Raw genomic sequence first — 45064 nt, 5'->3', positions numbered from 1 at the left:
CGGCCCGCGCGGGGGCGGCCCCCCGCCCCCCCCCCGGGGGGGGGCGGCCTGGCGGGGCCCCCCCCCCCCCGGGGGGGGGCCCCCCCCGCGCCGGGTCGGGGGCCGCCGCGCGGGCGGCGCCCCGACAGCAACGGTAACGGTTGGCGGTCGAACCGGTGTCCGAGCCGACCGCCGCCGGACCGGGCGGTGCCGGTTCGCGCCGGGCGGTGCCGGTCGGTGCCGGGCGGTGCCGGTCGGTGCCGGGACTAGACGGTGACCGACTCGCGGACCGGGGCCGCCGCCTCGGGGGCGGCGGCGTGCAGCTTGCTGCCCTCGACGTCGACGTCCGGTATCAGCCGGTCGAGCCAGCGCGGCAGCCACCAGGCGCGGCGGCCGAGCAGGGCGAGGACGGCGGGGACGACGGTCATCCGGACCACGAAGGCATCGAAGGCGACGGCCGCGGCGAGGCCCAGGCCCATCATCTTGATCATCGGCTCGCTCATCCCGATGAAGCCCGCGAAGACGGCGATCATGATGAAGGCGGCGGCGGTGACCACCCGGGCGTTGTGCCGGAAGCCGGTGACGATGGCCTCACCGGGCTGCTCGCCGTGCACGTAGCCCTCGCGGATCCGGGTGACCAGGAACACCTCGTAGTCCATGGCGAGGCCGAAGACCACGCCGATCATGAAGATCGGCATCATGCTCATCACCGGGCCGGTCTGCTCCACGCCGATCAGGTCGGCCAGCCAGCCCCACTGGAAGACCGCGACCACGGCGCCGAGCGCGGCGGCCACCGAGAGCAGGAAGCCGAGCGCGGCCTTGAGCGGGACGAGGACGGAGCGGAAGACCACCAGCAGCAGCAGGACGGCGAGGCCGACGACCACGGCGAGGTAGGGCAGCAGCGCGTCGGTGAGCTTCTGCGAGACGTCGATGTTCATCGCCGTCGTACCGCTGACCAGGACCGTCGCCCCGGTGGAGGCCTTCAGGCCGGCCGCGTGGCCACGGATGGTGTGGACCAGGTCCTTGGTCGCGGCCTCGGCCGGGCCGGTGGCCGGGATGGCGTTCAGCAGGGCTGTGTCGCCCGCCTTGTTGAACATCGGCGGCGTCACCGTGACCACGCCGGGCAGGCCGGAGACGGTCTTGGCGACCTCGCCCGCGGCGGCCTTCGGGTCCGCGGTGCCCTTGACGTCCACCAGGACGGTCAGCGGGCCGTTGAAGCCGGGACCGAAGCCCTCGGACAGCAGGTCGTAGGCGCGGCGCTGGGTGGTGGAGGTGGGCTTGGCCTCGTCGCCGGGCAGGCCGAGCCGCAGGTCGAGCGCGGGGGCCGCGAGCGCGCCGAGGCCGATCACGCCGAGCAGCAGCACCGCGAGCGGGCGGCGCAGCACGAAGCGGGCCCAGCGGGCGCCGCCGTTCTCCTTGGCCCCGGCCGGCTGGGCGGGGCCCTCGGCCTTGCGGACCTTGCGGGGCAGCACCTTGCGGCCGATGAAACCGAGCAGCGCGGGCACCAGGGTGAGCGCGATCAGCACGGCGATGACGACGGTACCGGCCGCGGCCATGCCCATCTTGGCGAGGAGCGGGATGCCGACCACGGAGAGCCCGGCGAGGGCGATCACCACGGTGAGACCGGCGAAGACCACCGCGGAGCCGGCGGTGCCGACGGCCCGGCCGGCCGCCTCTTGCGGGGTACGGCCCTCGGACAGCTCGGCCCGGTAGCGGGAGACGATGAACACGGCGTAGTCGATGCCGACGGCGAGGCCGAGCATCATCGCCAGCGTGCCGGTGGTCGAGGAGAGGCCGAGCGTGCTGCCGAGCGCGGCGATCAGGGACATCCCCAGGCCGACGCCGATCACGGCGGTGAGCAGCGGCAGGCCGGCGGCGACCAGCGAGCCGAAGGTGATCACCAGGACGACGGCGGACAGCGCCATGCCGATCGCCTCGCTGCTGCCGCCCGTCTCGGGCTTGGCCATCAGCGCGTTGCCGCCGATCTCGACCTTGAGCCCGGCGTCCCGGCCGTGCTGGGCGGCCTGCTGGAGGGCGTCGGTGGCGCCCTTGGACAGTTCGCCGGCCTTGACGGAGTAGTTGACCGTCGCGTACGCCGTGGTGCCGTCCTTGGAGACGGCGCCCTGCATCTTGAACGGGTCCACCGCGCCGGTGACCTGCTCGGCGTGGGCGAGCTCGGCGACCGTCTTCTCCACGGCCTTCTGGTTGGACTGCGCGGTGATCTTCTGGCCGGAGGGCGCGACGAACACCAGGCGGGCCGAGGCTCCGTCGGCGTGCCCGCCGGGGAAGCGCTCGTTCATCAGGTCGAAGGCCTTCTGCGCTTCCGTGCCGGGCATCGAGAAGCCGTCGTCAGGGGCGGCGGGCGCCTTGGCCGCCAGGACTCCGCAGACCGCCAGCACGGCGACCCAGAGCAGGGTCACCAGCCGGCGCCGGACGAAGGCCCATCGGCCCAGGCGGTAGAGGAACGTGGCCACGGGAGAGCGGACTCCTTCGGATTCGGGTTCGGGTTCGGGTTCGGGGACGGGTGAACGAGGGCGGACCTGGTCCGCCCGCAGCATGACCAATCCTTGATCGCGGCCCCCTGCTCCGTCGTCGTCCCTGCGCAGGCCGTTTGCGTACTGCGGACGCAGTACGCCCCTCCCCCGTACGGAGGAGCGCACGCCCCGCGGCGGAAGCAACCGCAGGCCCGCCCGGAAGCGGCCGGGAGCAGGGTGGTGGCCTGCGGCGGGAGCAGTCCCGGTTCACCTGGGCGGGCGGCGACGACGGGCCGGGGCCGCCCGGGCGAAGTAGCGTGATGTGCCTGGCCCGACCGTTTCCGTACGGTTCGGGTTGATCCGACCCGATCGGTGCTGACCCCAGCCCGCCGCCGGAGGTGCCCCATGGGCGTTCCAGCCGCCCGCATCGTGTTCGACGAGAACGACCGCGCGGCCGTCGCCGACGCCGTGACCGAGATGCTCACCACCGGCGCGCTCACCCTCGGTCCGTGGACCGAGCGCTTCGAGCAGGCCTTCACCGCCGAGCACGGCGCCTCGCACGCCGTCGCGGTGAGCAGCGGCACGGCGGCGCTGGAGGTGATCCTGCGCACGGTCGACGTCCGGGGCCGCGACGTGGTCGTCCCCGCCGTCACCTTCTACGCCACGGCCGGCGCGGTGGTCCACGCGGGCGGCCGCCCGGTGTTCGCCGACGTCGACCCGGCCACCCTCGCGCTCTCCCCCGAGACCCTGGCCGCGGCCCTCACCCCGGATGCCGCGGCCGTCGTACTCGTCCACATCGGCGGGCTGGTCACCCCGCGGGTGAACGCCCTGCGCGCCCTCTGCGACCAGCGCGGCATCCCCCTGATCGAGGACGCCGCGCACGCCCACGGCAGCAGCTACGACGGCCGTGCCGCCGGGACCTTCGGCCTGGCCGGGGCCTTCTCCTTCTACCCGACCAAGGTCACCACCAGCGGCGAGGGCGGCATGATCCTCACCGAGTCGCCGGAGCTGCGCGACGAGGCCCGGATCTACCGCGACCAGGGCAAGGGCTCCTTCGGCACCAACCACCACCTCCGGCTCGGCTACTCCTGGCGGATGAGCGAGCTGCACGCCGCCGTCGGAACGGTGCACCTGCGCCGTCTCAAGGAGTTCATCGAGACCCGCCGCGCCGTCGCCCGCCGCTACGACACGGCACTGGCCGGCCTGGACGGGCTGGAGCCGGTGCTCGAACCGGCCGGCTGCCGCGGCAACTACTACAAGTACGTGGCGCTGCTGCCGACCGGCGTCGACCGCGCCGCGTTCAAGCGGGCGGTGGCCGAGGAGTACGGCGTACGGCTGTCCGGCGAGGTGTACGACCTGCCGCTGCACCTGCAGCCGGTGCTCGAACCGTACCGGGGCGGGCCGCTGCCGGCGGCCGAGGACGTCTGCGCCCGGCAGGTCTGCCTGCCAGTGCACTCCGACATGACCGAGGACGAGGCGGAGCTGGTGATCGAGGCCGTCTCGGCGGTGCACCGGCGGATGGCCGGGTAGCCGGAGCGAAGGGAGCAAGACCGTGCGGATAGCCGTCACCGGTGGCTGCGGGTTCATCGGCTCACACGTCGTGGACCATCTGATCGCGGCCGGCCACGAGGTCCTCGCCGTGGACCCGAACGACAAGTACCTCCACCCCGACGCCGAGCACGCCCGGATCGACGTCCTCGACCTGCCGGCCCTGACCTCGGCGCTGGCCGGCAGCGAGGTCGTCTACCACCTCGCCGCGATGGCCGACGTCGAGCAGGTCTTCGCCGACCCGGTCCGGGCCGTGCGCACCAACATCGACGGCACCGAGGCCGTCCTTGAGGCCGCCCGGCGCAGCGGCCTGAGCCGTACCGTCCTGGCGAGCACCGTGTGGGTCTACGGCGCCGCCCTCACCGACGGGCAACTCGACGGCGAGGAACAGGAGTTGGACGAACACGTGCCGATCGAGCTGGAACACAGCGGGCACCTGTACGTAGCCACCAAGCTCGCCGCCGAGATGCTGGTGCACAGCTACCGCGAGCTGTACGGGCAGCACTTCACCATCCTGCGCTACGGCATCCCGTACGGCCCGAGGATGCGCGACGAGCTGGTCGTCGCCCGGTTCGTCCAGGCGGCGCTGACCGGGCGGCCGATCACCATCGCCGGGGACGGCCGGCAGAGCCGCAACTTCGTCTACGTCGAGGACCTCGCCGACGCCCACGTCCGGGCCCTCTCCCCCGACGCCGAGGACCAGACCTTCGCCCTTGAGGGCTCGACGGCCGTCTCGGTGCGCGACATCGCCGACACCGTCGACCGACTGCTGGGACCGGTCACCATCGAGCACATCGGCGGCCGCAAGGCCGACTACACCGGGCGGCGGATCTCCTCCGCCCAGGCCAAGCGGCTGCTCGGCTGGTCGCCGCGCACCAACTTCGCCGACGGCGTGCGCCGGTACGCCGACTGGTACCGAACCTCCGCCGCCGCGTCCGCCGCCGGCTGACCGGGGCCGCCCGATGCCGCACGCCCTGCTGGTCTCCGGCTCGCTCGGCCAGGGCCACGACGTGATGGCACAGGCCTGCGCGGACACCCTGCGGGAACGCGGCTGGACCACCAGCACCGTGGACGCGATGGCCCTGCTCGGGCAGCGCTCGGGCGCCGCAGGGGAGGCCGTCTTCCGGCGGCTGCTCGACCTGCCCGGGGCCTACGACGCCTTCCACTTCTCGGCGCTTCGCCCGGGCGCGCGGCTCGCCCTGCTCATCGACGCGGCCGCCCGCACCCGGCTGGTCCCCGCGCTGCGGGAGCTGGTCGGGGCTCAGCGGCCGCAGCTGGTGGTCTCGGTGTTCGCCACTGCCACCTCGGCCGTGAACAAGCTGCCGGACCGGGACTTCCCGCACTTCGTGTTCTGCACGGACGTCACGCCGCACCGGATCTGGGTGCAGGACGGCACCGACGTGTTCCTGGTCACCTCCGAGGTCGCCGCCTGCGCGGTGCGCCGCTACCGGCCGGACGCCGACATCGCCGTGGTACCCGCCCCGCTGCGGCAGCCGTTCTACCGGGCGCCGGGCCGGGCCGAGGCGCGCGCCGAGCTGGGCGTCCCACCGGAGGCCGAGTGCGTACTGCTGATGTCCGGCTCCTGGGGGCTCGGGCCGATCGCCCGCACCGCCGCTTCGCTCGCCGCCGCCGGGCCGCACGTGCTGGCCGTGGCGGGGCGCAACCAGGAGCTGGAGCGGCGGCTGCGGGCGGCCGCGCGCGGCCGGCCCCGGCTGCACCCCTTCGGCTACACCGACCGGATCCCGGCACTGATGGCAGCCGCGGACCTGGTGGTCACCAGTTCCGGCGACACCTGCAGCGAGGCCCGGGCGCTCGGGCGGCGGCTGCTGCTGCTCGACGTGGTGCAGGGCCACGGGCGGGACAACCTCCAGCACGAACTGGAGCTCGGCCACGCCGATGTCGCCACCGCCCGTCCGGCCGAGGTGGTCCGCAACGCGCTCGCGGCACTGGGCCGGCCGGAGCCGCGGCCGTCGGTCGGGGCCTCGCCGGACGGGTGGCGCAAGGGCTTCGGGGCGGCGATGGACCGGGTGGGGTTGGGGTAACCCGGAAGCCCGGCGCGGGCCCTTGCCGGGTGCGGGCAGTGCACTGTCGCCCTGACGACACGTCCGCCGCGCGGCCCGGTTCCACCTGACCCTGGTCCGGCGGCGCGCCGACCGGCCCTAGCCCTGGCGGTGGGCAAGAGGCGGGACGGCGTGGTCACGCAGCGGGCCGAGGGTGAGGGCGCGGTCCCGACAGTGGGCGGCGATCAACGGGAGGGCGGCGAGGGTGGCGCGCCAGGAGTCGGGGGCGGAGGTGCAGTCGGAGTCGTGCAGCAGGAGGGTCGCTCGGCCGGTGAGACCGGGGCGGGCGGTGGCATAGACGGAGGCGCCGGTGGCCTCGGCCGTCCAGTCGCGGCCCCAGGCCGTCCACAGCACGCTGCGCAGGCCGAGGCGGCGGGCGGCCAGGGCCGGGCCGGCGGTCAGCACGCCGTACGGCGGGCGGTACCAGAGCGGGCGGGCGCCGCACAGCTCGGTCACGGCCTCGGTGGCGCGGCGCAGTTCGCGCAGGTCGCGGGCCGGGGCCGGGTACCACTGCTGCCGGTGGTGCCAGCCGTGCACGGCGACCTCGTGGCCGCGCAGCACCAGTTCGCGGCCGAGAACGGGAGCGCGCTCCAGCATCGCGCCGAGTAGGAAGAAGGTGGCGCGGGCGCCGAGTTCGTCCAGGGCGTCGAGGACGTACGGGGTGCTGCGCGGGTCGGGGCCGTCGTCGAAGGTCAGGGCGAGGTGGCGCGGGTCGGAGCCGTACCCGGCGGTGCGGCGGGCCAGGGTGCGGCGCACCGGCGGGAGGCGGACCGCCGCCGGGGCGAGGTGCAGGAACTCCAGGCCCGCCGCGGTGGCGAGGGCCGTGGTCACCCGAAGGCTCATCCGAAGCGGGAGGCCATCCGCCGGAACACGCTGGGCGCGACACCGTGGATCCGGGCCGGGAAACCGAGCCAGTGCGGCACGTAGAGGCGGTCACGCTCGGTGGTGATGGTGGCGACGACCGTGTCCGCGACCCGCTCGGCCGAGACGGGGCGCGGCCGCTCGCGGTGGTACGGCGTCCCTCGCCGGTCGAAGAACGGGGTGTCGACCGCTCCCGGCAGGACCAGGCGCACCCCGACGCCGGTGCCGCGCAGCTCGTACCAGAGGCTCTCGGCGAACATCGCCAGGCCGCCCTTGGTGGCCGCGTAGCCGGATTCGTCGCGCACGCCGACCTGCCCGGCCATGGAGCCGAGCAGCACGATCCGGCCGTGGCGGCGCTCCAGCATGCCGGGCAGCAGGAGGCGGACCAGGCGCAGCGGGGCCGCGAGGTTGACCTCGATCATCCGGTCCAGGGTGTCGGAGGGAGTCTCGGCGAACGGCCCGCGCCAGCCGAGGCCCGCGCTGGCGATCAGCGCGTCCACCCGGCCGCTCTCGGCGATCGCGGCCTCGGCGAGGCGGGCGGGACCGTCGGGTTTGCCGAGGTCCTCGGGCAGGGCGCGTCCTCCGGTGCGTTCGGCGAGCGCGTCCAGGCGGGCGCGGTCGGTGCCGGAGAGCAGGGTCCGCCAGCCGGCGTCGGCCAGACGGGTGGCGGTGGCGAGTCCGATGCCGGAGGAGGCGCCGGTGATCAGCACGACGGGCCGGTCGGTCGGTTCCGACCGCCGGGATCGGGGCTGGACTTCCTCCGCCATCGTGCACCTTCCGCTCCGTGGGCGTTCCACCGTCCGATTTGTCCGGCAAGTCACCTTCGCACGGCAGAGCCGTCCGGGCTACCGGGGCGGGACGGCGGGCTGCGCCTCGGCGTCCGCCTGCGGGGCGGACAGCTCGGCCGACTCGCCCTCCAGCTCGCCGAACCGGGACAGCAGGAACGTTCCGCCGACCGCCACGGCGAAGCCCGTCAGGGCGCACCAGGCGAAGCCCGGGCGTGCGGCGTCCCCCAGCGACAACACCCCGACCAGGGCCGGGCCGAAGGTCTCGGCCACCGTCCCGGCGGCGGTCGCGGCCGTCACGGTGCCGCGCTGCAGGGCCAGGGCGTACGCGAGGTAGCCGCCGAGCCCGCCGACGGCCAGGGCGTAGGCGGCGGGATCGGTCAGGACGCCGACCAGGCCGGAGGTGTGCATGACGCGCACCGCCAAGCTGGTGATCCCGAAGCCCACCCCCGCCAGCAGCCCGAGCCCGGCCGCCGCCGCGGTGCCGTCCCGGCGGACCAGGACCAGGACGGCCAGGAGCATGGCGGCCGTGGTGGCCAGCAGCGCCCAGTGGAAGGCGGCCGGGGCGTACTCGCGGCCCTCCTTGCCGGAGCCGAGCGCGAGCAGGGTGAGGCCGATGGCGACCGCGAGGACGCCCGCGACGTCGCTGCGGCGCAGTCGGGCACCCAGGAGCCGGACGGCGGCCAGGGCGGTGACGGCGAGGCTGGCGTTGGTGACGGCCTGCACCAGGAAGAGCGGGAGGCTGCGCAGGGCGACGATGCTCAGCATGAAGCCCAGGATGTCCAGGAGGGTGCCGACGATGAACTGCCAGGACCGCAGCAGCGCGGCCAGCAAGCCCGCCCGCACCCGGTCCGCCCGCGGCGCCGAGCGCGCCCCGCGCGCCTGGAACACCGCCCCGAAGCCGAAGCAGACGGTGGCGACCAGCGCGGTGGTGAGTCCCAGCAGCATGCCTCTCCAGCCTCGCGGGGCGGCATCGGTCTCACCATCAGTCTGTGCCCGGGGTGGCGGGGGCGCACGGGTGAGCCGGGTGGGCGTGACGGTCGTTCCGGGCTCGGCGGGCCGAGCGGGTCCGGCGGGTCGGACGACGGATGCCCGCGGTCCGAGCCGCCGGCCCGAGTCGGACAGGCGAGGGCGCGATAGGCCGGGATCAGCCGAGCGCGGTGGCCAGCAGTGCGGCTGCCTTCGCGACCAGCGGTTCGTCCATTCGGGCGGCCGGGTCGGTCGGCTTGGTGGTCAGCACGGCGAGGACCACCGGGTGGCCGGCCGGCGTCCAGGCGATGCCGACGTCGTTGGTGGTGCCGTAGCTGCCGGTGCCGGTCTTGTCGGCGAGTGTCCAGTCCTGCGGCAGGCCCTCGCGGAAGCGGTGGGTGCTCGTGGTGTTGCCGCGCAGCCAGGTGAGCAGGCGCTCGCGCTGCCGGGGCGGGAGGACGTGGCCGAGGGCCAGGTGGCGGTAGGTGCGCGCGATCGCGTGCGGGCTGGTGGTGTCGGTGGTCCGGTCCGGTTCGGCGGAGTTGAGTTCGGGCTCCCAGCGGTCCAGGCGGGTGGTCCGGTCGCCGATCGAGCGGCAGAAGCGGGTGACGGCGGTCGGCCCGCCGAGCTCGCGGAGCAGCAGGTTGGCGGCGGTGTTGTCGCTGTGGTCGATGGCGGCCGCGCAGAGCCCGCCGACGGTCATGCCGTCGGCCAGGTTGGCGGGCAGGCCGGTGACGGGTGCCCCGCTGGCACGGTCGATGTCGGCCTGGGTGTAGTGGATGCGCTTGGCGAGGAACTCGCCGTCGCGGTCGAGGTCGCGCAGGACGGCGCCGACGGCGACGGTCTTGAACACCGAGCAGATCGGGAACCGCTCGTCCGCCCGGTAGCGGACGGTCCGGCCGGTGGCGAGGTTGCGTCCGTAGACGCCGAGCCGGGCGGAGTGTGCCTGTTCGAGCTCTGCCAGCGAGCGGTGGGTGTCGACCCCGTCCGCCGCGCGTGCCGTTCCGCCGGTCGACGCCGCGACGGCGACCGCCGCCGCTCCCACGCCGAGGGCCAGAACGGAGCGGCGGCTGTGCCGGGACTCCGAAGACTGCGCGTACATGGTTCCCCTCTGTCCGAATCGCGCGGTGCGAACCGCGTCCTTGAACGACAGGACGCGGCGGCCGCTCCGATGGTTCGTCAACAATCAGGGTTGTCGGGCGGGTCAGGGCCGCAACGCCACGCCCGCGTACCCGGTGGAGTCGGAGGCCGAGAGGGGTGGCCCGTCCGCCGCGGGCCGCCAGTGCGGGATGGGGACCACGCCGGGGGGCAGCAGGGTCCAGCCGTCGAAGAAGCGGGCGAACTCGGCGCGGGTGCGGGCCTGGACGGCGGTGCCGACGGCCTCGTAGACAGCGACGATCCGACCGATCTCCTCGGGGGCGAACTCCGCGGTGACGTGGGTCATCACCAGGGCGCTGCCCGGGGCGAGGACGGACTTGAGGTGGTCGACCAGCTCGTACGCCCCGTGGGCGTCGGGAACGAAGTGGAGCAGCGCGTTGAGGGACAGCGCGACCGGTCGGCTGAAGTCGATGGCGTCGCGCAGGCCGGGTGCGGCGAGCAGGCCGACGGGGTCGGTGACATCCGCCTCGACGTACGCGGTGCGCCCCTCGGGGGTGCCGGTGAGCAGGGCCTGGGCGTGGGTCAGGACGATCGGGTCGTTGTCGGCGTAGACGACCCGGGCGTACGGTTCGACGCTCTGGGCGACCTCGTGCAGATTGGGCGAAGTGGGGATGCCGGTTCCGATGTCGAGGAACTGGTCGATGCCGGCCAGGGCGAGGGCGCGGGTCGAGCGGTGCATGAAGGAGCGGTTGGCCCGGGCGGCGTCGCGCACCCAGGGCGCGATGGCGAGGACGTGCCCGGCCGCCTCACGGTCGGCGGCGAAGTTGGTGAAGCCGCCGAGGTAGTAGTCGTACATCCGGGCTGAATGCGGCACGTTCAACCGCAGGTCGACTCCGTCGTAAAGACTCATCGCGCTCCCCCTCGGCATCGCGGACACGGTCCGATTGCTGCCCACGCCGTCCAGGGGCCAATCGTCTCCACTGGGGCTCAACCGAGGCTCAACGAATCGCTACATCCCATGAGATGACAATCTGTATTCGGTTTGCAGCCTGGAGTGACAGGCCTGATGGAATGAGGATGGGCACGGACAGCCCGACCCTCGGGTGGCGCGGTGAGCGGCCGACGGCCACGGAAAGCAGGCTCGATGACGATCGACAGGGGTGCCCCCGTACGCGGGTACCGGGGAGGGGCGGCGGTGGAGCACACCGGCGGGACCGGGACGCAGTGGGTGACCGAGAGCAACGTCGGCCTGCGCCTGGACCTCACCTACGCCGCGTTCTGCGAGACCCACCAACCGGCTTGGCACGCCCTGGCGTTGACCCGGATAGGCAGCCAGGCCGACGCCGCGCTGGTGGTCGAGGCGGTCAAGACCGACCTGGCCCGCAGCTGGCCGCAGGTGCTGCGGTTCGAGGAACCCGCCGCGTACGCCTGGCGGTTGGCCACCCGGCACGTCGCGGACTGGGTGGCCGCCGATGAGCCGGTCGAGGTGGAAGCGGTCACCTTCGCCGCCGTGATCGGGGCGTTCAAGCGGGTCGCCGACGGGCTGCTGCACAGCGAGGCGGATGAGGTGCGACTGTACGCGGCGATCCTCGAACTGCCGGACCGGCAACGGGATGTGGTGATCCTGCGCTATCTGTTGGGTCTGCACGCCAAGGTGATCGCCGCGTACCTGGGACGACCGGTGGCGACGGTGCACTCCAACCTCCGGCACGCCCGGGAGCGGCTGGCGCGCCGGCTCGGCGTGCGCGAACTGCCGGACCGGGGAGGGGAACTGTGACCACCGACCACGAGGAGCGGGCACCGAACGGGGCGTGCACCGCGAGCGGGGGGCGCGTGGTGTTCCATGTGCCCCGACCCGAACGTGCCCACGCCGAGCGGATCGCGGCCCTGCGGCAGGCCCGGTTGACGGCCGCCCCGGCCCACCTGCCCACCGAGCACGAGCAGGCCGCCTTCGAACTGGGCCTGGTGGTCGCCCTGGTGCTGGGCGCGCCGTGCGCCTCCCGGGGACTGGACCTGCTGGTCAACGCGCGCCGGATCCAACCGGAGGGAGCGGAGGTGTTCGGCGCGCTGCTGTACGCCACCGGCAAGGAGGAGGGCGCCGAGTTCTGGTGGCGTTTCGCCGCCGGCTCGGGCAGCGGGACGGCCGCGTACTGCCTGCACCTGCACCACCTCAAGCTCGGCGAGACCGACGACGCCGACTACTGGCGGGCCTGGTCGGAACAGCTCTCCACGGCCGAACGCCCGCCCGCGCCGAGGCCGTTGCTGATGGGCAGGCCACTGCTGCCGGAGGGCGTGCGGCGCGACATCCTCGCCCGGGTGCACCACGGGCTGGCGCCGCAACTGCCGCCCATGCTGGTCGCGGTGATCGACCGGCTGCCGCTGCAGGGCGGCGAGAGCGAGGACGAGGAGGAGGTGCCGAACCCGTGGGGGCTCACCTCGGGGGCGACTTCGGCCTGCTCCTGGGACCTTCCATGGGGGCACACCGAGGGGCACGAGGACTCGCCGGGGTGAGTTGATCGCGCCGGCCCGCGCTCCCCCGTCCAGGTGAGCGCGGACAGTCGGGCGACGGGGTGAGCCTGGGGTCGGCGGTGGTGATCTCGGCGGTCAACTCTCCCTTTTCGATGTGGTCCAGTCCAATCCCCCAATCCCCGTATCCGAAAAGGCAGTCCGGAAAGGCCGTTCACCCCAGGCGGCGATAGACTGCCCAGCATGGGAGAGCGCCCCGGCGCACCCACCGCGCCGCCCCTCGTCCTGGTCACCGACCGCGACTCCCAGCTGGTCGACCCGACCCGGGCCTACCACCTCGGCCGCGACCCGACCAGCGAGATCGTCCTGGACGACCCCCGGGTCTCCTGGCACCACGCGGTGCTGCGCGCCGCCGAGGGCCACTGGCTGCTGGAGGACGTCGGCAGTACCAACGGCACCTACGACCAGGGCCAGCGGATCAGCCGCGAGGACGTCGGCCCCGGCACCCGGCTGCACTTCGGCGATCCGGCCACCGGCCCCTCCGCGACCTTCACCGAGCTGCCCGGCCCCGCCCCGGGCGAGCACACCGCCCTGCTCACCCCGCAGTCCTCCGGCGTCTTCCGCAGCCCGAGCACCGTCCTCCAACTCCCCGGCCGCACCGTACGGATCGGCCGCTCGGGCGACAACGACCTGGTGCTGGACGACCTGGTGGTCTCCCGGCACCACGCCGAGCTGCGGGAACTGCCGGCCGGCGGCCACGAGATCGTCGACCTGGACAGCCACAACGGCACCTACCTCAACGGCCGTCCGGTCGAGCGCGCCCCGGTCGGGCCGGCCGACATCGTCGGCATCGGCCACTCCGCGCTCTGTCTGGTCGACGGCCGGCTGGTCGAGTACACCGACACCGGCGAGATCTCGCTCGACGTCCAGCACCTGGTCGTACGGGTCGGCCCGGACCACCGGGTGCTGCTGGACGACGTCAGCTTCCCGCTCGCCGAGAAGGCGCTGCTCGCGGTGGCCGGCCCGTCCGGCGCGGGCAAGTCCACCCTGCTGAACGCGCTCACCGGGCTGCGCCCCGCCGACCAGGGCACCGTGCTGTACGACGGGCGCGACCTCTACCACGACTACGCCGAGCTGCGGCGAAGGATCGGTCTCGTCCCGCAGGACGACATCCTGCACACCCAGCTCACCGTCCGCCGGGCGCTGTCCTACGCCGCCGAGCTGCGCTTCCCCGGTGACACCGCGAAGGAGGAGCGGGAGGCCCGGGTCTCCGAGGTGATCCACGAGCTGGGCCTGGACGAGCGGGAGGAGCAGGTGATCGCCAGTCTCTCCGGCGGCCAGCGCAAGCGGGTCAGCATCGCCCTCGAACTGCTCACCAAGCCCTCGCTGCTCTTCCTCGATGAGCCGACCTCCGGCCTGGACCCGGGCATGGAACGCTCGGTGATGCACCTGCTGCGCGGGCTGGCCGACGACGGCCGCACGGTCGTCGTGGTGACGCACAGCGTGCTGAGCCTCAACGTGTGCGACCGCCTGCTGGTGCTCGCCCCCGGCGGCCGGACGGCCTACTACGGGCCGCCGACCGAGGCGCTGGCGTACTTCGGCTACGAGGAGTGGCCGGAGGCCTTCGAGGCGTTCGAGAACGACGCCGAGGGGATCTGCCGACAGCGGTTCCGCGCCTCGCCGCAGTACCAGCGGTACGTGAAGGCCGAAGCGGCGCACCCGCTGCACGATCCTGTGACGTCCGCTCCGACGATCGGCCACGAGAAGCCGCAGGGCTGGTTCGCCCAGCTGGGCACCCTGGTGCGCCGGTACACCGCGGCGCTCGCCGCCGACCGCATGTTCCTCACCGTCATGGTCGCGCTGCCGTTCGTCATCGGCCTGATGTGCCGGGTGATGGCCGGCTCACGGCTCACCGATGAGAACGCCATCAACTGTCTGCTCACGCTCTGCCTCGGCGGCATACTCACCGGCTCGGCCAATGCGGTGCGCGAGGTGGTCAAGGAGCGCGCGATCTACCGGCGGGAACGCGTGGTCGGACTGTCCCGCTCGGCCTACCTGGCCTCGAAGGTGGTGGTGCTCGGCGCGATCACGGTGGGTCAGGCCACGGTGCTGACCGTGGTCGGCCTGGCCGGGGTCACGCTCACCGCGCAGGCGCGGCCGAACGCCCCGCCCCCGGTCACGACCGGCGTGCTGATGCCCCAGCTGCCCGAACTGATCATCGCGGTCGCACTGCTCGCGTTCTCGGCGATGACGCTCGGCCTGGTGGTCTCCGCGCTCGTCGACAAGGAGGAGACCACGATGCCGCTGCTGGTGCTCCTCGCCATCGTCCAGATCGTCTTCAGCGGCCTGATGCTCAAGCTGCAGGGCGTGCCCGGCCTGGAGCAGTTCGCCTGGCTGTTTCCGTCCCGGTGGGGCCTGTCAGCCATGGCCCGCACGGTCGACCTGAGCCGGCTCACCGTCCCGACCCCGATCACCACGGACCCGATGTTCCGCCACGAGCGCGCCGGGTGGGTGATCAGCATGGTCGCATTGCCCGTCCTCGCGGCGGCGTACGGGTTGGCGGTGCTCGCCCTGCTGCGGCGGCACGAGCCCGCGATCATGCGCAAGTAGCCGCCCCGGCCCCCGCCGGTAGAGTGGGAGCCGAACTGTGGTGCGAGTGCCGCACGTAGCCCCTGCCCCCGGCTCCGGCTCGCGCGGCGGAGGAAGAGCCGCCGATGGACGAGTTCGCGTTCCGCCCCACCCATGTCGCCCCGCCGACCGGGATGGCGACCTGGGCGGCGCCGGATCCGGCACGACCCTCCGCCCGGCTGGACCCGCTGCTCCCGCTGCGGCTGATCACCGGCCAGGGCGACTGGGCCCAGGTGCTCTGCGCCAACGGCTGGACCACCTGGGTGGACGGCCGCCTGCTGGTGGCCCTCCCCCAGCCGCCGCCCGCCGCCGGGGGCCCGCCCGCCCGGACCGCCGACCCGCGCCCGGCACTCGCCGAGGCCGAGGCCGCGCTGGCCCGCTACCGCTCCCTGCTGGAGGACCTCGCGGCCGGCGTCCTGGACCTGGAGTCCTTCCGGGAGCGGGCCCGCGGCCTGCGGATCGGCCTGGTGGCGGACGGCGAGGAGCTCTGGGTGTTCGACCCGGTGCACGACCGCTGGTGCTACTGCGACGGGCTGCAGCTGCAGACCTACGCGGCCACCGACCGGCCCTCGCCACAGCCCGCGCTCTCGCCTCCGCAAGCGCCCGCGCCCGCTTCCCCGACCCCGTCGGTGCGCAGCCCGTACGCGCCCACCCGGACCGGCGAGCCGTGATCCCCGCCCAGCCGCCCACCACCACCGGCCTGCCCGCCGGACTGGTCGGACGGAAGGTCGCGGGCTACCGGCTGGAGGGCGAGATCGGGCGCGGCGGGATGGCCGTGGTCTACCGGGCCAAGGACCTGCGACTCGGCCGGACGGTCGCGGTCAAGCTGCTGGCCCCCGAGCTGGCCCGCAACGAGGTGTTCCGGCAGCGCTTCATGCACGAGTCCGAGGCCGCCGCGGCGATCGACCACCCGCACATCATCCCGGTGTTCGAGGCGGGCGAGCACGACGGCATCCTCTATCTCGCGATGCGCTACGTCGAGGGCGGGGACCTACGCGGACTGATGAACCGGGCGGGCCCGCTCCCCGTCGAACGCGCCGCCCGGCTGGCGCTGCAGATCGCCTCCGCGCTGGACGCCGCGCACGACCACGACCTGGTGCACCGGGACGTCAAGCCGGGCAACGTGCTGGTCGCCGCCGGGACGGACAGCGAGCACCCCGAGCACCTCTACCTGGCGGACTTCGGGCTCACCAAGAAGTCCCTGTCGCTCAGCGGGCTGACCAGCGTCGGCCAGATCGTCGGAACGCTGGACTACGCGGCGCCCGAGCAGATCTCCGGCAAACCGCTGGACGGACGCTGCGACCAGTACAGCCTGGGCTGCGTGGTGTTCGAGATGCTCGCCGGCACGCCACCGTTCCGCCGGGAGAGCGACCTCGCGCTGCTCTGGGCCCACCTCAACGACCCGCCGCCGGTGCTGAGCGAGCACCGGCCGGACCTCCCGGCGACGGTGGCGGCGGTGGTCTCCCGCGCCCTTGCCAAGGTGCCCGGGGAGCGGTACGCCAGTTGTCTGCAGTTCGTCGCCGAGCTGCGGGCGGCCATCGTCCCCGCCCCGTGGGCCGGTGGCGGGCCGCCGACCCAGGTCGTCCCGGTGGTCGACCCCGGCCTGGTCCGGATCCCCGAGCCGCCCGCCTGGGCCGTACCGGCGGTCCACCCACCACCCCGGAACTGAACCGCCGGGACCGTCCTGCCCCGAGACCCAGAGGGAGCCGCCGACCATGAACGCCGTGAGCCAGGTCTTCGCCATGCTCGCCGCCGCGATCCACCTCGTGGTGTGGCCGCTGGAGAGCTACCTGTACGGGCACCCACGGGTGCGCTACCTGCTCACCGGCAGCACGGCGGACGCCCCGGAGGTCCGGCTGTGGCGCTTCAACGTCGGCTTCTACAACCTGTTCCTGGCCCTGGGCCTGGTCGCGGGCCTGGTCCTGCTGCACACCGGGCACGCCGGGTCGGGACGGCCTGTGATCCTCTACATCGGCGCGTTCATGGTGGCCGGCGGGATCACCCTGTTCGTGTCGGAGCCGAAGCTGTGGCGCGGCGCCCTGGGCCAGGCCGTCCCGGCGGCGATCATCCTGATCGCCGCGGCGGCCTGAACCTTTCGGCGGGCGGTCTCAGCCGCCGCTCTCCGTCACCTCGCCGCGATGCCGGAACCGGGCCGCGAGCAGCGCGCCGAGCGCTCCGGTGAGCAGCCCCCAGCCCGCCGCCAGCAGGACGGCCGTCCAGAACTCCAGGCGCAGGGTCAGGCTGCCGCTGCCGAGCCCGGCCACCGGGTTGTTGCCGCCGAGGACGGTGTCGAGGAGGTCGGCGAGACCACCCTGGCCGAGGCCGACGCCGAGGACCGAGAGCCCGTAGTCGGCGTCGATCCGGACCCACAGGCCGACCAGCAGCACGGTGACGGCGGTGGCCAGCGCGAAGCGGACGGCGTGCTGCCAGAACCGCACGGTGCGCGGGGAGCGGTGGGCGGCGAGAAAGGCGGCGGCGAGCAGCAGCACGGCGGCCACCACCAGCAGCCACCAGCTACGGGCGTCGTGTTCGGCCAGGGTGCCGAGGTCGACGGTCGCCTCCTTCCCGTTCGGGCTGCGCAGCACCGCGCTGAGCGGTTCGGGGACGGGCAGGCCGAGCGCGCCGACCAACTGTCCGTGCCACCGGGCGCCGAGCCCGATGCCGAAGGCCAGCCAGACCAGGTCGGGCAGGGCGAGCACCACCACGGCCAGGGTCTGTCGGGCGTTGCCGTGCACGATCGCGGTCAGCACCCCGGCCACCGCGCCGATCGCCACATACGCCAGTAGCACCATCCAGAGCGCGAACGCGGCCGGGCGGACGGCGAGTTGGTAGCGCAGCAGGACGCCGGGAAGCGGCGCCCGCCGGGAGACCGCGAAGACGGCGGCGAGGACGAACAGCAGCCAGGCCAGCCCGATGCCGATCGTGGTCAGGCCGTCCGCGTGGAAGCCGACCTCCGGGGTGAGGCCGAGCGCGCCCCCGATGGACTGCACCAGGCCGCCGCCGAGTGCGATCACGAAGGTGTGCTTGGCGACGACGGTGATCAGCACCAGGGCGAGCACCCAGAGCACCACCGTCCGGGCGATGCGGCCCAGCAGTTCGCCTCCCCCGGCCACCGCTCGGAAGCGCAGTTGACGCAGGAACACCTCGGCCATCGCGACCGCGCCGACCAGCGAGACGGTGAGCGGCATTGCGGTGATGCCGGCGTCGACGGCGGCGAAACTGCCCGCGCCGCCGTCGAGTTGGACGGATCCGCCGACGGCGAGCGCCATCGTCGCGGCGAGGACGGGCGGGAAGCCGCCCTCGGGGAGGTCGTCGGCGCCGGCCAGCCAGAGGCCGAGCGCGGCCATCGCCGCCATCGAGACCAGCCCGGCCAGCACCACGGCGAGCGCGTCCAGCCAGCCGCGTGCGGCACCGGGCGGGCCCGCGGCCCGGGTGGTGGGCTGCTGCATGCCGCCTCCTCTGGCTCCGCGGGCCCGATCGGTTCCCGGCGGTCGGTTCCCCGGGGTGTCGGTTCCCAGCGTGACCGACGGCGGGTGGGCACGCTCGGCGACGACCGCGAAACCTGCTGTTGCGGCGAACGGGGCAGCGGGGGAGAAATGGAACCCGAATGGCAGGAGCTTCCCGTGCCGGCCGTGCTCGCCGGCCGCCTGCGAAACGGAGCCTCGATGAGTTCCCAACCGCCTCCCTCCGGCCCGCCGAACGAGCCGCCCGCCGGTCCGCCGGCCGGACCCCCGTCCGGCCCCCTCGCCGGGCCCCCGCCGGGGGGCGGTACAGCCGGACCGCCGGCCGGACCGCCGTCCGTACCGCCACCGCCCTCCGGCCCGCCCGCGGGCGGTGGCAAGGGTGGCGGGCCGCGCACGCCGTGGTGGCGCTCAGGGAAGGGCCTGGCGGCGGCCGCCGCCGCACTGGCGGTGGTCGTGGTGGCCACCGTGCTGATCGTCAGCAACCAGGGCGGCGGCACCAAGACCGAGACGGTGCCGACCGCCAACGAGGTCGCCCTGCAGGCTCCGGCCGACCCGGGCCCGGACCCGTTCACCCCATCGGTGGAAACCAACCCCGTGAGCGCACCCGCTCCCGCCCAGGCGACCCCACCGGCGACCTCCCGGGGGACCTCCCAAGCGACCTCCCAGACGACCTCCCGGGGGACCTCCCAAGCGACCTCCCAGACGCAGCAGCCCGGGCAGACGGCCCACAGCACGTCCCCGGCAGCCCTGCACAGCGTCCAGGGGAGCTCGAACGGGCTCTACGCCGGGACGATGTCCAAGCCGAGCTGCGACACCGAGCGGCTGATCACGATGGTCTCCGCCGGCGACGTCGGTCGGGCCTGGGCCTCCGCCGCGGGCATCGACCAGTCCGCGATCCCGTCCTACCTGCGCTCGCTGACCTCGGCGTACCTGCGGGTGGACACCCGGGTGACCAACCACAACTACAAGAGCGGCGTGGTGACGGAGTACCAGTCGGCGCTCCAGGCCGGCACCGCCGTGCTGGTGGACGCGCAGGGTGTGCCCCGGGTTCGCTGCTCGTGCGGCAACCCGATGAAGCCGCCGGTGCTGGTCTCCAACGCCAAGTACATCGGGCACCCGTGGCCGGGCTTCCAGCCGACCACCCTGATCATCGTGGTCCCCGCGCCGCAACCGGTGACCGAGATCATCCTGATCAACGTCGAGACGGGCGGCTGGTTCGCCCGCCAGACCGGGCGGATCGAGGTCGTCGACCGGCACGTCGACGCGCCGAAGGGGCCGCTGGCACCCGGCGTCCCGCCGCCCGCACCGATGAAGCCGGCCACGCCGTCGGGGACGACGTCGGCCTCCGGCGCCACGTCCGGGTCGAGGCCGGCGACCACCTCGGGGGCGAGTACCTCGGGTGCGACCTCGTCGGGTGTGACCTCACCGGGCACCACATCCCCCGGCGCGACCTCACCGGGCACCACACCCTCGGGCACGACCTCGTCCGGCGCCACATCCTCGGGCGCGACCTCGTCGGGCGCAACGTCCTCCGGAGCCTCGACCGGTGCGGGGTCGACCTCGGCCTCGACCAGCTCGGCCAAACCGTCGGCACCGACCGCGACGGCGAACACCTCCTCCGCAGCCTCGACCGGTGCGGGGTCGACCTCGGCCTCGACCAGCTCGGCCAAACCGTCGGCACCGACCGCCACGGCGAACACCTCCTCCGCAGCCTCGACCGGTGCGGGATCGGCCTCGGCCTCGACCAGCTCGGCCAAACCGTCGGCACCGACCGCGACGACGAACACCTCCTCGGCTTCGACGGGGACGTCCACCACCACCTCGGCGCTCACCCAGTCGCCGAGCGGCAGGACCACGACGATGAGCACCGGCACGACCACGAGTGCCGGGACGGCGACGACCAGCGCGGCTCAGTGACGCTGCCCGACCCCCGCTGCCACCGTCCGACCACGGCCGGTGGCAGCGGCACGTCTCAGGGCAGATGCCTCGGGTGTCCGTACCGATCCCCCCTCGTGTTCGTGCACGACGGATGTTCGCACACCCCGCTGACAATTCGACCCGGCGTCGGATCCGGCGCCGGTCGACGGGGATATTCACTGGCCGACCGCGCTTCGGGCGGGCAGAGTGCCGTCATGATCAACAGGGGACTGGACGAGGACGGGTACATCGCACGGGAGGGCTCGCTGGCGCGGGTGCCCGCGGAGTTCGCGCCGGTGGTCGAAACCGCCCGGGAGCGCATCGCCGCCGCCTTCGACCCTGCCGGGCTGCACAGCGCCTACCTCTACGGCAGCATCCCGCGCGGCACCGCGGTCCCCGGCGTCTCCGACCTCGATCTGCTGCTGGCCCTGCGCCACGAGCCCACCCCCGCCGACCGCGCCGAGGCCGACGCACTCGAGGCCGGGCTGGACGCCACCTTCCCCCAGATCGACGGCGTCGGCGTGCTCCTGTTCTCCACCGGCACGCTGCTCAGCGAGCTGGAGCGCCACGACCTGGGCTGGTTCGTCGCCTGCCTGTGCACCCCGCTGCTCGGCGGGGACCTCGCCGGGCAGCTCCCCCGCTACCGCCCGACCTCCCTGCTCGCCCGTGAGACCAACGGCGACCTCGCCCTCGCCCTCCCCCGTTGGCGCGAACGGCTGGACGCCGCCGACTCGGACGCCGACCTGGAGGCGCTCAGCCGCACGGTCTCCCGCCGGATCGTCCGCACCGGCTTCACCCTGGCCATGCCCCGCTGGGGCGGCTGGACCAGCGACCTGACCGCCTCCGCCGAGGCCTTCGCCGGCTACTACCCGCAGCGCGCCGACCAGATGCGCCTCGCCGCGTCCATCACCCGCACCCCCACGGCCGACCGCACGGTCCTCGGCACGCTCGTCGACGACCTCGGCCCCTGGCTCGCCGCCGAGTACACCGCCGTCCACGGTGCGAAGGCCCCGCGCCCTTGACCGGCCGCACCTCGCCGGTGACATCGTGGACGGCCGGGTCGTCCGCGTCGAGGTGCTCGATCTTAAGCCCCCGCGGGACCTCCGCGCCCGCCGACCGCACCGGACCGGCCGGTAGGCGCCCGCCCCTCAACGGCTCAGTCCACGCAGGGAATCCCGCCCGCCTTCACGGCCGGCCCCTGCATGGGCAGCCCCGCCGCCGGGTCGGTGGAGCCGTCGGTCGAGCCCGAGGCGCCCGCCGTGGGCGCCGCCGGAGCCGGCGCCGGCGTCCTGCCGGCGGCGAGGGTGACCACGACGTGGCCCGCCGCGACCGCGGCGGACGGGACGGCGGTGCCCCCGTAGCGCGCCGCGATCTGCTGGGCGTCGGCCTTGGCGCCGCTGCCGTACGTCACCGTCGTCGCCCGGGTCCTGGCCGGTGCGTCGCCGATCCTGCCCGCCTGGAAGCCGAGTTCGACCAGCGCCCTGGACTCGGTGGAGGCCGCGCCCGCGCCCGCCGCCGCGTTGACGTCCACCACGGACTTGGGCGCGGCGCTGGGCGAGGGCGCCGCGGCGGCCGTCTCGCTCGGGGCCTGGCTCGGGGCGGCCGCCGGAGCCGCGGGTGCCGGTTCACGGCTGAACAGCTGTCGGGCGATCTTCTTGATCAGGTCCGGGTTGACGGTGTTGACCTCCTGCCCGCCGATAGTCTTGAACCCGGCGATCGGCAGGGTGTTGAACTCGACGTTGCCGCCCGTGAGGTTGGGCGCCTGCTGGGCGAAGTCGAGGATGTTCCACTCGTTGTCGATGACGACGTCCTTCTTCACCACCCCGAACAGCTTCTGCATCTGCCCGAAGTCGTTGAGGATGCCGTGCTGTTTGAGCTTGTACTCGACGGAGGAGATGAACGCCTGCTGCCGGTGGGTGCGGTCGAGGTCGCCGTTGGTGAGATGGTGGCGCTGGCGGACGAAGGAGAGCGCCTGGGCGGCGTCGAGCGAGCTGATCCCGGCGGGCAGCTTGAGGCCGGTGCCGCCGCCCTCGTGGGTGGCAGTGCGGGCGATGATCGGATCGTCGACCGGGTGGTTGAGACAGACCTGGATCGGTTCGACGGCCTTGGCGATGTCGTAGAAGCCGATCAGGTTGACTTCCGCGAAGTGGTCGATCGGGACGTCCAGGAAGCTCTGCACGGTCTGGATGGTGGCCGAGCGCCCGGCTTCCCGGCTCTGCCGCTCCAGGTCCGCCTTGGAGAGGCCCTTGCCGGCGAGCCTCGCCTCGGCGGCCTCCTTGGCGATGCCGTAGGCCTCCTTGATCTTGTGCGTCTTGCCGTCGGCGCCGACGGTCTGCACATAGTCGTCGCGCGGGACGGACAGCGCGGTGACCTTGCCGCCGTTGGCCGGGATGTGCAGCACGATCAGGGCGTTGGTGTTGTACCCGCCGATCTCGCTGGAGCCGGCGTGCAGCTCGTCCTCGACGAACTGCTTGGGCAGGTCGTTGCCGTCCATGTCCTTGCGGCTGTCCAGGCCGATCAGCAGCAGGTTGACGGACTTGTCCAGGTGCGGCGGCGCGTTCTTCTTGGCCTCGCTCAGCGCGGTGGACTTGATCATGCCGTCGTCCAGGCTGCGGTACTCGTACCAGGTGAAGCCACTGGCGCCGAGCACGGCGGCCGAGACGGTGCAGGCGAGGGTGCGGCCGGCGACGGTCAGCGGGGCGGCCCCGCGGCGCGGCGCCCGGCCGCGCGGGCGGGGGCAGGTGCCGCGCTCAGCCACGGCGACTCCTTCCGCCGGGGGCGGCGGCCCGGCCGGGCCGGCGACGGTCCAGCACGGTCCGGATCACGATGACCACCAGCCCGGCGGCCACCGCCTCCGCCATCACCGGGAACGCCCCGACCACCCAGCGCACCGCGCCGGTGCCGAGGCCCTTGCCGTGGTATTTGTCGGGGTTCGACACGTACTCGACGCCCGAGGCCGTGAGCAGCACCACGATCGGGGCGGCGGTGACCACCCACCAGCGGCCGGTCCAGCTGCACAGCGCGGCCGCGACGGCCGTACCGAGCACCGCGCCGACCGCGAAGAGGATGCCGATGCCGGGGCCGCCCAGCTCGTCCGCGATCCCGCCGAGCAGCGGCACGCCGACCGCCGCCAGCGCCGCCAGCAGTCCGTCGCGCCGACGCGCCTGCTGCCTGCGGCGCGCGGCCCCGGCGCGCTGGGTGCGGGTGTCCCGGACGGGTTCGGCGTCGCCGCCGGCCGCACGGGTGCGCTGGGCGGGCACGGCGGGGTCCTCGGTGCGCGGTCCCGCGTCCTGGTACGGCGTTCTCGCCCGCTGGCCGGCCATGCGCACATCCCTCGGTCGTTTCGGCTGCGGCGGCGCGACCACGCCACCGCACGTGCCGGGACGCCTTCCGTCCTGCGGCGTTCCCAACTTCTACAGGTCTGTAGAGGTTGGGCTGGAGCATACAAACCCATTTCAGCAAAGTCACCCGCCGCCGTTCGGCAGGGGCGAACCGCCCGGTGGGCCGTCGTTAGGATGACCATGATCCCCGCCACGTCGGCACACCAACAGGAACGCATCAGAGGAGCAGAGCGTCACCATGTTTGAGAGTCTGAAGAACCTCGCGGACAAGGCCACCGACCTCGCCCGCGAGCACAGCGACGTGATCGGGCAGGGTCTGGAGAAGGTCGGCGACGTGATCGACGACCGCACGGACGGCAAGTACAGCGGGCAGATCGACACCGGTGTCGAGAAGGCGAAGGACTTCCTGCGCAACCTCGACGGGGACCAGAAGCCCGCCGAATAGTCCCGCCGCGAGGCACGATCGGTTGTACCACGATCGAACGAGGGCACGAGCTGACGGGGAGGGGCCGGAAGCGGTGAGCGAGGAGCGGAAGCAGACGCGCTGGGCGCGTTGGATCGTGATCGGCGTCCTGGTCGCCGCCGGGTGGGGCATCGTTCGCGGGGGCGGGCACGACACCGCGGCCCCCTCCTCGCCGTCCCCCTCCTCCGCCGGTGGCGCGGTAGCCGCGGCCCCGTCCGGCTCGCCGTCCGCCGGTGCGCCCTCGGCCGCGCCGTCCAAGCCCTCCGGCCGCTACGAGCCGGCCGACTACGCGGCGCCGGTGCGCCGGTACGCCGCCGAGGCCGGGGTCGATCCGCAGCTGCTGATGGCGATCCTCTACAACGAGTCGTACAAGCCGCACGACCCGGATCTCGAACGGGCCTGGCAGCGCGGCAAGCCCGACGCCTCCTTCGGCATCGCCAACATGCACCGGGCCGCCTTCGACGACACCAAGCCGGGCCGCCCGTTCGCCTCCCGCCAGTGGGAGGAACTGCCGGACGACCGCGACCTGGCCATCCAGGCCGCCGCCTGGCATCTGCACGACCTCGCGGGGCAGTTGCCCGCGCGGCCGAGCGCGCCGCTCGACAAGGACGAACTGCTCGCCCTCGGATACAACGCCGGCGCGGGCAACATGCTGGCCTTCGCCCGGGGCGTCAAGATCGGTCCGCAGGCGCAGTCCTACCTCGACCGCCTGCACGACAACTGGGCGAAGTCCGGCGAGGCCGTGAAGTAGACCCCGCCTGCGGTCGGTTGCGGCTGCGGTCAGCCGCGCGTGCGGCGGCGGAGCCGGAAACCGGTGGCCACCAGCAGGACGGCCGCGGTGGCGGTGCCGATGGCGGCCCAGGTGGTGGCGTTGTCGGTGGTCTCGTGGACGGGGGTGGCGGTGGTCGCCGCCGCCGTCACCGGGGTGGGCGCGGACTCCGTGCTCAGGCCCAACGGCGCCGGGTCGGTGATCGCGGCCGCCTCGACGTCGAATTCGCGCTCGGCGTGGCCGAGGGAGGGGAACGCACAGTCGACGGTCACCCGCCAGTGCCCGGCGGGCAGCAGCTCGCGGGTGGTGTACGTCCCCGGCCTGCTGCCCGGGACGGCGACCAGCCGCCAGGGGCCGACGGCACGGCCGTCGGCGGCGGTCGCGGAGAGCGTGCCGGCGAACTCCTCGGTGACCGGGTCGCGGTCGTTCTCCCAGGTGGCGACGGTGCTGACGTGGCCGTTCTGCTCGCCGGTGAGGTCCAGGTGGACGGAGTCGCCGTGGGCGGCGGCGGGCGCGGCGAAGGGCAGGACGGCCGCGACGGAGAGGGCGAGGGCGGCGAGAAGCGGGCGGGTTCGCATGGCGGGCGTTCCTCGGAGCGGTGGGGGGTGAGGGTGCTTGGCACAGTGATGCCGGGTGCGGCCGCCGTCGGATGGTGACGGCGGCCGCACCCGTGTTGTGCGGGTTCGAGCGTGCTTACGTGGTCTTCAGCAGCGACCAGTTCTGGTACGGCCGGCCGTTCGGCTGCTGCAGTTCCAACAGCCAACCACCGTAGTACCAACGGTCACTGAGCCCGAGCACCAGGGTGGAGCCGTCCGCCGTGACGGTGAACCCGCCCTCGGTGGCGTTGAGTTGCCACTTCTGCGCGGCGGCGTCACCGCACGGCTGCTGCGCGACGTACTGTCCGGCGACGGGCGTGCCGCCGAGCTGCAGGCACTTGCCGGAGCGCACGGACTTGATCCGCACCGCGCCGTTGCCGGCGTCATCGAAGACCCACTTCTGGTTGGCGTAGCCGGTGCGCTGGTAGGCGATGGCGACGGTGCCGTCGTTCATCGAGCTGCCCCACAGGTCGGCGGCCTGGCCGGTGAGGCCGTTGACCATGGTGTAGTGGGTGCTGGGCTGCGGGCGGCCCGCGTCCGCGAGGGTCTTGAAGGTGGTCGCGCGGCCGGGCTTGCCGACCGTTCCGGCGGCGTCGTGGACGGCGACGGCCACGGTGTAGGAGGTTCCGGGGGCCAGTCGGACCACGCCGACCACGGTCGAGCGGACGGTGCCGATGGTCTGGCCGTTCAGCTGGACGTCGTAGCCGGTCGCGGCCGGGACGGCCGTCCAGCTCAGCATCACCGAGTTCTGGGTGACCTGACTCGTCGTGACGTCAGGGGCGTTGCCTCCCGTGGTCGGGGTCGCGGTCGGCGACGGGGAGCCGGTCGGCGTGGCGGTGGGGCTGCCGGTGGGCGTCGGGGACGGCGAGGGCGTGCGGGTGGGCGATCCCGTAGCCGTCGGGGTGGACGTGGGCGTGGACGTGGCCGTGGGCGTGGGCGTGGGGGTCGGGCCGGTGCCGTTGCCCGCGATGAGGAAGCGGTTGTTGGCGACGTTCCAGTGGGTGGCCAGGTAACTGCCGGGCGCGGGGTTGGTGTTGTAGTAGTCGTCGTGGCCGCAGTCCAGCCGGTCGTCATGGGCGCGGTCCGGGCAGACGATCTGCATCTTCGGGTAGTAGGGGGCGTCCGAGTAGCACATGAGGTCCCACTCGTCCGTACAGTGGCCGGCCTTGCTGGAGTGGGGTGCGCTGTTGTTCACCGCGCCCAGGTTGTGGCCGAGTTCGTGCGCGGCGGTGGAGCCGCTCCAGCAGCCGGAGTCGGTCCGCCCGTACGAGGGGCCGAAGTTGCTGATGTTGTCCTGGCCGGGGCGCTCGTCGCCGGCGAAGGTGCCGATGCCGCAGTACACCTTGGCGTCGGTGAACATCATGTACTTGCGGTCCTTGCGGTTGAACCCCTGCGCGGCGAGGGCCCGGTTGCTCGCGTTGAAGTCCTGGATCTCGGAGTCGGAGATCTGCACGTTCAACACCGAGGCGGTGCAGTCGGATTCGGTGACGAAGCGGACGTGCCGGACGCCGCCGGTCTCCTGGGCGCTGGCGTTGTAGATGACGTCGACGTCCGCGGCCCACTTCTTGAACGAGGACAGGTACTGGGCGAAGCGGTCGTTGCCCGGGGTGTGCACATACACCACCTGGACGCGGTTGCCGCTGCTGCCGTCACCCTCGCAGACCAGGCCCGAGCCCCCTGCCGGGGCCTGGGACGGGGCGCCCTGCGGGGCACCGGCGGTGCCGGAGTCGCTCAGCAGCGCCTTCTGCGTCGCGTCGAGGACCGGCGCGCCGCCCTTCAGCAGGTCGGCGGCGGCGGGCGGTTGGGCGTTCGCCGCCGGGGTGAGCGCGGGCGCCTGGGCGGCCGGGGCGGCCACCGGCTGGACGTCCTTGTGGATGTCCACGTCCTTGGGCGGCACGTCCGGGCCGTGGCTGCACTGGGTGCTGCCGGTGACCTCCAGCATGTTGCCGCAGCGGTCGCTGCTCGGCAGGTTCAAACCCGTGTAGACCAGCCCTCGTTCCGGCTCGTCCTTGGGTATCGCCTTGGGCGGGGCGGCCTTCTCGTCCCGCTTCGGGGCGGCGGGCGCCTTGGTACCGCCCTCGGCCGTGCCGGTCTCGCCGGGACCGCCGTCGTCGCCGCCGTCGGCGACCGCGGCGACCCGGTCGGCCGGAGCGTCCGCCACCGCGACGGCGCTGTGCGCGGCCGGCTCCAGCGCGGTGCGCAGGCCCAACGTTCCCGCAACAAGTGCGGCTGCCACCGCCGCGGCGACAACCACGCTCCTACGGGTAAGCCTGCGGCGCCTGCGCCGACGCAGCTCGCTGCTCCGGTGTCCCATCGCGTTCCTTTCCTCGTGCGACGGCCCGAGCGCCCTGTGGTGAGGGACGCTCAGACCTTCCGACACTCCGGAGAGCGGCTGGGACGGGTGGGAATAACAGAAACCTCTTGCGAAATTCTTCGACGCGTTCGAGATGCCGGGTGGCGGGCGTGCGGGGGCGCGACGGTGCGGGCACGAAGACAACGGCACAAAGATGCGGGCGCAGCGGATGCGGGCCCAGAGGTGCGCACATGAGGGTGTCGGGGAGCGCACTCGGGGGTGCGCGCTCCCCGACAGGGCGTGTCGGCGGCCACCCGGCCGGAGTCCCGGGGCCGGTGACTCCGACGGCCGTGACGGAGCGCTAGACCTGTCGGCGGGCCGTGACCAGAGCTCTGACCAGGCAGGTTTGCGCCCCGAACATGCCGGCGTCGCCCGTCACACGACGGCCGGTCCCCCCTGTTCGCCGGTCACGCGGCGGCCCCGATCCGGGCCGGTTCGACAACCGGCGCCCCGGCGGCGCCGCAGCCGCCGTGCAGCCGGGCCAGTCCGGCCGCGAGCACGGCGCGGTCCCCGGCGAGCCAGAGCCGCAGGGCGGCGGAGAGCGCGGCGCTGGCCGGCACGGCCGAGGGCCCGCCGGTGCGCGCGAGCCGCTCGCCCAGCAGCGGCAGCAGGTCCGCGACCGGGGCGGGCAGCCAGAGGGTCAGCGCGCAGGGTGCGGGCCGGGCGAGGACCCGCAGCAGCGGCAGGACGGAGGCGTCGTCGTACAGCGCCGGAACGACCTCCAGCAGGCCGTCGACCGCCACCTCGGAGACGTCGCCGCCGTGCCCGCGGGTGAGGTCCCGCAGCAGCGCCCGCTCGGCGGCGGTGATCCGGACGGTCAGCATGACCTCGTCGTCGCAGTCCATGGTCCCGGTCCCCTGTCGTGGCGTCGGTGGAGTCTTGCGTTGGTGGAATCTCTCCGATCAGTCCTGTGCCGAGGGGGTTCCTGCCCCGCTCCGGCTGTCCGACACCGGCGTTATCAGGCCGTAGTGGCCGTCGTAGCGCCGGTAGAGCACCCGGGCGCGGCCGTCGCCGGGGTCGGTGTGGCAGACGAACGGTCGGCCGGTGAGCCAGAGTCGGCGGGCCGTGTCCGCGAGATCCAGCGGGGGCGCCGGATCGGTGTCCACCGACCACAGCTGCACCGCGCCGCTCAGCGGGCAGCGCTGCACCAGGCCGTCCCGCCCGGTCGCGGCGTCCGCGAACAGGTGGAACCGCCGGTCCAGCGTCAGGAGTTCGCGCGCGGCCTGCTCGGGAGTGCGGCGGGCGAGCACGACCGTCTTGCGCCGGGCGATCCGCCGCTCGGCCAGCGGGCGGTCGGCGTACTGCGGGCGGTAGGCGCTCTCGTACACGGCGGCGAGGCCGATGTCGCCCTGCTCGCGCAGCCGGACGGCCCGGCCGGCCAGCGTGCCGAGCACCAGGTCGACGGCCTCCCGGGCGGTGCCGGTGGCCAGCTGCACCCGGACCGGGCCCGCGCCGTCCAGTTCCACACCCGCCTGGGCGAGTGCGGGCCGGGTCACCGAGCGGTCCCGGGTGCGGGTGAGCCGCAGGCGCAGCGCGTGGGCGTCGGGGCCGAGGACGGCGGCGGTGTCCTGCGCCCGGGCCCGGGCGTACTCGGCGTCCTCGCGCGGCAGCTCGCCGCGGATCTCCACCCGGACGTCGAGGGCGGGCCGGTGGCGCAGACGGGTCATCAGATTCCTCCTTCTCCGGGTACCATGCTGGCCGTCGCACGCCGGGGCGGCGAGGGTCCAAAGACCCCCCTCGGCGGGTCGCGCGGGCGTCGGCTTCCCGCAGGTCAGCCGCTTCCTCCGGAGCGGGGTCCGGACCTCGGACCGATCGACCGTTGGAGTGATCCACCGGCGTTCGGCGCAACGCCCGTGGAACCGGCGCGTTTCCCATGACATGCGCCCTCCCCGCAGTGGCGCACGCGGGGTCCGCGCTCGCCGGTCCCCGGCTCCCGGCCGGCCCGCCGGTGCCCTCCCCCGGTACCGCCCGCACCGGCCCCTGGTGAGAGGTAATGTCATGACCCTGCTGACTAATGCCATGCTGGCAGAGACGCGGAAACGGATCGTCCCCCCGAGAACCACACCACCCCCCACCCCCACGACCCGCTCGGCCGTCCCCCCGCTCGCCCCGGGAGCGGTGCCCGGCCTCGGCCACGCCGCCGCCCTGTTGCGCGACCCGCTCGGCTTCCTCGGCTCGCTGTCCCGCCACGGCGGCGTGGTCCGCATCCGGCTCGGGCCGCGCACCGTCTGCGTGGTCACCGACGCCCGACTGGTCCACACCCTGCTGGTCGCGCTCGCCTACGACTGTCCGCGCGGCGCCGTCCAGGACACCCTGAAGAGCGCCTTCGGCGACGGCCTGCTCATGTCCGAGGGACAGGCCCACCGCGACCGCCGCCGGATCATCCAGCCCGCCTTCGGCCCGGACCGGATGACCGAGTACCTGGCCGTGATGCACCAGGTCACCGAGGAACGGGCCGGACGCTGGCGGCCCGGCCAAGTCCTCGACGTGGCCAAGGAGATGAACCACCTGGCGCTGGAGATCGTCACCCGCTCGCTGTTCGACGCCAGGCTCAGCGAGGAGGCCACCCTCGCCTTCCACCGGGCGCTGCCGGACATGGTGAAGGGCCAGATCGTCCAGTCCCTCTACCCGCACCCGGCGCTCGCCAGGGTGCCGCTGCCCGTCAACAGGCGTTTCGACGCCGCCGTCCGGGTGCTCAACCGGGTGGTCGACCAGGCCGTCAACGGCCGCTCAGGCCCCGCCGGTCCGGTGCCGTCGGCGGAGCGCCGGGGCACCCTGCCGGCCCTCCTGCGGGCCGCCGTCGACCCGACCACCGGCCGTCCGCTCACCGAGGCCGACGTCCGCTCCGAGGCGATCACCATGTTCGGCGCCGGGACGGAGACCGTCTCCACCACCCTGACCTGGCTGCTGGACGAACTGCTGCGCCACCCCGAGGTCGAGGAGCGCCTGCTCGCCGAACTGGACGAGCACCTGCCCGCCGGCACCGTCCCCACCCCGGAGGCGCTCGCCCGGCTCACCTACACCCGCAGCGTCGCCCAGGAGGTGGTGCGACTGCACGCGCCCAACGCGTTCCTGATGCGCACCGCCCAGGTGCCGGTCGAGCTCGGCCCGTACCGCATCCCGGCCGGCACCGAACTGCTCTACAGCCTCACCGCGCTGCACCGCGACCCGGTGCACCACCCGGAGCCGCTCGCCTTCCGCCCCGAGCGCTGGCAGGACGGCGGCGGGGCCGGACGGCCGTCCTTCCTGCCGTTCGGGGCCGGCAAGCACAAGTGCATCGGCGAGGCCTTCGCCTGGGCCGAGCTGATCGTCGCGGCGGCGGCGATCCTGCGCCGCTGGCGGCCGGTCGCGGTGCCGGGGGCACGGGCCCGGGAGGTGGTGTGGACGACGGTCCAGGCGCAGGGGCTGCGGGTCCGGTTGGCGCCGCGCTCGGCCGCTCCGGTGGATCGCGGCGCAAGCGCTCCGGTGGATCGTGGCACGGGCGCTCCGGCAGCCGAGCGGGCGGTGACCGCGCGGGCGGAGGACGGCCGGTGCCCGTTCACGGGTGCCGCAGCGGCTCCGGCCGCCCCCGTCCGGCACCGCCCGCCCGCCGAACTGCGCGCCACCGCCGACCGGCACGCCGACTGGGCGGTCCGCCACGGCCTGCTCACCCCGGACGAGCTGCCCGGCTACCGGGCCTACGCGCTGCACGAGTTGATCGGCCATGCCTTCCCGAACACCCGCGGCAGCGACCTGGACCTGCTGGTCGACATGCTCGGCTGGTTCACCATCCTGGACGACCGCTTCGACGGCCCGCCCGGACGCCACCCCGGCGAGGCCCGCGAGTTGGTCGACCCGCTGATCACCGCCCTCGACGGCGACGCCCCCTCGGCCGCCCCCTCGGCCACCCCCGGCGGCCGGCTGCTCACCGCCTGGCGGGAGCTCTGGGACCGCCAGACCGACTCGATGTCCCCCGCCTGGCGCGCCCGGGCAGCCCGCGAGTGGCGGGCCTGTCTGGCCACCTTTCCCGCCGAGGCCGAACACCGGGCCCGCGGCACCGTCCCCGCCCTGGGGCTGAGCCTCGCGGACACCATGCGGCTTCGCCGACACGGCAGCTGCCTCTATCCGTTCATGAACATACTGGAACGGGTCCACGGCACCGACGCCCCCGCCGCCCTGCACGCGGAGCCCGCGCTGCACCGGCTGCGCGCCAACACGGCCGACGCGGCCACCCTGATCAACGACCTCTACTCACTGGAGCGGGAGGAACGCCAGAGCGCGGCCGCCTTCAACACCGTCCTCACCCTGCAACGGGTCCGCGGCTGCACCCGCAGCCGTGCCGTACGCGCAGTGCGCACCCGGGTCTCACGACTGTGGCAGGAGAACGAGGAGCTGCGCCGCGAGCTGCGCCGCCGCCACCCGGCGGGGCGCTGGTACCTGGACGGCACCCGGGAGCTGGTCGCGGGAGTCCAGGCCTGGACCAGCACCAGCGACCGCTACCTGGTGCCGGACGCCCAGCCGCGCTGAGCGTCTGCCGCGCGCTTCGGGCGGCGCGTTCGCCGACGGCTGCTACTTGCGGTCGCCGAGCGCGAACAGCAGCAGGACAAATCCGGCGAACAGGTGGGTGGCGAAGATGTAGATACCCGCGCGGATCAGCATCGCCTTGCGGCGGCGCTTCTCCTCGCTCGTGCTGTCACTGGCACTGTCGCTCATGGTGCGGCTCTCCTCGGGTCGGCCGGTCGGGTCGGGCGCGGGCGCGGACTGCGGACTCAGCGGGCTGCCCGACCGCCGGTCGCGCGCAGCTCGGTGAGCAGCGCGCCCTGGTCGGTGATCAGCTCGGTGAGGATCCGGCGCGCCGCGCGCAGCAGCTCGGCGACGTCCGGGGTGCTGAGCGCGTACACCACCGTGTTGCCCTCGCGCGTGGCCGTGACCAGCTGGGTGCGGCGCAGCACCGCGAGCTGCTGGGAGAGGTTGGACGGCTCGACCTCGATCTCCGCCAGCAGCTCGCGCACCGGTCGGGGTCCGTCCTGGAGCAGCTCCAGCACCCGGATCCGCACCGGGTGCCCGAGAGTGCGGAAGAACTCCGCCTTGGCCTGGTACAGCGGGACCGGCACAGTCCGCTCCCTCCTCGGATCCTGCTCGGTGGTCGTCCGACCGGGCGGGGTCCACGCCGCGGCCGGTAGGCATCATCGCGACAGATGAAGATTTCTTCAAGCCGTCACAGCGGGAGGTGACCCTCCCCACACCGCCGAGGATTCCGATACGGACAGGGGCCGAGCCCGGGATGCTGCCGACTCCCGGGCTCGGCAGTCACAGTGACGATGCGTCAGCAGCCTACCGGCAGATCCAGGGTGACCGGGGCCGGTCCTCGGAAGCCCCCCTCCACGGCGAAGGCGGCGTGCACGACCGACCCGCACGGGGCGGTGGCGGCGATGCCGTCCACCCGGACCGTACTGACGGCGAAAACGGTGCGCCCGGACACCGCGCCGAGCGAGTCACCGCCGACGACCTCGGCCGACAGCCGGGTGACCACCTCCTGCGGCGCCGGCGGCCACGGCGTCCCCGGCGAGGGCGGCCCGGCCAGCCCGATCTGGCCGTACAGCACGACGCTGTCGCCGGCCACATCGGCGCACACCTTGGTGGACAACCCGGCCTGCAGCCCGGACCAGCCGCAGGTCGTGACCGTGGCGGTGGCGGCCTGCGGCGGGGCGGCGAGCGCGGGCACGGGCGTCGCGAGCAGCGTGACGGCACCGGCCGCGCCCGCCGCGATGCGCATGATGCGGTTCATGGACTCCCCCTTCGGAGGGTGTGAGGAAATGAGTCAAGGACAGGTGATGCGGCACATGTGATATTTCATCTGTGCCATGACCAAGACTTTGCCATGCGATTCCAACCCCCCGACTCCAGTTCCCCCTTCGAACCATCGACGCGACCGAAAGCAGACCTTCGATGACGCGTTCCCGCGCGAACGGGCGAACGCCCGCACCACCTCGGGCGGCGCCGCGTTGAACCCGGGGTGAACCGCCTCCGCGCCACCGTCGCGGCCTTGCCCGCGCTCCTCGCCCCCGCCGCGCTCGCGGGTTGGCGGCGGGGCGCGGATCGCCCCCTGAATCAGCGCAGCTCGTCCCTCAGGGCGTCCACGCGGGTGACGGCGGCCGCGAAGGCCGCGCGGTCGAGGCGGCCGGCATCGAGGGCTGCGGCCAGGGCGGTGTTGGCGTCTTCGGCCTGCTGCGGGTCGCGGGCGGAGCAGAGCAGCAGGTCCGTGCCCGCGGAGGCGGCGGTGACGGCGCGGGTGCCGGTGTCACCGTACGGGGTGAGGGCCTCGGCTTCGAGGGCATCGGTGATGGTGACGCCGTCGAAGCCGAGACGGTCGCGGAGTTCGCCCTGGATGACGGTGGGCGAGAAACCGGCCGGGCGGTCGGGGTCGAGGGCGGGGTAGATCGCCCAGGAGGCCATCACCAGGCGGACGCCGGCGGCGATGGCGGTCCGGTACGGGGCTTCGCCGCGGGTGCGGAGTTGCGCCAGGGGGACGGGGAGGGTGACCGGGCGGGCGTCGGTGTTCTCGTCGCGGGCGGCCGAGCCGAGGCCGGGGAAGTGCTTGGCGGTGGCGGCGACGCCGAGGCCCTGCTGGGCGGTGAGGAAGGCTCTGCCCAACTCGCCCACCCGGGAGGGGTCCTGGCCGTAGGAGCGCTCGAAGTGGTCGATGAAGTTGTCCGGGGTGTCGTAGACGTCGAGCACCGGGGCGAGGTTGACGTTCAGCCCGGCGTCGTTGAGCGTCGTGGCGGCGCCGGTGCCGGAGTCCAGGGCGGCGGCGAGCGGGTCCGGGGCCGTTCCGGTGCGGCGGGCGGAGAGTTCGGGCGCTCCGGGCAGGCGGCGGACCCTGCCGCCCTCCTGGTCGGTCATCAGCAGCAGCGGGCGCGGGTGCGGCGCCTCGGCCGCTGCCTGTTTCAACTGGGCGACGGAATCGGCGAGCTGCGACGGGCTGGTGATGTTCTCGCCGAACAGGATCACCCCGGCGGCCCGCCCCTCCCGGATGGCCTGGAGCACCCCGGGCGGCGGTGTCGGCCCCGGATAGGAGAGCACGATCCGCCGCCCGGCGAGCTGACGGGAGTCCTGGTCCTGACCGGTCACCGTTGCGGTCCTTTCCATGGGAAGCCCGCCGCTACGCGTCGTCGACCCGGCCGGGACGGGCCCGAGCGCGGCCCCCAGCACCAGCAGTACCGACCCGAGCCGGGCAACACGCCGGAACGGGGCCATCACGCCTCCAGGGTGAGCAGCGGCATCCGGTCCGTCAGCGTACCCAGGGATCGGCTGTCCGGCAGCCCGGGAGAACGCCGTGGCTGCCCGCGCCGGCAGCACATAGGGTGATCGGGCGAGCCGGAGTGCACCGGCGGCTGCTGCGGCTACCTGTCCGCTGTGGTCCAGCGGATCGGCGACATCGTCATGTGGTCGGACCGGGAACTGCCCGCCGACGCGACCCGCCCATTGGAGTTCACCTTCGAGGCCGAGCAGTACGGGGCGGAACTGGCCCGGATCGAGGCCGACCCCTGGTGGCGCCCGCAGGGCTGAACGGCGGATATGTCAGTGCCGTCGGCGATGTTCTCGCCGTGACCACCCCGTACGACGGCGTTCCGTGCGCCACGTCAAGCGGATGTCTCGCCGGGCCACTGGGCTTGCAAGCCCGGCTGTCCCGCGCACCGGACCAACTCCCCCAGTGCTGCCACTCCTTCCTCGATCTCGCCCGGCGAGCGCGCCGCGTAACCGAGGACCAGGCCCGGCGGGTACGGGAGGCGGGCGTGCCAGGACAGTGGCTGCACCTTCACGCCTGCCGCCAGCGCCGCTGTGGCCAACTCGGTGTCGCTGCAGCCGAGTTCCTCCGGCAGGGTGAGCATCAGGTGCAGGCCGGCCGCCGCGCCGTGCACGGTGGCGGTGGGGAGGTGGGTGCGGATGGCGGCGATCATCGCGTCCCGGCGGCGACGGTGGCGGCGGCGCAGCAGCCGTAGGTGGCGGTCGAGTTCGCCGGATTCCATCAGCCGAGCCAGGACCAGCTGGGGCAGCACCGGGTTTCCGAGGTCGGCGAACCGCTTGGCGTCCAGGACGGCGTCGCGCAGGCGCGGGGGTACCAGCAGCCAGCCGGTACGCAGGGCAGGGGCGAGCAGTTTGGAGATGCTGCCGGCGTAGCAGACCCGGTCCTGCAGGGCGGCCCGGAGGGCGGGGACGGGCGGGCGGTCGTAGCGGTGTTCGGCGTCGTAGTCGTCCTCGATGACGAGCCCGCCTTCGCCTGCCCAGCCGAGGAGTTCGCGGCGCCGTTCGCCGCCGAGGACGACACCGCTGGGGTACTGGTGGGCGGGGGTGAGCAGGACGGCCGGGGCGCCGGTGGCGCGCAGGGCGTCGACCTGGATGCCCTCGGCGTCGACGGGGACGGGTGGGGTGGCGGCGAGCCAGTGGGCGAGGTGCTGGCGGGCGCCGAGCGAGCCCGGGTCCTCGACCGCGACCGCGGTGACGCCCGACTGCCCGAGGGCGCGGCCGAGCAGGGCGAGGGCCTGGGCGGTCCCGGCGACGACGAGCACCTCCTCGGGGTCGGCCCGGATGCCCCGATTGCGGGCGAGCCAGTGGGCGACGGCCTCACGCAGGGCGGGGGCGCCGCGTACGTCGCCGTAGCCGAGGTCGTGGGCGGCCAGTTGGTCGAGGACGGCCCGCTCGGCGCGCAGCCAGGCGGCGCGCGGGAATGCGGCGAGGTCCGGGACACCGGGGGCGAGGTCGATCCGGGCGGGGGCGCCGCGCAGATGGTCGAAGACCTCGGGGTCGGGGTCCTCGCGGAAGAGGGCGGGTGCCGGGCGGGGCCGGAGCGGGGCGGCGACGGGGGACGGGCCTGTGACCACCACCGTGCCGCCCCTGCCCCGGCCGGCGACCTGCCCGGCCTCGGCCAGTCGGCGGTAGGCGTCGGTCACCACCCCTCGGGAGACGCCGAGTTCGGCGGCGAGCACCCGGCTGGCGGGCAGTCGGCTGCCTGCCGGGAGGCGTCCGTCGGCGACGGCCTCGCGCAGTCGCCGGGCGAGCCAGTCGGTGAGGCCGCCGGGCGGGGCGTCGGCGGCGTCGAGCTGGAGGAAGTCGGCGCCGAGCTCTTTGGACCTGTCGACTGCCTCGTCTTTGGACCTGTTCACCGATCCATAGTGGCGCGAGGGTTGGGCCATGACCACTGGAACGAGCACCCACCGAACGAGCGCCCACCCCGGCCCCTACGTCCACGGCTACTCGGAGACCGAGGCGCAGCGCCTCGGCGACCAGGCCGACACCCTCGCCGAGCTGCTGCACGCGGACACGGTGTACCCGCCGGGCAGCCGGCTGCTGGAGGCGGGCTGCGGGGTGGGGGCGCAGACGGTGCACCTGCTGGCCGCCAGCCCCGGGGTGCTGCTGACGGCGGCGGACCTCTCGGCGGACTCGCTGGCGCAGGCCCGGTCCCGGGTGGCAGCCCAGGCGCCCACCGCGCAGGTCGCCTGGCACCACGGCGACCTGCACCGACTGCCCTTCCCCGACGGCGCGTTCGACCATGTCTTCCTGTGCTTCGTACTGGAGCACCTGCCCGACCCGGCGGCCGGTCTGGTGGCGCTGCGCCGGGTGCTGCGGCCGGGCGGGACGATCACGGTGATCGAGGGCGACCACGGCTCGGCCTTCTTCCACCCGGAGAGCCCGGCGGCCCGCCGTACGGTCGACCATCTGGTCCGGCTCCAGGCGGGGGCGGGCGGCGACGCTCTGATCGGGCGCCGGCTGTACCCGCTGCTGACGGCCGCCGGGTTCGCGGAGGTGGCGGTCCGCCCGCGGACGGTCTCCGCGGACGGCGGTCGCCCGGCGCTGGTGGAGGGCTTCACCCTGCGGACCTTCGTCGCGATGGTGGAGGCCGTCCGGTCGGAGGCGCTGGCAGCCGGGCTGACCACCCCGGAGGCCTTCGACCGCGGCATGGCGGAGCTGCGCCGCGTGGCCGAACCGGGCGGGACGTTCCACTACACCTTCTTCAAGGCGGTGGCGGTCAACCCGTAGCCGGATCCGTCCGCGGGGTCGGCCCGTGCCGCAGGAGGCCGAGTTCCACCATGCGATCCGTGATCACGTCCATACAGGCGGGGATGCCGGGCACCGGCTCCGGTGACGCGTCGCGGATCGCCTTGATCGCGTACACATTGCGCGAGGCGGTGAGGTGCTCGTCCACCGTGCGCCGGGTCTCGGCGGACAGGGCCTGCCAGATCGGGTCGTCCATGGCCGCCATCCAAGGGGAGGGCGGCCGGGCCCGACAAACGATTAATCGGACGGTCAGCCCGAGCTGTCCCCGAGGTCGACCAGCAGCGCGCGCATGGCGTCGACCAGGGCGGCCCTGCGACCGTCGTCCAGGCCGGCCAGCATGCGGTGCTCGTTGGCGACGTGGTCGGGCAGGGCGCGGTCGATCAGGGTGTGGCCCTCGGGGGTGAGCTCGACGTCACGGCTGCGGCCGTCCTGGTCGCTGCGGGTCCGGGTGACCAGGCCGCGGGCCTCCAGGCGGTCCAGGCGCTGGGTGATGGCGCCGGAGGTGACCATGGCGGACTGCATCAGGCCGGTGGGGGTGAGGCGGTAGGGCGGTCCGCTGCGCTTGAGGGTGGCGAGGACGTCGAAGGAGGCCGCGTCCAGGCCGTGCTCGGCGAAGGTGCGGTTGAGCTCCGCGTCCACCAGGCGGTAGAGGCGCTTGAGCCGGCCGAACACCTCCATCGGGGAGACGTCCAGGCCGGGCCGTTCGGCGGCCCATTGCGCGACTACGCGGTCCACATGATCTGCCACGGATTCAGGGTAGGGGATGCCCGCGAAATTCCTTAGCAGTGAGGTAACTGTGAGCCACGTCACCGTCGGAACCCGATGGATGATGCCTTAGCGCTGAGATACATTGGCTTAGTGCTAAGAAATCGCCTCGCCATCGTGCTGGTGACGGCCCTGGCCCCCGCCATCTGGGGGACGACCTACCTCGTCACCACCGAAATGCTCCCGCCCCACCGCCCGCTGCTGGCCGCCGTCATCCGCTGCCTGCCCGCCGGACTGCTGCTGATCGCCCTCACCCGCACCCTGCCCAAGGGCGACTGGTGGTGGCGAGCGCTGATCCTCGGCGCTCTGAACATCGGCGGCTTCCAGGCCCTACTGTTCATCGCCGCCTACCGCCTGCCCGGCGGCATCGCGGCCACCGTCGGCGCCGTCCAACCGCTGATCACCGCCGCACTCTCGGCCGCGCTGCTCGGCGACCGGCTCACCCTGCGCACCGTGCTGTCCGGCATCGCCGGCGTGGCGGGCGTCAGCCTGCTGGTGCTGCGCGCCAACGCCCGGCTGGACGCGATCGGCGTGGTCGCCGCGCTCGGCGGCGCGGTGGTGATGGCCTTCGGTGTCGTCCTCTCCAAGCGCTGGGTCTCCCCCGCGCCGCTGCTCGCCACCACCGGCTGGCAGCTCACCGCCGGCGGCCTGCTGCTGGTGCCGGTCACCCTGCTGACCGAGGGCGCCCCGCCCACCCACTACACCTCCGACAACGTGCTCGGTTACGCCTACCTCTGCCTGATCGGCGCGGCCCTCACCTACGCGATGTGGTTCCGGGGACTGCGCGCCCTGCCGCCCACCTCGCTCTCCTTCCTCTCCCTGCTCAGCCCGGTGGTCGCCACCGTGACCGGCTGGCTGGCGCTCGACCAGGACCTCAGCCCGCTTCAGGCGCTCGGCGCGGTCGTCGTGCTCGGCTCGCTGATCGTCGCCCAGACCCAGCGGCCCCGCCCCACCGACCCGGCCCCTGCCGCGCGGCAGGCGCTCAGCACGCCGCCGGTGCGCGAGACGGCCTGACCCCGTGCCCCCTGAAGATCCCGAAGTCCCGTCCACGTTCCGTCTGAGTTCCGTCCGAGGAGAAACCTTCATGCGCATCACCGTGTTCGGCGCCACCGGCAACGTCGGCAGCCGCGTCGTGGCCGAGGCGCTCGCCCGCGGCCACGAGGTCACCGCCGTCGTACGGGACCCGGCCAAGCCGCACGCCCTGCCGTCCACCGTCGCCCTCGCGGTCGGCGACGCCCGGGACCCCGGGGACGTCACCCGGCTCGCCGCCGGGCAGGACCTGGTGATCACCGCCACCCGGCCCGCACCCGGCAGCGAGCCCGAGCTGGTCGCCGCCACCCGGGGCCTGCTGGACGGCCTGGCCGGTACGGGCGTGCGCCTGATCGCGATCGGCGGCGCGGGCAGCCTGACCGTCCCCGGCACCGACGGCACCGTCCTGGTGGAGTCCCCCGGTTTCCCTGACGAGATCCGCCCGATCGCGCTGGCCTGCGGCGAGCAACTGGACCTCTACCGCGCGGACGAGAAGGTCGACTGGACCTACCTGAGCCCGGCCGCCCTGCTCGAACCCGGCGTACGCACCGGCCGCTTCCGGCTCGGCCGGGACGAGCTGCTGGTCGACGCCGAGGGCAACTCGGCGATCTCCATGGAGGACCTCGCCGTCGCGCTGCTCGACGAGGCCGAGAAGCCCGCCCACCGGCGCGCCCGCTTCACCGCCGGGTACTGAGACACCGCGCACCGGGAACACCGTGACTGCTGGATGCACCCCCGTCGGGGGTGTATCCAGCACCACCCCGAAGACGGTGTCCAGCCTCATCGCCCGTCAGGTGAAGTGTCGGACAGGATCTTTGCCCGTGAACACCACCGCAATCCGCACCCGCCGCGCAGCCGTCGCCACCGCAGTCCTCGCCGCCCTCGCCCTGCCCACCGCGGCGAACGCCGACTCCGGCCGCGACGCCGGCGAGCCCGTGCCCGCCCGCTACGCCCGCCAGGTGCTCGACTGGCAGCCCTGCGCGGGGCAGCCTGCGCTCGAGTGCGCCACCATGGCCGTACCGCGCGACTGGCACCACCCCGGTGTCGGGGCCGACCTCTCCATCGCCGTCTCCCGGCACCGGGTCGCCGACCCGGCGCGCCGGAAGGGGACGCTGATGGAGGCGGCGGGCGGCCCGGGCGGGCAGGGCCTGCTACGGCCGATGGACCTGGCCCAAGGCGCCCCCGCGGTGGCCGCCGCGTACGACATCGTCAGCTTCGACCAGCGCGGCGTCGGCCGCAGCACCCACGCCCAGTGCCAGAGCCCGGAGGACTTCCAGGAGTTCCTGGCCGGGGACTACCGCGACCAGTCCCCCGAAGCGATCGACCGGGTCATCGCCAACTCGCAGAAGCTGGTCGCGAGTTGCGAGGAACACAGCGGGGACTTGCTGCCCTACCTGACCACCGAGCAGACCGTCCGCGACATGGACCTGTACCGCTCGCTGCTCGGCGAGAAGAAAATCAGCTACTACGGCGCCTCCTACGCGACCATGATCGGCGCCTACTACGGGACGCTCTTCCCGCACCGGGTCGAACGGATGGTGCTGGACAGCAACATCGGCTTCGAGGGCAGCTGGGAGCACTTCGAGACGGGCCAGCCGATGAGCTTCCAGCGCCGGTTCGAGGAGGACTTCCTGCCCTGGATGGCGGCCCGGGACGCCACCTACCACTGGGGTTCGACCCCGGAGGAGGTCAAGGCGCACTGGGAGCAGCGCCGCGCCGCCCTGCACGACCGGCCCATCGCCGACGGCTCGCTGACGCTCGGCCCGAACCGGCTGGACAACGGCACGATCAACGCGATCTACAGCGAGAAGGCCTTCCCGGTCCTCGCCCGCGCCCTGACCGCCCTGGACGACTGGCAGAGCGCCGATCCCGCCGCCAAGCAGACGGCCCGCCAGCTGTTCGGCCAGTACCTGAGTCCGGAGTTCCTCGCCGAGTACTTCTCGGTCACCTGCGGCGACACCCCGTGGACCAGGGACCTGGACACCTGGATCGAGCGCGGCGCGGAGAACACCGCCCGGTACCCGCTGCTCGGTGCCCGTACGCTGGCCTTCAGCGCGGTCTGCGCGTCCTGGCCGACCGGCCCGGCACCGAAGGTCAAGGTCACCGGCGCCCACCTGCCGCCGGTGCTGATGCTCAACTCGCTGCACGACCCGGCCACTTACTACGAGGCGGCGCTCGGCGCCCACCGCGCGCTGCGCGGCTCGAAGCTGGTCACCGTCACCGGGAACGGCAACCACGGCCAGTACCCGGGGTCCGACCCCTGCGTCACGAACACCGTCGAGCGCTACCTGCTGGACGGCCAGGCGCCCGAGCACGACCTCACCTGCCCGGCCCCGCAGGCTGGTTGATCCGCCGAGCGGTCAACTCCTGGAGCGCGACCCGAGCTTGGTCCGAAGCCAGGCGGCGGCGACGGCCAGCCCGGCGAAACCGCCGACGGCCAGCTTGATCCCGGCCTTGGCGACGATCCAGCCGACTCCGGGAACGGCCCAGCCCAGCCAGTGGAACATCGCCAGCAGCACCGCGCAGCCGCAGACGGCGGCCAACGCGGCGGCTCCCACGGCGGCGGCCCGCGACAACTCGCGCGGGCCGTCGCCGGCCGTGACGTCCGAAGTGGCGCCCCCTGCAGCGCCGTTGACTGATTCGCCCGCCATGCCGCCATTGACCATGCCGTTCGTACCCCCATCACCCATGCGGCCGATGATACGTCCTAGGACCGCAGGGCACAGGCCCCGGACAGTGGGCGCGGACACGGGGTTCGGAGCGCAGGGCCCGGAGCTCGGGCCCTTGGAACGAGGCGGAACTCAACGGCAGGAGTGGTGGGTGTCCCCGAGGTGCTCGCCGGTCTCGTCGTCGGGGAAGCTGACGGCCATGGTGACCCGGTACTCGTGGACGTCGTCGCGGTGCCCCGGCACCCGGGCCCAGGCCAGCGAGTGCACCTCGGCCTCCGGGGCCTGGCGGCACCAGGCGGCCGCCTCCTCCAGAGCGCGGGCGGCCGAACGGCCGGTGCACACCACAGCAGTGTAGGCGGCGACCGCGACGTCCCCGCCTGCGGTACGGCCGGACCGCGACACCGCCCGGACGGCGGCGGCGGCCCGGGTCAGGTCACGGGCCAGGTCGCCCACCACCCGAGGAGGCGCCGGCAGGACAACCGCTCCCCCGACGACGGTCTCCGGCAGGTTCGCACTCACGGCTTCGGCCTCCATCCGCATGGTCACGCGGCACAGCATGCCGGACGGGATTTCCTGGCATGCCCACTTTCACCTGAACGTCATCCTTCCAGGGCCGAGTTAGGGACGCCCCCTGGTGCCGATCGGCCCGTCCTGCTAGGGCCTGTCCGGCGGATGTTGTCGGATCAGACCGCGGCGGCTGAGTGCGTGCATCGCAAGGCGGAGGAAGGAGTCCATGCGGAGCATCGGCGACTGACGACAACGCGGCGAGGTGCGTGCTCAGGCGTCGCGGGCCCGGCAAGATCCGCCGGACAGGCCCCAGGAGCCGCCGGGTCCGGCGCCGAACATCAGGGCAGGTCGGAGTGGTCGGCCGCGGGCGCCGCCGGGGAGCCCGACGTGACGCCCACGCACCACCCCCGCGCTTCGAACGCCGCCCCGACCGCCGGGGCGCCCGGGCCCAATTGTTGGACTTCCGGTCAACTCCCGTCAGCCGGACGGCAGATCAGCTGTGCAGCGGCCTCCGACGTGAAGGTTCGGACCCGATCGACCCTCGCTGAGGTGCCACGTTCACCCCTCGGTGAACGCCGGGCCGCCACCCGGCCATCCTGTTCCTGTCAGATCGTCGTGATACTAATCGTCGCGGCGACGGGTGCCGTCGGCCGACGGGCGGGCACGATGACGATGGCTCAGCCGTTCCGGGATGGTCCGGACGGCGACGGGGAGGGGCAGCAGATGGTGGCGAGGTTCGGCAGCGCCCAGGGCGGGCGGAAGGTACGGCTCGGCAAGCGGGTCACGGGGACGGCGGCGACGCTCGCGGCGCTGGCCGCGCTGACCGGCTCTCAGGTGTCGGGCCTCGGGCTCGCCCCGGCCGCCGCCGACCCCAACCCGGCGCAGGGCAGCACCACCGCACAAGGCACCGGCGGGTCCGACACCCCCGCCTCCCCGTTCGACGCCCCGACCGCCGCCGCCCCCGGCAACGGCCGCCCGGTCGACGGCGGTGGCACCGTCCAACTGCCCCAGCCACCCGGCACGCTGCCCGGCCTGCCCTCGGCCGGCCCGTTCACGGCCACCGGGGCCTCGCTGCCCGCCACCGTCTTCGCCGCCTATCAGCAGGCCGAGTCCTCGCTCGCGCAGCGCACGCCCGGCTGCCACCTGCCGTGGCAGCTGCTGGCGGCGATCGGTCAGGTCGAGTCCGGCCAGGCCAACGGCGGCCAGGTGGACGCGGCGGGCACCACCCTGACCCCGATCCTCGGCCCGGTGCTGGACGGCACCCAAGGCTTCGCCGCGATACCGAGCAGTGACGGCACCTCGCGCTGGGACCGCGCGGTCGGCCCGATGCAGTTCATCTCGTCCACCTGGGCCGCCTGGGGCGTGGACGCCACCGGAAAGGGCAAGGCCGACCCCAACAACATCTTCGACGCCGCCGAGACCGCCGCCCGCTACCTGTGCGCCGACGGCCGCGACCTCTCCGACCCGGCCCAGCTCGACCGGGCGATCCTCAGCTACAACAACTCCACCGAGTACCTGCGGACGGTCCGCAACTGGATGGCCCACTACGGCAGCGGCCTGGTGGCCACCGTCCCGGACCGCCCCGGCAGTTCGACCGTGCCGGGCACGCTGCCCATGCCGTACCTCCCGCCGACCGATACCAGGGGCGGCAGCACCATCGGCGGCAGCACGACGGGTACCGGCACCACCACGAGCCCGACGCCGAGCACCCGGCCGACCACGCCCGCCCCCGGGCCGCAGCCGACCACGCCTGCGGTGACGCCGACTCAAACGACGTCCCCGCAGCCGACCACCACCCCGACGCCCAGTGGCTCGCCGTCGCCCTCCGCGAGCACCTCGGCCACCCCGACCGGCACCCCGACCGGCACCCCGTCCCCGACGGCCACCCCGACCGGCACCCCGTCCCCGACGGCCACCCCGACCGGCACCCCGTCCCCGACGGCCACCCCCACGGGTACGCCGACCGGCAGCCCGACGGGTACACCCACCTCCTGCCCGAGCCCGACGGCCACCGCGACGCCGACCGGCACCCCGTCCCCGACGGCGACCCCGAGCGGTACGCCGACCGGTACGCCCACGGCCACGCCGTCCGGCTCGCCCACCACCCCCGGCTGCCCGACTCCCACGCCGACCGGCACCCCGAGCTCCACTCCGAGCGGCGCCCCCAGCACCACCCCGTCCGCCGGGCCGAGCAGCACGCCGAGCGCCTCGCTCTCGCCCTCGGCGGCCCCGACGAAGAGGTAACGCGGCCGGTCGGACGCCCCCGGCGGCAGGACGGCCCAACGGCC

At 73.8% G+C, this 45064-nt stretch carries 42 protein-coding genes; 20 read left to right on the top strand and 22 right to left on the bottom strand.

Annotated elements, in window-relative coordinates:
- Positions 1 to 245: 245 nt before the first annotated feature.
- A complete protein-coding gene (locus ABZW30_RS37600; protein ID WP_355675774.1) occupies positions 246 to 2453 on the bottom strand; it encodes an MMPL family transporter in 2208 nt (735 codons plus the stop codon).
- A 405-nt stretch (positions 2454 to 2858) separates the two neighbouring features.
- Between ABZW30_RS37600 and ABZW30_RS37595 the strand changes: the two genes are divergently transcribed.
- The 3 genes from ABZW30_RS37595 to ABZW30_RS37585 are packed head-to-tail and all read left to right on the top strand — an operon-like array spanning position 2859 to position 6043.
- The gene (locus ABZW30_RS37595) at positions 2859 to 3983 is read left to right on the top strand and encodes a DegT/DnrJ/EryC1/StrS aminotransferase family protein (protein ID WP_355675773.1); all 1125 of its coding nucleotides are present in this window, start codon (positions 2859 to 2861) and stop codon (positions 3981 to 3983) included.
- Positions 3984 to 4005: 22 nt separating this feature from the next.
- Positions 4006 to 4950, top strand: a complete 945-nt coding sequence (locus tag ABZW30_RS37590) for an NAD-dependent epimerase/dehydratase family protein (protein WP_355675772.1) — start codon at positions 4006 to 4008, stop codon at positions 4948 to 4950.
- 13 nt (positions 4951 to 4963) lie between these two features.
- Positions 4964 to 6043: a hypothetical protein gene (locus tag ABZW30_RS37585; protein WP_355675771.1), complete on the top strand. Its 1080-nt coding sequence runs from the start codon at positions 4964 to 4966 to the stop codon at positions 6041 to 6043.
- Between the two features lie 117 nt (positions 6044 to 6160).
- Here ABZW30_RS37585 and ABZW30_RS37580 read toward each other — a convergent pair whose 3' ends face one another.
- The 5 genes from ABZW30_RS37580 to ABZW30_RS37560 form a co-directional block, all read right to left on the bottom strand.
- Positions 6161 to 6892, bottom strand: a complete 732-nt coding sequence (locus ABZW30_RS37580) for a polysaccharide deacetylase family protein (protein ID WP_355675770.1) — start codon at positions 6890 to 6892, stop codon at positions 6161 to 6163.
- Positions 6893 to 6900: 8 nt separating this feature from the next.
- Positions 6901 to 7689, bottom strand: a complete 789-nt coding sequence (locus tag ABZW30_RS37575; RefSeq protein ID WP_355675769.1) for an SDR family NAD(P)-dependent oxidoreductase — start codon at positions 7687 to 7689, stop codon at positions 6901 to 6903.
- Between the two features lie 78 nt (positions 7690 to 7767).
- Positions 7768 to 8655 (bottom strand): hypothetical protein, encoded by an 888-nt coding sequence (locus ABZW30_RS37570; protein WP_355675768.1) that lies wholly within the window; start codon positions 8653 to 8655, stop codon positions 7768 to 7770.
- A 199-nt stretch (positions 8656 to 8854) separates the two neighbouring features.
- Complete coding sequence (gene bla, locus ABZW30_RS37565) at positions 8855 to 9778, bottom strand: class A beta-lactamase (RefSeq protein WP_355675767.1); 924 nt, start codon at positions 9776 to 9778, stop codon at positions 8855 to 8857.
- 102 nt (positions 9779 to 9880) lie between these two features.
- Complete coding sequence (locus tag ABZW30_RS37560) at positions 9881 to 10684, bottom strand: SAM-dependent methyltransferase (RefSeq protein WP_355675766.1); 804 nt, start codon at positions 10682 to 10684, stop codon at positions 9881 to 9883.
- A 234-nt stretch (positions 10685 to 10918) separates the two neighbouring features.
- On the opposite strand from ABZW30_RS37560, the gene ABZW30_RS37555 reads away from it, so the two are divergent.
- The 6 genes from ABZW30_RS37555 to ABZW30_RS37530 all read left to right on the top strand — a co-directional run bounded on the left by ABZW30_RS37555 (position 10919) and on the right by ABZW30_RS37530 (position 16958).
- Complete coding sequence (locus ABZW30_RS37555) at positions 10919 to 11551, top strand: sigma-70 family RNA polymerase sigma factor (protein ID WP_355675765.1); 633 nt, start codon at positions 10919 to 10921, stop codon at positions 11549 to 11551.
- Positions 11548 to 12285 (top strand): hypothetical protein, encoded by a 738-nt coding sequence (locus ABZW30_RS37550; protein ID WP_355675764.1) that lies wholly within the window; start codon positions 11548 to 11550, stop codon positions 12283 to 12285. Before ABZW30_RS37555 ends, ABZW30_RS37550 begins: the two co-directional genes overlap by 4 nt.
- Positions 12286 to 12483: 198 nt before the next feature.
- On the top strand, positions 12484 to 14850 hold the full coding sequence (locus tag ABZW30_RS37545) for an ATP-binding cassette domain-containing protein (RefSeq protein ID WP_355675763.1): 2367 nt from the start codon (positions 12484 to 12486) through the stop codon (positions 14848 to 14850).
- 104 nt (positions 14851 to 14954) lie between these two features.
- Positions 14955 to 15539 carry a hypothetical protein gene (locus tag ABZW30_RS37540; RefSeq protein WP_355675762.1) on the top strand — a complete coding sequence of 195 codons (585 nt, stop codon included), beginning with the start codon at positions 14955 to 14957 and terminating at the stop codon, positions 15537 to 15539.
- A complete protein-coding gene (locus tag ABZW30_RS37535) occupies positions 15539 to 16537 on the top strand; it encodes a serine/threonine-protein kinase (protein ID WP_355675775.1) in 999 nt (332 codons plus the stop codon). Before ABZW30_RS37540 ends, ABZW30_RS37535 begins: the two co-directional genes overlap by 1 nt.
- Positions 16538 to 16583: 46 nt before the next feature.
- Complete coding sequence (locus tag ABZW30_RS37530) at positions 16584 to 16958, top strand: DUF1304 family protein (protein WP_355675761.1); 375 nt, start codon at positions 16584 to 16586, stop codon at positions 16956 to 16958.
- Positions 16959 to 16976: 18 nt separating this feature from the next.
- On the opposite strand, the gene ABZW30_RS37525 is transcribed toward ABZW30_RS37530, so the two are convergent.
- On the bottom strand, positions 16977 to 18317 hold the full coding sequence (locus tag ABZW30_RS37525) for a streptophobe family protein (RefSeq protein ID WP_355675760.1): 1341 nt from the start codon (positions 18315 to 18317) through the stop codon (positions 16977 to 16979).
- Positions 18318 to 18464: 147 nt separating this feature from the next.
- Between ABZW30_RS37525 and ABZW30_RS37520 the strand changes: the two genes are divergently transcribed.
- Together ABZW30_RS37520 and ABZW30_RS37515 are read left to right on the top strand one after the other, a co-directional pair.
- Positions 18465 to 20249 carry a DUF6777 domain-containing protein gene (locus ABZW30_RS37520; RefSeq protein WP_355675759.1) on the top strand — a complete coding sequence of 595 codons (1785 nt, stop codon included), beginning with the start codon at positions 18465 to 18467 and terminating at the stop codon, positions 20247 to 20249.
- Between the two features lie 215 nt (positions 20250 to 20464).
- Positions 20465 to 21271, top strand: a complete 807-nt coding sequence (locus tag ABZW30_RS37515) for a nucleotidyltransferase domain-containing protein (protein ID WP_355675758.1) — start codon at positions 20465 to 20467, stop codon at positions 21269 to 21271.
- A 134-nt stretch (positions 21272 to 21405) separates the two neighbouring features.
- On the opposite strand, the gene ABZW30_RS37510 is transcribed toward ABZW30_RS37515, so the two are convergent.
- On the bottom strand, positions 21406 to 23007 hold the full coding sequence (locus ABZW30_RS37510) for an LCP family protein (RefSeq protein WP_355675757.1): 1602 nt from the start codon (positions 23005 to 23007) through the stop codon (positions 21406 to 21408).
- Positions 23000 to 23572 (bottom strand): DUF6542 domain-containing protein, encoded by a 573-nt coding sequence (locus ABZW30_RS37505; RefSeq protein ID WP_355675756.1) that lies wholly within the window; start codon positions 23570 to 23572, stop codon positions 23000 to 23002. Before ABZW30_RS37505 ends, ABZW30_RS37510 begins: the two co-directional genes overlap by 8 nt.
- A 256-nt stretch (positions 23573 to 23828) precedes the next feature.
- On the opposite strand from ABZW30_RS37505, the gene ABZW30_RS37500 reads away from it, so the two are divergent.
- Both ABZW30_RS37500 and ABZW30_RS37495 read left to right on the top strand, forming a co-directional pair.
- Entirely contained in the window at positions 23829 to 24035 is a 207-nt protein-coding gene (locus tag ABZW30_RS37500) for an antitoxin (protein WP_355675755.1), read from the top strand.
- Positions 24036 to 24108: 73 nt separating this feature from the next.
- Positions 24109 to 24804 carry a transglycosylase SLT domain-containing protein gene (locus tag ABZW30_RS37495; RefSeq protein WP_355675754.1) on the top strand — a complete coding sequence of 232 codons (696 nt, stop codon included), beginning with the start codon at positions 24109 to 24111 and terminating at the stop codon, positions 24802 to 24804.
- Between the two features lie 29 nt (positions 24805 to 24833).
- On the opposite strand, the gene ABZW30_RS37490 is transcribed toward ABZW30_RS37495, so the two are convergent.
- From ABZW30_RS37490 to ABZW30_RS37475, 4 genes are all read right to left on the bottom strand, one after another.
- Complete coding sequence (locus ABZW30_RS37490) at positions 24834 to 25400, bottom strand: hypothetical protein (RefSeq protein ID WP_355675753.1); 567 nt, start codon at positions 25398 to 25400, stop codon at positions 24834 to 24836.
- A gap of 115 nt (positions 25401 to 25515) precedes the next feature.
- Positions 25516 to 27672 carry an RICIN domain-containing protein gene (locus ABZW30_RS37485; protein ID WP_355675752.1) on the bottom strand — a complete coding sequence of 719 codons (2157 nt, stop codon included), beginning with the start codon at positions 27670 to 27672 and terminating at the stop codon, positions 25516 to 25518.
- 506 nt (positions 27673 to 28178) lie between these two features.
- Entirely contained in the window at positions 28179 to 28616 is a 438-nt protein-coding gene (locus tag ABZW30_RS37480) for a hypothetical protein (protein ID WP_355675751.1), read from the bottom strand.
- A gap of 57 nt (positions 28617 to 28673) precedes the next feature.
- Complete coding sequence (locus tag ABZW30_RS37475) at positions 28674 to 29438, bottom strand: sigma 54 modulation/S30EA ribosomal C-terminal domain-containing protein (RefSeq protein ID WP_355675750.1); 765 nt, start codon at positions 29436 to 29438, stop codon at positions 28674 to 28676.
- A gap of 331 nt (positions 29439 to 29769) precedes the next feature.
- Between ABZW30_RS37475 and ABZW30_RS37470 the strand changes: the two genes are divergently transcribed.
- Positions 29770 to 32277 carry a cytochrome P450 gene (locus ABZW30_RS37470; RefSeq protein WP_355675749.1) on the top strand — a complete coding sequence of 836 codons (2508 nt, stop codon included), beginning with the start codon at positions 29770 to 29772 and terminating at the stop codon, positions 32275 to 32277.
- A gap of 42 nt (positions 32278 to 32319) precedes the next feature.
- On the opposite strand, the gene ABZW30_RS37465 is transcribed toward ABZW30_RS37470, so the two are convergent.
- The 4 genes from ABZW30_RS37465 to ABZW30_RS37450 form a co-directional block, all read right to left on the bottom strand.
- Positions 32320 to 32463, bottom strand: coding sequence for a DUF6126 family protein (locus ABZW30_RS37465; RefSeq protein WP_355675748.1), 144 nt, complete (start codon positions 32461 to 32463; stop codon positions 32320 to 32322).
- Positions 32464 to 32519: 56 nt separating this feature from the next.
- Complete coding sequence (locus tag ABZW30_RS37460) at positions 32520 to 32864, bottom strand: metalloregulator ArsR/SmtB family transcription factor (protein ID WP_355675747.1); 345 nt, start codon at positions 32862 to 32864, stop codon at positions 32520 to 32522.
- Between the two features lie 212 nt (positions 32865 to 33076).
- Positions 33077 to 33538: a hypothetical protein gene (locus ABZW30_RS37455; protein ID WP_355675746.1), complete on the bottom strand. Its 462-nt coding sequence runs from the start codon at positions 33536 to 33538 to the stop codon at positions 33077 to 33079.
- A 323-nt stretch (positions 33539 to 33861) separates the two neighbouring features.
- Entirely contained in the window at positions 33862 to 34881 is a 1020-nt protein-coding gene (locus ABZW30_RS37450; protein WP_355675745.1) for a glycoside hydrolase family 3 N-terminal domain-containing protein, read from the bottom strand.
- A gap of 285 nt (positions 34882 to 35166) precedes the next feature.
- Between ABZW30_RS37450 and ABZW30_RS37445 the strand changes: the two genes are divergently transcribed.
- On the top strand, positions 35167 to 35319 hold the full coding sequence (locus tag ABZW30_RS37445) for a hypothetical protein (RefSeq protein ID WP_355675744.1): 153 nt from the start codon (positions 35167 to 35169) through the stop codon (positions 35317 to 35319).
- A gap of 74 nt (positions 35320 to 35393) precedes the next feature.
- Here the strand turns inward: ABZW30_RS37445 and ABZW30_RS37440 are convergent, their stop codons facing one another.
- A complete protein-coding gene (locus tag ABZW30_RS37440; protein WP_355675743.1) occupies positions 35394 to 36914 on the bottom strand; it encodes a PLP-dependent aminotransferase family protein in 1521 nt (506 codons plus the stop codon).
- 28 nt (positions 36915 to 36942) lie between these two features.
- Between ABZW30_RS37440 and ABZW30_RS37435 the strand changes: the two genes are divergently transcribed.
- Positions 36943 to 37788 carry a methyltransferase domain-containing protein gene (locus ABZW30_RS37435; protein WP_355675742.1) on the top strand — a complete coding sequence of 282 codons (846 nt, stop codon included), beginning with the start codon at positions 36943 to 36945 and terminating at the stop codon, positions 37786 to 37788.
- On the opposite strand, the gene ABZW30_RS37430 is transcribed toward ABZW30_RS37435, so the two are convergent.
- Together ABZW30_RS37430 and ABZW30_RS37425 are read right to left on the bottom strand one after the other, a co-directional pair.
- Entirely contained in the window at positions 37778 to 38002 is a 225-nt protein-coding gene (locus tag ABZW30_RS37430; RefSeq protein WP_355675741.1) for a hypothetical protein, read from the bottom strand. The genes ABZW30_RS37435 and ABZW30_RS37430 overlap by 11 nt on opposite strands.
- 53 nt (positions 38003 to 38055) lie before the next feature.
- Entirely contained in the window at positions 38056 to 38553 is a 498-nt protein-coding gene (locus tag ABZW30_RS37425; RefSeq protein ID WP_355675740.1) for a MarR family transcriptional regulator, read from the bottom strand.
- Positions 38554 to 38664: 111 nt separating this feature from the next.
- Here ABZW30_RS37425 and ABZW30_RS37420 point away from each other — a divergent pair, with 111 nt between their 5' ends.
- From ABZW30_RS37420 to ABZW30_RS37410, 3 genes are all read left to right on the top strand, one after another.
- Entirely contained in the window at positions 38665 to 39585 is a 921-nt protein-coding gene (locus ABZW30_RS37420; protein WP_355675739.1) for an EamA family transporter, read from the top strand.
- A 70-nt stretch (positions 39586 to 39655) separates the two neighbouring features.
- Positions 39656 to 40294, top strand: a complete 639-nt coding sequence (locus ABZW30_RS37415) for an NAD(P)H-binding protein (protein WP_355675738.1) — start codon at positions 39656 to 39658, stop codon at positions 40292 to 40294.
- Between the two features lie 127 nt (positions 40295 to 40421).
- Positions 40422 to 41948 carry an alpha/beta hydrolase gene (locus ABZW30_RS37410; protein WP_355675737.1) on the top strand — a complete coding sequence of 509 codons (1527 nt, stop codon included), beginning with the start codon at positions 40422 to 40424 and terminating at the stop codon, positions 41946 to 41948.
- 12 nt (positions 41949 to 41960) lie between these two features.
- On the opposite strand, the gene ABZW30_RS37405 is transcribed toward ABZW30_RS37410, so the two are convergent.
- Together ABZW30_RS37405 and ABZW30_RS37400 are read right to left on the bottom strand one after the other, a co-directional pair.
- Positions 41961 to 42290 (bottom strand): hypothetical protein, encoded by a 330-nt coding sequence (locus ABZW30_RS37405; RefSeq protein WP_355675736.1) that lies wholly within the window; start codon positions 42288 to 42290, stop codon positions 41961 to 41963.
- Positions 42291 to 42401: 111 nt separating this feature from the next.
- Positions 42402 to 42815, bottom strand: a complete 414-nt coding sequence (locus tag ABZW30_RS37400) for a hypothetical protein (RefSeq protein ID WP_355675735.1) — start codon at positions 42813 to 42815, stop codon at positions 42402 to 42404.
- A 627-nt stretch (positions 42816 to 43442) separates the two neighbouring features.
- Here ABZW30_RS37400 and ABZW30_RS37395 point away from each other — a divergent pair.
- A complete protein-coding gene (locus tag ABZW30_RS37395; protein WP_355675734.1) occupies positions 43443 to 45020 on the top strand; it encodes a lytic transglycosylase domain-containing protein in 1578 nt (525 codons plus the stop codon).
- The last annotated feature ends 44 nt before the right edge of the window (positions 45021 to 45064 follow it).

It is taken from the genome of Kitasatospora sp. NPDC004669 (assembly GCF_040609455.1).
Taxonomy (GTDB): domain Bacteria; phylum Actinomycetota; class Actinomycetes; order Streptomycetales; family Streptomycetaceae; genus Kitasatospora.
The sequence above is the reverse complement of the archived record's forward strand: the minus strand, read 5'-3'. Positions and strand labels throughout refer to the sequence as shown.

Excerpts from the sequence above, each read along its gene's own strand:
- ABZW30_RS37435 (WP_355675742.1), top strand. The coding sequence starts at position 36,943 with ATGACCACTGGAACGAGCACCCACCGAACGAGCGCCCACCCCGGCCCC.
- ABZW30_RS37595 (WP_355675773.1), top strand. The coding sequence starts at position 2,859 with ATGGGCGTTCCAGCCGCCCGCATCGTGTTCGACGAGAACGACCGCGCG.
- ABZW30_RS37490 (WP_355675753.1), bottom strand. The coding sequence starts at position 25,400 with ATGCGAACCCGCCCGCTTCTCGCCGCCCTCGCCCTCTCCGTCGCGGCC.
- ABZW30_RS37515 (WP_355675758.1), top strand. The coding sequence starts at position 20,465 with ATGATCAACAGGGGACTGGACGAGGACGGGTACATCGCACGGGAGGGC.
- ABZW30_RS37575 (WP_355675769.1), bottom strand. The coding sequence starts at position 7,689 with ATGGCGGAGGAAGTCCAGCCCCGATCCCGGCGGTCGGAACCGACCGAC.
- ABZW30_RS37480 (WP_355675751.1), bottom strand. The coding sequence starts at position 28,616 with ATGGACTGCGACGACGAGGTCATGCTGACCGTCCGGATCACCGCCGCC.
- ABZW30_RS37505 (WP_355675756.1), bottom strand. The coding sequence starts at position 23,572 with ATGGCCGGCCAGCGGGCGAGAACGCCGTACCAGGACGCGGGACCGCGC.
- ABZW30_RS37465 (WP_355675748.1), bottom strand. The coding sequence starts at position 32,463 with ATGAGCGACAGTGCCAGTGACAGCACGAGCGAGGAGAAGCGCCGCCGC.
- ABZW30_RS37455 (WP_355675746.1), bottom strand. The coding sequence starts at position 33,538 with ATGAACCGCATCATGCGCATCGCGGCGGGCGCGGCCGGTGCCGTCACG.
- ABZW30_RS37585 (WP_355675771.1), top strand. The coding sequence starts at position 4,964 with ATGCCGCACGCCCTGCTGGTCTCCGGCTCGCTCGGCCAGGGCCACGAC.
- ABZW30_RS37560 (WP_355675766.1), bottom strand. The coding sequence starts at position 10,684 with ATGAGTCTTTACGACGGAGTCGACCTGCGGTTGAACGTGCCGCATTCA.
- ABZW30_RS37430 (WP_355675741.1), bottom strand. The coding sequence starts at position 38,002 with ATGGACGACCCGATCTGGCAGGCCCTGTCCGCCGAGACCCGGCGCACG.
- ABZW30_RS37570 (WP_355675768.1), bottom strand. The coding sequence starts at position 8,655 with ATGCTGCTGGGACTCACCACCGCGCTGGTCGCCACCGTCTGCTTCGGC.
- ABZW30_RS37545 (WP_355675763.1), top strand. The coding sequence starts at position 12,484 with ATGGGAGAGCGCCCCGGCGCACCCACCGCGCCGCCCCTCGTCCTGGTC.
- ABZW30_RS37555 (WP_355675765.1), top strand. The coding sequence starts at position 10,919 with ATGACGATCGACAGGGGTGCCCCCGTACGCGGGTACCGGGGAGGGGCG.
- ABZW30_RS37540 (WP_355675762.1), top strand. The coding sequence starts at position 14,955 with ATGGACGAGTTCGCGTTCCGCCCCACCCATGTCGCCCCGCCGACCGGG.
- ABZW30_RS37470 (WP_355675749.1), top strand. The coding sequence starts at position 29,770 with ATGACCCTGCTGACTAATGCCATGCTGGCAGAGACGCGGAAACGGATC.
- ABZW30_RS37395 (WP_355675734.1), top strand. The coding sequence starts at position 43,443 with ATGACGATGGCTCAGCCGTTCCGGGATGGTCCGGACGGCGACGGGGAG.
- ABZW30_RS37525 (WP_355675760.1), bottom strand. The coding sequence starts at position 18,317 with ATGCAGCAGCCCACCACCCGGGCCGCGGGCCCGCCCGGTGCCGCACGC.
- ABZW30_RS37500 (WP_355675755.1), top strand. The coding sequence starts at position 23,829 with ATGTTTGAGAGTCTGAAGAACCTCGCGGACAAGGCCACCGACCTCGCC.
- ABZW30_RS37530 (WP_355675761.1), top strand. The coding sequence starts at position 16,584 with ATGAACGCCGTGAGCCAGGTCTTCGCCATGCTCGCCGCCGCGATCCAC.
- bla (WP_355675767.1), bottom strand. The coding sequence starts at position 9,778 with ATGTACGCGCAGTCTTCGGAGTCCCGGCACAGCCGCCGCTCCGTTCTG.
- ABZW30_RS37415 (WP_355675738.1), top strand. The coding sequence starts at position 39,656 with ATGCGCATCACCGTGTTCGGCGCCACCGGCAACGTCGGCAGCCGCGTC.
- ABZW30_RS37520 (WP_355675759.1), top strand. The coding sequence starts at position 18,465 with ATGGAACCCGAATGGCAGGAGCTTCCCGTGCCGGCCGTGCTCGCCGGC.
- ABZW30_RS37405 (WP_355675736.1), bottom strand. The coding sequence starts at position 42,290 with ATGGGTGATGGGGGTACGAACGGCATGGTCAATGGCGGCATGGCGGGC.
- ABZW30_RS37475 (WP_355675750.1), bottom strand. The coding sequence starts at position 29,438 with ATGACCCGTCTGCGCCACCGGCCCGCCCTCGACGTCCGGGTGGAGATC.